The 55186-nt window shown below is 69.4% G+C and carries 54 protein-coding genes, 1 tRNA gene and 4 pseudogenes (1 of these 59 cut by a window edge); 30 read left to right on the forward strand and 29 right to left on the reverse strand.

Going from position 1 to position 55186, the window contains the following annotated elements; translation table 11 throughout:
• The first annotated feature begins 362 nt into the window (after positions 1–362).
• The 11 genes and pseudogenes from G3I71_RS38990 to G3I71_RS39040 all read left to right on the forward strand — a co-directional run bounded on the left by G3I71_RS38990 (position 363) and on the right by G3I71_RS39040 (position 14021).
• Complete coding sequence (locus G3I71_RS38990) at positions 363–914, forward strand: YcxB family protein (RefSeq protein WP_164322588.1); 552 nt, start codon at positions 363–365, stop codon at positions 912–914.
• Between the two features lie 145 nt (positions 915–1059).
• Positions 1060–1737, forward strand: coding sequence for a bifunctional 2-polyprenyl-6-hydroxyphenol methylase/3-demethylubiquinol 3-O-methyltransferase UbiG (locus G3I71_RS38995; protein ID WP_164322590.1), 678 nt, complete (start codon positions 1060–1062; stop codon positions 1735–1737).
• A gap of 85 nt (positions 1738–1822) precedes the next feature.
• Positions 1823–2347 carry an NUDIX hydrolase gene (locus G3I71_RS39000; protein WP_164322592.1) on the forward strand — a complete coding sequence of 175 codons (525 nt, stop codon included), beginning with the start codon at positions 1823–1825 and terminating at the stop codon, positions 2345–2347.
• A gap of 492 nt (positions 2348–2839) precedes the next feature.
• A pseudogene (locus G3I71_RS39005) lies at positions 2840–3750 on the forward strand (DUF2797 domain-containing protein).
• 51 nt (positions 3751–3801) lie between these two features.
• Positions 3802–4773: an amidohydrolase family protein gene (locus tag G3I71_RS39010; RefSeq protein WP_239149600.1), complete on the forward strand. Its 972-nt coding sequence runs from the start codon at positions 3802–3804 to the stop codon at positions 4771–4773.
• Positions 4774–5104: 331 nt separating this feature from the next.
• Positions 5105–5842 carry a response regulator transcription factor gene (locus tag G3I71_RS39015; protein WP_239149601.1) on the forward strand — a complete coding sequence of 246 codons (738 nt, stop codon included), beginning with the start codon at positions 5105–5107 and terminating at the stop codon, positions 5840–5842.
• Positions 5843–5904: 62 nt separating this feature from the next.
• A complete protein-coding gene (locus G3I71_RS39020; RefSeq protein WP_164322596.1) occupies positions 5905–7617 on the forward strand; it encodes a HAMP domain-containing sensor histidine kinase in 1713 nt (570 codons plus the stop codon).
• A 14-nt stretch (positions 7618–7631) separates the two neighbouring features.
• Positions 7632–9173 carry a bifunctional glycosyltransferase family 2/GtrA family protein gene (locus G3I71_RS39025; protein ID WP_164322597.1) on the forward strand — a complete coding sequence of 514 codons (1542 nt, stop codon included), beginning with the start codon at positions 7632–7634 and terminating at the stop codon, positions 9171–9173.
• Positions 9170–11419, forward strand: coding sequence for a glycosyltransferase family 39 protein (locus G3I71_RS39030; protein ID WP_164322599.1), 2250 nt, complete (start codon positions 9170–9172; stop codon positions 11417–11419). Before G3I71_RS39025 ends, G3I71_RS39030 begins: the two co-directional genes overlap by 4 nt.
• A gap of 112 nt (positions 11420–11531) precedes the next feature.
• On the forward strand, positions 11532–13034 hold the full coding sequence (locus tag G3I71_RS39035; protein WP_164322601.1) for an MFS transporter: 1503 nt from the start codon (positions 11532–11534) through the stop codon (positions 13032–13034).
• Between the two features lie 117 nt (positions 13035–13151).
• Positions 13152–14021: a TetR/AcrR family transcriptional regulator gene (locus G3I71_RS39040; protein WP_239149602.1), complete on the forward strand. Its 870-nt coding sequence runs from the start codon at positions 13152–13154 to the stop codon at positions 14019–14021.
• On the opposite strand, the gene G3I71_RS39045 is transcribed toward G3I71_RS39040, so the two are convergent.
• Positions 13981–14451: a PPOX class F420-dependent oxidoreductase gene (locus G3I71_RS39045; RefSeq protein ID WP_164322603.1), complete on the reverse strand. Its 471-nt coding sequence runs from the start codon at positions 14449–14451 to the stop codon at positions 13981–13983. The genes G3I71_RS39040 and G3I71_RS39045 overlap by 41 nt on opposite strands.
• Before the next feature lie 397 nt (positions 14452–14848).
• Positions 14849–15559 carry an SDR family oxidoreductase gene (locus G3I71_RS39055; protein ID WP_164322605.1) on the reverse strand — a complete coding sequence of 237 codons (711 nt, stop codon included), beginning with the start codon at positions 15557–15559 and terminating at the stop codon, positions 14849–14851.
• Positions 15560–15683: 124 nt separating this feature from the next.
• On the opposite strand from G3I71_RS39055, the gene G3I71_RS39060 reads away from it, so the two are divergent.
• Positions 15684–16052, forward strand: coding sequence for a MerR family transcriptional regulator (locus G3I71_RS39060; RefSeq protein WP_164322607.1), 369 nt, complete (start codon positions 15684–15686; stop codon positions 16050–16052).
• A gap of 74 nt (positions 16053–16126) precedes the next feature.
• On the opposite strand, the pseudogene G3I71_RS39065 reads toward G3I71_RS39060, so the two are convergent.
• From G3I71_RS39065 to G3I71_RS39075, 3 genes and pseudogenes are all read right to left on the reverse strand, one after another.
• Positions 16127–16240 (reverse strand): annotated as a pseudogene (locus G3I71_RS39065) (IS5/IS1182 family transposase); the annotation flags it as partial.
• A gap of 41 nt (positions 16241–16281) precedes the next feature.
• On the reverse strand, positions 16282–16470 hold the full coding sequence (locus G3I71_RS39070; protein ID WP_164322609.1) for a DUF397 domain-containing protein: 189 nt from the start codon (positions 16468–16470) through the stop codon (positions 16282–16284).
• Between the two features lie 10 nt (positions 16471–16480).
• Complete coding sequence (locus G3I71_RS39075) at positions 16481–17332, reverse strand: helix-turn-helix transcriptional regulator (RefSeq protein ID WP_164322611.1); 852 nt, start codon at positions 17330–17332, stop codon at positions 16481–16483.
• A 234-nt stretch (positions 17333–17566) separates the two neighbouring features.
• On the opposite strand from G3I71_RS39075, the gene G3I71_RS39080 reads away from it, so the two are divergent.
• Both G3I71_RS39080 and G3I71_RS39085 read left to right on the forward strand, forming a co-directional pair.
• The gene (locus tag G3I71_RS39080) at positions 17567–18010 is read left to right on the forward strand and encodes an ATP-binding protein (RefSeq protein WP_164322614.1); all 444 of its coding nucleotides are present in this window, start codon (positions 17567–17569) and stop codon (positions 18008–18010) included.
• 143 nt (positions 18011–18153) lie between these two features.
• Positions 18154–18555 (forward strand): hypothetical protein, encoded by a 402-nt coding sequence (locus G3I71_RS39085; RefSeq protein WP_164322616.1) that lies wholly within the window; start codon positions 18154–18156, stop codon positions 18553–18555.
• A gap of 27 nt (positions 18556–18582) precedes the next feature.
• On the opposite strand, the gene G3I71_RS39090 is transcribed toward G3I71_RS39085, so the two are convergent.
• The 3 genes from G3I71_RS39090 to G3I71_RS39100 form a co-directional block, all read right to left on the reverse strand.
• Positions 18583–19440, reverse strand: a complete 858-nt coding sequence (locus G3I71_RS39090) for a YceI family protein (RefSeq protein WP_164322618.1) — start codon at positions 19438–19440, stop codon at positions 18583–18585.
• A gap of 16 nt (positions 19441–19456) precedes the next feature.
• On the reverse strand, positions 19457–21937 hold the full coding sequence (locus tag G3I71_RS39095) for an MFS transporter (protein ID WP_203732540.1): 2481 nt from the start codon (positions 21935–21937) through the stop codon (positions 19457–19459).
• 143 nt (positions 21938–22080) lie between these two features.
• Positions 22081–22530: a MarR family winged helix-turn-helix transcriptional regulator gene (locus G3I71_RS39100; protein WP_164322620.1), complete on the reverse strand. Its 450-nt coding sequence runs from the start codon at positions 22528–22530 to the stop codon at positions 22081–22083.
• Positions 22531–22752: 222 nt separating this feature from the next.
• Between G3I71_RS39100 and G3I71_RS39105 the strand changes: the two genes are divergently transcribed.
• The gene (locus G3I71_RS39105; protein WP_164322622.1) at positions 22753–22950 is read left to right on the forward strand and encodes a hypothetical protein; all 198 of its coding nucleotides are present in this window, start codon (positions 22753–22755) and stop codon (positions 22948–22950) included.
• Positions 22951–23063: 113 nt separating this feature from the next.
• Positions 23064–23609: a GntR family transcriptional regulator gene (locus tag G3I71_RS39110; protein WP_164322624.1), complete on the forward strand. Its 546-nt coding sequence runs from the start codon at positions 23064–23066 to the stop codon at positions 23607–23609.
• Between the two features lie 37 nt (positions 23610–23646).
• Here the strand turns inward: G3I71_RS39110 and G3I71_RS39115 are convergent, their stop codons facing one another.
• From G3I71_RS39115 to G3I71_RS39150, 9 genes are all read right to left on the reverse strand, one after another.
• The gene (locus tag G3I71_RS39115; protein ID WP_164322626.1) at positions 23647–24393 is read right to left on the reverse strand and encodes a hypothetical protein; all 747 of its coding nucleotides are present in this window, start codon (positions 24391–24393) and stop codon (positions 23647–23649) included.
• A 106-nt stretch (positions 24394–24499) separates the two neighbouring features.
• Positions 24500–25417, reverse strand: coding sequence for an RNA polymerase sigma factor SigF (locus G3I71_RS39120; RefSeq protein ID WP_164322628.1), 918 nt, complete (start codon positions 25415–25417; stop codon positions 24500–24502).
• Between the two features lie 326 nt (positions 25418–25743).
• Complete coding sequence (locus G3I71_RS39125) at positions 25744–26610, reverse strand: RNA polymerase sigma factor SigF (RefSeq protein WP_343243199.1); 867 nt, start codon at positions 26608–26610, stop codon at positions 25744–25746.
• A gap of 178 nt (positions 26611–26788) precedes the next feature.
• Positions 26789–27082: a Dabb family protein gene (locus tag G3I71_RS39130; RefSeq protein ID WP_164322633.1), complete on the reverse strand. Its 294-nt coding sequence runs from the start codon at positions 27080–27082 to the stop codon at positions 26789–26791.
• A gap of 10 nt (positions 27083–27092) precedes the next feature.
• A complete protein-coding gene (locus tag G3I71_RS50490; protein WP_343243196.1) occupies positions 27093–27269 on the reverse strand; it encodes a hypothetical protein in 177 nt (58 codons plus the stop codon).
• A gap of 95 nt (positions 27270–27364) precedes the next feature.
• Positions 27365–27449: transfer RNA gene (locus tag G3I71_RS39135), tRNA-Ser, on the reverse strand.
• Positions 27450–27546: 97 nt separating this feature from the next.
• A complete protein-coding gene (gene tadA / locus G3I71_RS39140) occupies positions 27547–27981 on the reverse strand; it encodes a tRNA adenosine(34) deaminase TadA (RefSeq protein WP_239149603.1) in 435 nt (144 codons plus the stop codon).
• A 62-nt stretch (positions 27982–28043) separates the two neighbouring features.
• Entirely contained in the window at positions 28044–28610 is a 567-nt protein-coding gene (locus G3I71_RS39145) for a hypothetical protein (protein ID WP_164322635.1), read from the reverse strand.
• 263 nt (positions 28611–28873) lie between these two features.
• On the reverse strand, positions 28874–29083 hold the full coding sequence (locus G3I71_RS39150; protein ID WP_164322637.1) for a hypothetical protein: 210 nt from the start codon (positions 29081–29083) through the stop codon (positions 28874–28876).
• 155 nt (positions 29084–29238) lie between these two features.
• On the opposite strand from G3I71_RS39150, the gene upp reads away from it, so the two are divergent.
• Positions 29239–29874 (forward strand): uracil phosphoribosyltransferase, encoded by a 636-nt coding sequence (upp, locus tag G3I71_RS39155; RefSeq protein ID WP_164322639.1) that lies wholly within the window; start codon positions 29239–29241, stop codon positions 29872–29874.
• A gap of 37 nt (positions 29875–29911) precedes the next feature.
• Here upp and G3I71_RS39160 read toward each other — a convergent pair whose 3' ends face one another.
• Both G3I71_RS39160 and G3I71_RS39165 read right to left on the reverse strand, forming a co-directional pair.
• A complete protein-coding gene (locus tag G3I71_RS39160; protein ID WP_164322640.1) occupies positions 29912–30562 on the reverse strand; it encodes a LytR C-terminal domain-containing protein in 651 nt (216 codons plus the stop codon).
• 137 nt (positions 30563–30699) lie between these two features.
• Entirely contained in the window at positions 30700–30996 is a 297-nt protein-coding gene (locus G3I71_RS39165; protein WP_006377352.1) for a type II toxin-antitoxin system VapB family antitoxin, read from the reverse strand.
• Positions 30997–31129: 133 nt separating this feature from the next.
• Here G3I71_RS39165 and G3I71_RS39170 point away from each other — a divergent pair, with 133 nt between their 5' ends.
• On the forward strand, positions 31130–32611 hold the full coding sequence (locus G3I71_RS39170; RefSeq protein ID WP_164322642.1) for a recombinase family protein: 1482 nt from the start codon (positions 31130–31132) through the stop codon (positions 32609–32611).
• A gap of 64 nt (positions 32612–32675) precedes the next feature.
• Here G3I71_RS39170 and G3I71_RS39175 read toward each other — a convergent pair whose 3' ends face one another.
• Together G3I71_RS39175 and G3I71_RS39180 are read right to left on the reverse strand one after the other, a co-directional pair.
• A complete protein-coding gene (locus tag G3I71_RS39175) occupies positions 32676–33269 on the reverse strand; it encodes an HhH-GPD-type base excision DNA repair protein (protein WP_164322644.1) in 594 nt (197 codons plus the stop codon).
• A 79-nt stretch (positions 33270–33348) separates the two neighbouring features.
• A complete protein-coding gene (locus tag G3I71_RS39180) occupies positions 33349–34836 on the reverse strand; it encodes an FG-GAP-like repeat-containing protein (RefSeq protein WP_164322646.1) in 1488 nt (495 codons plus the stop codon).
• A gap of 164 nt (positions 34837–35000) precedes the next feature.
• Between G3I71_RS39180 and G3I71_RS51690 the strand changes: the two are divergent.
• The 4 genes and pseudogenes from G3I71_RS51690 to G3I71_RS39200 form a co-directional block, all read left to right on the forward strand.
• A pseudogene (locus tag G3I71_RS51690) lies at positions 35001–35081 on the forward strand (siderophore biosynthesis protein); the annotation flags it as partial.
• On the forward strand, positions 35078–35590 hold the full coding sequence (locus G3I71_RS39190; protein ID WP_164322648.1) for a cupin domain-containing protein: 513 nt from the start codon (positions 35078–35080) through the stop codon (positions 35588–35590). The pseudogene G3I71_RS51690 and the gene G3I71_RS39190, both read left to right, overlap by 4 nt.
• Complete coding sequence (locus G3I71_RS39195) at positions 35587–36444, forward strand: SDR family NAD(P)-dependent oxidoreductase (RefSeq protein ID WP_164322650.1); 858 nt, start codon at positions 35587–35589, stop codon at positions 36442–36444. The genes G3I71_RS39190 and G3I71_RS39195 overlap by 4 nt, the downstream gene beginning before the upstream one ends.
• Before the next feature lie 258 nt (positions 36445–36702).
• The gene (locus G3I71_RS39200; RefSeq protein WP_164322700.1) at positions 36703–38544 is read left to right on the forward strand and encodes a copper resistance CopC/CopD family protein; all 1842 of its coding nucleotides are present in this window, start codon (positions 36703–36705) and stop codon (positions 38542–38544) included.
• A gap of 123 nt (positions 38545–38667) precedes the next feature.
• Here the strand turns inward: G3I71_RS39200 and G3I71_RS51695 are convergent.
• Positions 38668–39372 (reverse strand): annotated as a pseudogene (locus tag G3I71_RS51695) (glycosyltransferase 87 family protein); the annotation flags it as partial.
• A 61-nt stretch (positions 39373–39433) separates the two neighbouring features.
• On the opposite strand from G3I71_RS51695, the gene G3I71_RS51700 reads away from it, so the two are divergent.
• From G3I71_RS51700 to G3I71_RS39225, 5 genes are all read left to right on the forward strand, one after another.
• On the forward strand, positions 39434–39610 hold the full coding sequence (locus G3I71_RS51700) for a hypothetical protein (RefSeq protein WP_239149604.1): 177 nt from the start codon (positions 39434–39436) through the stop codon (positions 39608–39610).
• A 560-nt stretch (positions 39611–40170) separates the two neighbouring features.
• Entirely contained in the window at positions 40171–41481 is a 1311-nt protein-coding gene (locus G3I71_RS39210) for an ABC transporter substrate-binding protein (RefSeq protein ID WP_164322652.1), read from the forward strand.
• A complete protein-coding gene (locus G3I71_RS39215) occupies positions 41478–42476 on the forward strand; it encodes a carbohydrate ABC transporter permease (RefSeq protein WP_164322654.1) in 999 nt (332 codons plus the stop codon). Before G3I71_RS39210 ends, G3I71_RS39215 begins: the two co-directional genes overlap by 4 nt.
• Positions 42473–43357 carry a carbohydrate ABC transporter permease gene (locus G3I71_RS39220; RefSeq protein WP_164322657.1) on the forward strand — a complete coding sequence of 295 codons (885 nt, stop codon included), beginning with the start codon at positions 42473–42475 and terminating at the stop codon, positions 43355–43357. The genes G3I71_RS39215 and G3I71_RS39220 overlap by 4 nt, the downstream gene beginning before the upstream one ends.
• A 43-nt stretch (positions 43358–43400) precedes the next feature.
• Entirely contained in the window at positions 43401–45434 is a 2034-nt protein-coding gene (locus G3I71_RS39225; protein ID WP_164322659.1) for a beta-galactosidase, read from the forward strand.
• A 385-nt stretch (positions 45435–45819) separates the two neighbouring features.
• Here the strand turns inward: G3I71_RS39225 and G3I71_RS39230 are convergent, their stop codons facing one another.
• The 4 genes from G3I71_RS39230 to G3I71_RS39245 all read right to left on the reverse strand — a co-directional run bounded on the left by G3I71_RS39230 (position 45820) and on the right by G3I71_RS39245 (position 50165).
• Complete coding sequence (locus G3I71_RS39230; protein WP_203732544.1) at positions 45820–46752, reverse strand: hypothetical protein; 933 nt, start codon at positions 46750–46752, stop codon at positions 45820–45822.
• Positions 46753–46880: 128 nt separating this feature from the next.
• On the reverse strand, positions 46881–47891 hold the full coding sequence (locus G3I71_RS39235) for a helix-turn-helix domain-containing protein (RefSeq protein ID WP_164322661.1): 1011 nt from the start codon (positions 47889–47891) through the stop codon (positions 46881–46883).
• 384 nt (positions 47892–48275) lie between these two features.
• On the reverse strand, positions 48276–48845 hold the full coding sequence (locus G3I71_RS39240; protein ID WP_164322663.1) for a GNAT family N-acetyltransferase: 570 nt from the start codon (positions 48843–48845) through the stop codon (positions 48276–48278).
• A 9-nt stretch (positions 48846–48854) separates the two neighbouring features.
• Positions 48855–50165: a hypothetical protein gene (locus tag G3I71_RS39245; RefSeq protein WP_164322665.1), complete on the reverse strand. Its 1311-nt coding sequence runs from the start codon at positions 50163–50165 to the stop codon at positions 48855–48857.
• A 575-nt stretch (positions 50166–50740) separates the two neighbouring features.
• On the opposite strand from G3I71_RS39245, the gene G3I71_RS39250 reads away from it, so the two are divergent.
• Genes G3I71_RS39250 through G3I71_RS39260 form a run of 3 tightly spaced genes read left to right on the forward strand, consistent with a single transcriptional unit; the run spans position 50741 to position 52741 of the window.
• Positions 50741–51133 (forward strand): hypothetical protein, encoded by a 393-nt coding sequence (locus tag G3I71_RS39250; protein WP_239149606.1) that lies wholly within the window; start codon positions 50741–50743, stop codon positions 51131–51133.
• A complete protein-coding gene (locus tag G3I71_RS39255) occupies positions 51130–51372 on the forward strand; it encodes a hypothetical protein (protein WP_164322667.1) in 243 nt (80 codons plus the stop codon). The genes G3I71_RS39250 and G3I71_RS39255 overlap by 4 nt, the downstream gene beginning before the upstream one ends.
• A gap of 4 nt (positions 51373–51376) precedes the next feature.
• Positions 51377–52741 (forward strand): hypothetical protein, encoded by a 1365-nt coding sequence (locus G3I71_RS39260; RefSeq protein WP_164322669.1) that lies wholly within the window; start codon positions 51377–51379, stop codon positions 52739–52741.
• Position 52742: 1 nt separating this feature from the next.
• Here G3I71_RS39260 and G3I71_RS39265 read toward each other — a convergent pair whose 3' ends face one another.
• The 3 genes in view from G3I71_RS39265 to rutA are tightly spaced (at most 16 nt apart) and all read right to left on the reverse strand, a layout consistent with a single transcriptional unit that may run on beyond the window.
• Positions 52743–53600, reverse strand: a complete 858-nt coding sequence (locus tag G3I71_RS39265; protein WP_164322671.1) for an ATP-grasp domain-containing protein — start codon at positions 53598–53600, stop codon at positions 52743–52745.
• A 16-nt stretch (positions 53601–53616) separates the two neighbouring features.
• Entirely contained in the window at positions 53617–54279 is a 663-nt protein-coding gene (locus tag G3I71_RS39270; RefSeq protein ID WP_164322673.1) for an isochorismatase family protein, read from the reverse strand.
• Positions 54276–55186, reverse strand: the 3' portion of a protein-coding gene (rutA, locus tag G3I71_RS39275) for a pyrimidine utilization protein A (protein ID WP_164322676.1). 172 nt of this gene lie beyond the right edge of the window; 911 of the gene's 1083 nt are visible here — the last part of the coding sequence; its start codon lies beyond the right edge, outside the window — the gene reads right to left on this strand; the stop codon is at positions 54276–54278. The genes G3I71_RS39270 and rutA overlap by 4 nt, the downstream gene beginning before the upstream one ends.

Genomic DNA, 55186 nt, shown 5'->3' on the forward strand with positions numbered 1-55186 from the left:
CGGCCGACTCCACGGTGAGATAGGGCACATCCCGCCCGTCGAGTACGAAGCGATTCACTACCTCAACACCACGAAACCCCAGGTCACACCCAACATCTGAGATCTCTATCGAACCCGGAACGGTTCACGGTGTGCCGAGTGTTCCGGAGCGGGATCGCACGGATGCCGGCGCGACGGACCCGCAGGGCGAACATGTGCGTGAGGTTGCCCGGTTCGATCGGCGTGCCGTAGGGGCCTCTGGTGTTTTGCCTTGACGGCAGTGTTTGACGGAAACGGTTTCAAGAGCGGATGCGGGAGTGTCCCGGGGCCCTGGCACGGTGGCCCTGATGTGCCGGGACGGCCCCTCGCTAGGATCCCCGATCATGGACATCGGTGGCGGGGAATCCTCACAGCAGGACACAGGGCGCGGTACGGCTGTCGAGTTCGTCTACCAGCTGGTGGTCGCGGACTTCGAGGAGGCGTTCCGTGGGCGAGCGCGTCGGACAGCGGCGGGTCGGGTCCAGGTGCTCATGGGGCCGCTGGTGGTGGTAGTCGTTCTGGCCGTCTTCTCGGTCGTCCGTGATTCCGAGCCGCACGTGTTGATCATCTCTCTGGTGCTCGGCCTGGCAGTCACAGTCCGGGGCGCGGTGCGAGGCCTGCGCACCGCGGCCCGCCGGATGTTCAGTGTCATGGAGCCGTACGGGCAGTGCCGCATGGTGGCCGACGACCGTGGCATGGCCACTACCGGTGAGCGGGCGTCCTTCACCGTGGAATGGACCGTGTTCCGTGACTACTTCGAGACGCCCGGGCTCTTCGTGCTGCTGGGCGGCGACCGTGCGTCGGGAATCGCGGTGCTGCCCAAGCGGGGCGCACAGAACCCAGCGGACTTGGATCGGCTCCGGGCGATCCTGGACAGGAACCTGAAGCGGCTTTAGGCCAGCCCTGGCCGCGCGAGGGGCGCTCACCCGGGTCGGACAGCCGATGGAGGTGAGGCAGCGCACCTTTCCTGTGCACGATCAGCCGCCCACGCGGTGGCCCTGCGCCATTGTCCGGCTGGCTCGCCTGCGCCAGGATTCCCGCATGACGATCTTGCCGCCGTCTCTCCTGCGTGCACTTGAGCGGTTCCATGCCGCTCACCCGTGGGACCACAACGCCCACTACCACCCGTGGATCCTGCGGCAGTTGCCGAGGCGGTACGGCCGTGCGCTGGACGTCGGGTGCGGCAGCGGTGACCTGGTGCGCTTGCTGGCCGGGCGGAGTACGGCGTCGGTGCTCGGTGTCGACTCCGACCCTGCGATCGTCGATCGGGCGCGGGGACTTACCTCCCCCGCCGCCCCGATCGCGTTCACCGCTGCGGACGTGATGACCGGCCTTCCCGGCGGCCCGGACGGTTCGTACGACGTCATCACCTGCGTCGCCGTCGTCCACCATCTTCCGTACGCCGACGCGCTCGCCCTCCTTCGGCAGCGGCTCGCGCCCGGTGGGACGTTGGTCGTGGTGGGGCTGGCTCGGGCTGAGAGTCCTGTTGATCACTTGCTGGGGGGATTCGCCATTCCCGCGAACGTCGTCGTGGCCTGGGTGAAGAACCGGGGGCGGCCGGCGGTGCGGCCGGTTGCCATGAGTGCGCGGACGCGGGCGGCGGAGATGGGGTTCGGCGAGGTGGTGAGGGAGGCACGGCGGGTGTTGCCCGGGTGTCGGGTGCGGCGGCGGCTCTTCTGGCGGTACACCCTGGTGTGGCGCCGGCCGACGCGGAGTTGACCTCATTCTCGTTCTCCTCGTTCTCCTCTTTCTCGTCCTCCTCCGGGTCCTCTCCCGCTGCCTCCTTCTGTGTCACCGTTGGTCCATGACCGATCCGCCTGGGCGCGTGGAGCTGGTGGAACGGGTGGACGAGCTGGATCGGGTCGTCGGGGTGGTGGAGCGCGGGGAGGCCGTTCGGCGTGGATGGCTGCACCGGGTCGCCACCACTGTGTGCCGGGATGCCGGCGGGCGGGTGCTGGTGCATCGGCGGGCTGATGGGCTCGCCCGGTTTCCGGGGCAGTACAACTGGCTGGTGGGCGGCGCTGTCGACGTAGGGGAGACCTGGGAGGAGGCAGCCGGCCGTGAACTCGCCGAGGAGTTGGGGGTGCGGGTGGATGTGCGGTTCGCCTTCAAGTTCCTTTGCCGGGGGGCCATCAGCCCGTACTGGCTCGGCGTCCACGAAGCCGTTGTCGCGGAGGAACTCTCGCCCGCCCCGGCGGAGATCGCCTGGCACGGGTGGGTCAGCGAGGGAGAGTTGGGGGAGATGACCCGGCAACTGGCCTTCGTACCCGATGGTGTTGAGGCTCTGCGTCGCTATCGGTCCGAGACTGTCGCCGACGAACCTGCGTAGTCATCGGTCGACTCTTCCAGCGGCTGCTGCGGCTCGGCCCTCCCCTGGCCCGGTATCTCGTCGTACAGCACCGTCGGGTCGTGCGTCCTCGGGCTGGGCATCTGTACGAACTCGACTCTCACGGTGACGGGCGGAACCGTGGTGCTGGCCGTCTCGGTCCTGGTCACCTGGGTACTGCATCTCAGCGGGTGGGGGAAGCCGCCGGGTGTGCGGCCGGTGGGCGAGTGGCCGATGCGGGAACGGGACCGTTCTGCGCGGGCCGGGCATCCGGGGTGCGGGGGGTGCCGACTGGGGGGGGGGGGGCGGCGGGTCGGCGGCAGTACGGGTGTCGCGGGCGGTGTGACGAGAGGTACGGCCATTGCCGTTGAGGGCGTCAGGGCCGCGGACGTCGTCAGGGCTGCGGAGGTCGCTCCGGAACGCGTCTGACCATCTGACCTGCACATCTGTCGTCCGAGGAGGCGTTGTCAGTGGTACGCCGTAGTCTCGCAAGGGATGGCACAGTCGTGGAGATGTTCGGGGCTGCGGTGGACGGCGGACGGTCCCGTGCTGCGGTGGGAAGGTGGGCGCGGTAGTGCGCTGACCTGGGGAAAAAGGTGGCCTTCGGGGTCGCGGAAGGGGGCGTACGGACATGTGTGGGAGCGCGGGGAAACACCTGTCCGATACGGGCGGAGGTGTCGGGGCGGAGTACGGGGGCGCGGTGCGAGGAGTGCGCGCGGCTGGACCGGGCACACTCGGTCGCCGCCGACACGATCGCGGACGATCCACGGCCCTACCACGTATATCTGGCGTGGTTCGGGCCCGGGATGACCAAGGTCGGCATCACGGCGCTGGAGCGGGGCTCGGCGCGGCTGCTTGAGCAGGGTGCCGTCGTTTTCAGCTGGCTGGGTGTCGGCCCGCTGATGGCCGCCCGGCGTACGGAGGAGTTGCTGCGCGCCGCGCTCGGGGTCCCGGACAGGATTCCGTACGCCGACAAGCGGGCGGTGCGGGCCGCGCTGCCGGGGTCGGCGGCGGAGCGGGCCGCCGAGGTCGAGGACCTGCACGCCCGGGCGGTGGGGCTGGCCGGCTGGCCCGAGTCCCTGGAGCGGGCGTCCTGCCAAGTCGTCGACCATGTCGGGGTGTTCGGGCTGACAGGGCCGGCGCCGGCCGTGGGTAGCGTGAGTGAGCTGGTCGCGGGAGGTGTCGTCGGGGGCGAGCTGGTGGCGGCGGCCGGGCCCGATCTGCATCTCGCGACCGACGACGGGCGGGGGAACGAACGGGAGGGCGGGCGGAGAGTGGTGGTGCTGGACACCAGGCTGATGACCGGGTGGGAGCTGGTACCTGTCGGGAGCGGTGGACTCACTGTTCCTGTGCGGGAGTTCAAGGCGGCGAAGGAGTCGGCGGGGGTACAGGACGGGTTGTTCTGAGCCCGACTCCATACGACGCCGTTCGGCCAGTCAGATCAGAGGGGAGCGGGGATGACGGTGGACGGCACGAGGGAAACCTCGGTGGACGGAAACGCCGACGCCGGCCTCGACGGGGACGGGGAGGTCGCCGAGGTCCGGCGGTTCTGGACGCGGCTCGGGCTGCCGGGCCTCGTCGACGTGCACACGCACTTCATGCCCGAGCGCGTACTGCGCAAGGTGTGGGCGTACTTCGACGCCGTCGGCTCGGTGGGCGACGGTGTCGAGTGGCCGATCACCTATCGGCTGGAGGAGGACGAACGGCTCGCGCTGATAAGGGAGTTCGGGGTTCTGGCCTTCACCGCCATGCTCTACCCGCACAAGGCGGGTATGGCCCGGTGGCTCAACCAGTGGGCCGCCGACTTCGCCGGCCGTACCCCCGACTGTCTGCACACCTCGACCCTGTTTCCCGAGCCGGGCGTCGAGGCGTATGTCCGGGAGGCCATCGAGTCCGGCGCGCGCGTGTTCAAGGCACATGTGCAGGTGGGGGCGTACGACCCGGCCGACGAGCTCCTCGACCCGGCCTGGGGCCTGCTCGCCGAGGCCGGGACACCCGTGGTGATCCACTGCGGCTCCGGTCCGGCGCCCGGCAAGCACACCGGGCCCGAGCCGATCGGGCGCGTGCTGGCCCGGCACCCCCTGCTGCGGCTGGTCGTCGCGCACCTGGGCCTGCCCGAGTACGAGGACTTCCTCGGCCTCGCCGAGCGGTACGACGAGGTGCGGCTGGACACGACGATGGCGTTCACCGACTTCACGGAGCGGATGGCCCCGTTCCCCCGGCCCGAACTCCCCCGGCTGGCGGACCTCGGCGACCGCGTTCTGCTCGGCTCGGACTTCCCGAACATCCCGTATCCGTACGTCCACCAGCTGCATGCCCTGGAGCGGCTGGGCCTCGGCGACGACTGGCTGCGGGCCGTCTGCCACGGCAACGGGGCGCGGCTGTTCGGGCTGCCGGAAACGGATGAGGAGGGTCTGACATCGGCGTGAGTTCGAGGTGAGAAGAGGCGGTCGGCAGGGATAAATCGGGCGTACGGAAGTGGGGTGCGTAACTTTCAATCAGGTTCGCCCAGGAGACGCACAGGATGCCCGAGGGCTGCCTCAGGGGCTTCGCGGGGGAGGGTCCGACGGTTTGCGTAGTCGTGAAACGTGCAGGTCGGAGAGGATTTCGGCGCTTCAGGGTGCATGGTTCCACCCCCACTTTTCCAGCCTCCCGGGGCCGGAATTCCCAGGGGTTCCCTGAGAGGCGCCTGTGAGTTTCTCAGGAAAATCACAGGTTCCAGAAAGCTTGCTCTCAGAGGACACCGACAAAGTCTCGGCTATGACCACGACCCAGCCCCAGGGGCGCACCGAACTGCTGAGGCCGGACGGGAGCCCCGTCCGGGTGCTTGTGGTGGACGACGAGCTGTCGATCACCGAGCTGCTGTCCATGGCCCTTCGCTACGAAGGCTGGCAGATCCGCAGCGCGGGTGACGGAACGGGTGCGGTGCAGACCGCACGCGAGTTCCGGCCCGACGCCGTCGTTCTCGACATGATGCTGCCCGACATGGACGGCCTCACCGTCCTCGGTCGGCTGCGGCGCGAGCTGCCCGAGGTTCCCGTTCTGTTCCTGACGGCGAAGGACGCCGTCGAGGACCGGATCGCGGGCCTCACCGCGGGCGGCGACGACTACGTCACCAAGCCCTTCAGTCTCGAAGAGGTGGTGGCGCGGCTGCGCGGCCTGATCCGGCGCTCCGGTGCCGCCGACCGGCGCTCCGACTCCGTGCTGGTCGTCGGTGACCTCACCCTCGACGAGGACAGTCACGAGGTGTCGCGGGCCGGCGACGGCATCCATCTCACCGCGACCGAGTTTGAGCTTCTGCGCTTCCTGATGCGTAATCCCAGGCGTGTGCTCAGCAAAGCGCAGATACTCGACCGTGTGTGGTCGTACGACTTCGGCGGCCAGGCGAACGTGGTCGAGCTGTACATCTCCTACCTGCGGCGGAAGATCGACGCAGGGCGCGAGCCGATGATCCACACCCGGCGCGGTGCCGGGTATCTGATCAAGCCCGCCGGCTGACCCTTTGCCATTGGTGGTGCCGCTCCGGAAGACGTAGTAGAGCCCGGTAGGAGGGCAGCACGGTGAGCAGTAAGAGGAAAGCGGGCGGCCAGCGAAGGCTGGGCAGGCTGGAGCAGAAAGCCCAACGGCAGAGCCGGCCGAAGACCCTGCGTACCCGGCTTGTCGTCTCGGCGGTGTCGCTGATCGCCGTGGTGTGCGCCGTGATGGGCACGGTGACGACCATCGCGCTCGAACAGCACCTCTACAAGCAGCTCGACTCCCAGGTCAGCGAGGCCGCCAACCGTGTCGGCGGTCCTCCGAAGGGGGGTGTGGGGGGCCCAGGCGGCGACAAGAGCGATCCGGGGGCTCCCGAGCAGCCGAACACCGGCTCTTCGGAGACCACTTCCGGCACTTCGGACACCAACAAGACCACCTCCATACAGAACCAGTCGCCCGAGGTTCGGATCCAAACGTTCGTCACCAGCGGTCCGACGCAGGTGAAGACCATCGCCGCCAGTGTGGACACGAACGGTGGCGTCACCAAGGCGGTCATCGCGACGGAGTCCTCCGACGCCAACAACAACTACAGGATGAAAGCCACCACGCTGAATCAGGCGCAGATGGCCGAGCTTGCCGCTGTCTCCCGCGACGGCGGCCTGCACACCGTCACCCTCGACAACATCGGTGAGTACCGAGTCAAGTACGTCAGCAGCAGCAACAACGGCAACTACTACGTCGCCCTGCCCACCGAGTCCGTCACCTCGACCATCAACACGCTGATCATCGTCGAGGTCAGCGTCACCGCCGCCGGTCTCGTCGCCGCCGGGATCGCCGGCACGGTCCTCGTCGGAGTGGCCCTCCGTCCGCTCCGCAGGGTCGCCTCGACCGCCACCCGGGTCTCCGAACTCCCGCTGCACACCGGCGAGGTGACCCTCAACGAGCGTGTCGCCGAGTCCGAGACCGACCCGCACACCGAGGTCGGCCAGGTCGGCGCCGCCCTCAACCGGATGCTCGACCATGTGCACGGCGCCCTGCACTCACGCCAGCAGAGCGAGATGCGCGTACGTCAGTTCGTCGCGGACGCCAGTCATGAGCTGCGTACGCCGCTGGCGTCGATCCGCGGATACGCCGAGCTGACGAGACGTGGACGCGAGGAGACCGGGCCGGACACGCGGCACGCGCTCGGGCGGATCGAGTCCGAGGCGGGGCGTATGACGCTGCTCGTCGAGGATCTCCTCCTGCTCGCCCGCCTCGACGCGGGCCGGCCGCTCCAGTTCGACCAGACCGACCTCGTACCGCTCGTCGTGGACACCGTCAGCGACGCGCGCGCCGCCGGACGGGAGCACAACTGGCGGCTCGACCTGCCCGACGAGCCCGCGCTGGTGTCCGCGGACGCGGCCCGGCTGCAGCAGGTCCTGGTGAACCTGCTGGCCAACGCCCGTACGCACACCCCGCCCGGGACTACCGTCACCGCGCGCGTGCAACGGCGCGGGCCGTGGCTGTGTGTGGACGTGCAGGACGACGGACAGGGCATCCCCGCCGACCTGTTGCCGCATGTGTTCGAACGGTTCGCGCGCGGCGACACCGCACGCTCCCGCACCACCGGGTCCACCGGGCTCGGGCTCGCCATCGTGCAGGCCGTCGCGACCGCGCACGGCGGCGCGGTGACCGTCGACAGCGTGCCCGGACAGACCGTCTTTACGGTGCATTTGCCGGCCCTTGCCCCCGAAACAAACTGGCAATCGGACTCACAGGTACAGCACAGTGCCACCACATGGGTGCAACAGGGGGCCTGACGAAAGTCGGTCCTATGCGAACCGACTCTTCTTCCGGCACCCTGCCGGCGCGGGAGCACCTCCCGGCCGCGGCAGCCGGTACGCCTGTCCTGGACGTAGTGATCCCCGTCTACAACGAGGAGAAGGACCTCCAGCCATGCGTGCTCAGACTGCACGAGCACCTCAAGCGCACGTTCCCGTACGCGTTCCGCATCACGGTTGCGGACAACGCGTCCACGGACACCACTCCCCTGGTGGCGGCGCGGCTGGCGGCGGAGCTGCCGGAGGTCAGGTCCTTCCGGCTGGAGCAGAAGGGGCGCGGCCGAGCACTGCGGACAGTGTGGTCCGCGTCCGACGCGCCGATCCTCGCCTACATGGACGTCGACCTCTCGACCGACCTGAACGCCCTCCTGCCGCTGGTGGCACCGCTGATCTCCGGTCACTCGGACCTCGCGATCGGCTCCCGGCTCGCCCGCTCCTCGCGCGTCGTGCGCGGTGCCAAGCGGGAATTCATCAGCCGGACCTACAACCTGATCCTGCGTGGCTCGCTCCAGGCCCGCTTCACGGACGCGCAGTGCGGATTCAAGGCCATCCGACGTGATGTCGCCCAGATCCTGCTGCCGCTCATCGAGGACACCGGCTGGTTCTTCGACACCGAGATGCTGGTGCTCGCCGAGCGCGCGGGCCTGCGCATCCACGAGGTACCGGTCGACTGGGTCGACGACCCGGACTCGACCGTCCACATCGTCAAGACCGCGACCGACGACCTGAAGGGAGTGTTGCGCGTGGGCAAGGCACTCGCCACCGGCTCGCTGCCGCTGGACCGGCTCGCCCGGCCCTTCGGCGACGATCCGCGCGACCGCGACATCAAGGACGTACCGAAGGGGCTGGCCCGCCAGCTCGTCGGATTCTGTGTGGTCGGCGGTATGTCGACCCTCTTCTACCTGGTGCTCTACAGCGCCTTCCGGGGCTTCGCCGGCTCGCAGATCGCCAACGCGCTCGCGCTGCTGGTCTCCGCCGTCGCGAACACCGCGGCCAACCGGCGCCTGACCTTCGGAGTGCGCGGCCGGGGCGGTGCGGTGCGCCACCAGGCGCAGGGCCTGGTCGTCTTCGGCATCGGGCTCGCCCTCACCAGCGGCTCGCTCGCCGCCCTCAACGCGGCGACCAGCGACCCCGGGCACTCCACGGAACTGGCGGTGCTCATCGCCGCCAACCTCGCGGCGACGGTGCTGCGGTTCCTGCTCTTCAGGGCCTGGGTGTTCCCGGACGAGACCGACGAGCCGGCCTCGCCGTCGACGGTGGTCGCCTCACACCTGCCGAACTCGCCCGTCTACCAGGCCTACACCACAGGCCCGTACGCCAACGCTTCGCACAGCAACGCTTCGCACAGCAACGCTTCACACAACAACGCTTCACACAACAACGTCAACAACGCCAACGCTTCGTACGGCAACTCGCCTTACCCCACTGACCAGTTCCGCGCCGGTGATGTCGCGGACCGCACCTGGGGGGACCCGACCACGCGGCTCCAGCCGGTGCGCCCGCACGACAGCCAGGATCCGAGGAACCCGCGATGACCACTCACTTCGACCAGACGACCCATTCGGGCCCGGGGGGTGCGAGCCCCTCGTATCCGCCGCCGGACTCAACTGCCGTACAGCAGAAGGCGGTTCCTGATTCGGCCGGGACGGCACCCTCGTCCGGTGAGCCCAAGCAGCCCTTCGTGGGCAGACTGTGGCGAGGCCGGCCCGAGGACCACCGGTGGGTACGGCCCGCGTTCCTCGCCACGCTGCTGGTGATCGGCGCGCTCTACACCTGGAACCTGACAGCCTCCGGATACGCCAACTCCTTCTACTCGGCGGCGGTTCAGGCCGGCAGCCAGTCCTGGAAGGCCTTCTTCTTCGGCTCCCTCGACTCGGCCAACGCCATCACCGTCGACAAGCCTCCGGCCTCGCTGTGGCCGATGGCGCTGTCGGTCCGGCTCTTCGGCCTCAACTCCTTCGCGATCCTGTTCCCGCAGGTCCTGATGGCCGTCGCCACGGCGGGTGTGCTGTACGCGTCCGTGCGGCGCCGGTTCAGCGCCACGGCCGGGTTCCTCACGATGGCGGCCTTCGCGGTGACGCCCGTCGCCGTGCTGATGTTCCGCTTCAACAACCCGGACGCGCTCCTCGCGCTCCTGATGGCCGCCGCGGTCTACGCGACCCAGCGTGCCATGGAGAAGGCCGAGACGAAGTGGCTGCTCTGGGCGGGTACGGCGATCGGTTTCGCCTTCCTGGTCAAGACGCTCCAGGCCTTCCTGATCCTGCCGGTGCTGGTACTGGTGTACATGATCTTCGCGCCGACCAGCGTCCGCAGGCGCATCGGACAGGTACTGGCCGCCGGGCTCGCGATGATCGTCGCGGGCGGCTGGTGGGTCGCGATCGTCGAGCTGTGGCCGGCGTCCTCGCGCCCCTACATCGGCGGCTCGCAGAACAACTCCTTCCTTGAACTGACCTTCGGCTACAACGGACTTGGCCGTATCAACGGCGACGAGACCGGCAGTGTCGGTGGCGGTGGCGGCGGTGGCGGCACCGGAATGTGGGGCGAGACCGGCTGGAGCCGGATGTTCAGCTCCGGCAGCGGCGGCCAGATCTCCTGGCTGATCCCGGCCGCGCTGATCCTGCTCGTCGCGGCGATCTGGGCCGGCCGCAAGGCCAAGCGCACGGACGCCGCCCGCGCCGGGCTCCTCCTCTGGGGCGGCTCGCTGCTGATCACCATGGTGATCTTCAGCTACATGCAGGGCATCTTCCACGACTACTACACCGTCGCCCTCGCCCCCTACATCGCGCCGCTGGTCGGCATGGGCGCGGCCCAGCTCTGGCAGGAGCGGGACAAGCTGTGGGCGTCGCTGACGCTCGCGGCTGCCACGACGGCCACCGCGGTCTGGGGTTACGTCCTTCTCAACCGCTCCTCCGACTACCTGCCCTGGCTGAAGTGGCTCGTGCTGGTGGGCGGTCTGGTGGCCGCGCTGGGGCTTGTCTTCATTAACCGGCTCGGGCATCAACTGGCCCTGGCTGTCGTCGGGTTGAGCTTCGTCACGGCGCTGGCCGGTCCGACCGCGTACTCCCTCACCACCCTCAACGAGGGTCACACCGGCTCGATCATCACGGCGGGTCCGTCCGTGTCGGGCGGTCGCGGTGGGTTCGGCGGCGGCGGTGGCGGCGGCGGTATGGGCGGCGGTCCTGGCGGCGGCACCACCCAGGGTGGCCAGCAGGGCACCCAGCAGGGTGGCGGCATGGGCCAGCCCCCGACAGGCGGCAACGGCGGCGGCTTCCCCGGCGGCGGCAACAACACCCAGGGCAACCAGCAGCAGGGCAACGGGAACACCCAGCAGGGTGGCCCCGGCGGCCGGACCGGTACGACCGGCGAGGGCGGCGGCATGGGCGGCGGCGGTGGCGTGGGCGGTCTGCTCAACGGCGCCAGCGTCACCAGCGAGGCCAAGGCCCTGCTGGAGAAGAACGCCGACGACTACACCTGGGCCGCGGCGGCCATCGGCGCCCAGAACGCGGCGAGTTACCAGCTCTCCACCGGCGACCCGGTGATGGCGATCGGCGGCTTCAACGGTACCGACCCGTCCCCGACGCTGGCCGAGTTCAAGAAGTACGTGGAGGACGGCAAGATCCACTACTTCATCTCCAGCGGCTCCGGCGGCGGTATGGGCGGCAGCAGCACCACGACGAGCACGTCGTCCCAGATCAGCTCGTGGGTCGAGAGCAACTTCAAGAAGGTGACGGTGGGTTCGGCCACCTTCTACGACCTGACCCAGCCGACGAGCAGCAGCTGATCGGCAGCGACTGAGGGTTCTTTCCCTGGTGGTGGCCCGGAGCGATCTCGCTCCGGGCCACCATTCTGCTATCTGTTGTACGCCGTACAGGAACTGTTCTACGGTGTACAACATGTCTACGTCCCCCCAAAGCGACGCTCGGAGCCAGGGCCACCCCCAGCGCTGGCTGATCCTCGGTGTCATCTGTCTCGCGCAGCTCACCGTGCTGCTCGACAACACCGTCCTGAACGTCGCGATCCCCTCCCTCACCCGGGAGTTGGGCGCCGGTACCTCCGACATCCAGTGGATGATCAACGCGTACTCGCTGGTCCAGTCGGGCCTGCTGCTCACCGCAGGCAGCGCGGCCGACCGCTACGGCCGCAAGAAGATGCTGATCGCGGGCCTCGTCCTGTTCGGCGTGGGTTCACTGGCCGCCGGACTGGCCGACAGCACCGGCCAGTTGATCGCCGCCCGCGCCGGGATGGGCGTAGGCGGCGCGCTGTTGATGACGACCACTCTCGCCGTGGCGATGCAGATCTTCACGCCCGAGGAGCAGCCGAAGGCCATCGGTATCTGGGCCGCGGTGAACTCGCTGGGTTTCGCGACCGGCCCGCTCCTCGGCGGCTTCGTGCTGAACCACTTCTGGTGGGGGGCGATCTTCCTCATCAACATCCCGGTCGCGGCACTGGGGCTGGTGGCGGTCGTGGCCCTGGTCCCCGAGTCCAGGAACCCGACCGGCGACCGCCCGGACCTCCTCGGCGCCCTGCTCTCCACGATCGGCATGTCCTCGCTCGTGTTCGCGATCATCTCCGGGCCCGAGCACGGCTGGACGTCCGGCCGGGTACTGGTTCCGGCGGCCGTCGCTGTCGTGGTGCTGGGTGCCTTCGCGTACTGGGAGAACCGGATCCCGTACCCCATGCTCGACATGCGCTTCTTCAGGAACCGCCGGTTCACGGGGGCGGTCTCGGGTGCGGTGCTGATCACCTTCGGGATGGGCGGGTCGCTCTTCCTGCTCACCCAGCACATGCAGTTCGTGCTCGGATACGGCCCCCTGGAGGCCGGGCTGCGTACGGCACCGCTCGCGCTCGCCATCGTGGCACTCAACTTCACCGGTGTGTCCGCGAAATGGGCGACCAGGCTCGGGACCCCCCTCGCCATCGGGCTGGGCATGACACTCATGGCGTGCGGCCTGGTCTCCATCGCGACGGTCGCCTCCGGCGGTTACGCCGGTACGTTGCTGGGCCTGCTGCTCATCGGAACGGGGGCCGCGGTGGCCAGCCCTGCGATGGCCCACGCGATCATGAGCTCGATTCCGCCGGAGAGGGCCGGCGTCGGGGCGGGGATCAACGGCACGGTGGCGGAGTTCGGGCAGGGGCTGGGCGTCGCGGTGCTCGGCGCGGTGCTGAACTCGCGGTTCGCGGCGCTTGTTTCGGTGGCGGCGGGTTCCCTGCCGGGGGCGTTGGCGGAGGCGGGGTCGGTTGCTGAGAGGACGCGGATCACTGAGGCGTTCGCCTCCGGGCTGGAGAGCAGTCAGTTGGTGGGGGCGGGAGCGGTGTTGCTCGGTGGGGTGGTCGCTGCGGTGTTGTTGCGCAGGGCTGAGCGGGCAGAGTCTGGGGTGGGTGTGGGCGCCTCGTAGTTCGGGGGTTCTGTTCGATTGCGGGTGCGGCGGCGTCGTGGTTTTCGCGCAGTTCCCCGCGCCCCTGAAGAGGCGCCTAGCATGACCTTCGTTTGAAAGCTGACGAAAGGTACGGCCATGGTGAGGGCAGCCGAGGGGCCGACGCGGACCAGTGTGTGGCTGGACGGCAAAGCCGTGCGCCGAGGTGGCGGCGGTCGCGCCGGGCAGCCCTCCGGGCTGGACCGGGACCGGATCACCGAGGTGACCGTCCGGTTGCTGGACGCGGAGGGACTGGCCAGGTTCTCGATGCGGCGGCTGGCCGCCGAGCTGAACGTCACGGCGATGTCCGTCTACTGGTACGTCGACACCAAGGACGACCTGCTCGAACTCGCCCTCGACGCCGCCTGCGCCGAACTGCGCCTGTCCGATCCGGAACGGGGCCCGGACGCCGACGCCGAGGACTGGCGGGACCAACTGCGCGTGCTGGCCGGCGAGTACCGCGCCCTGCTGGTCCGCCACCCCTGGGTGTCGCCGCTCGCCGGGACCTACCTCAACATCGGCCCGCACTCGCAGGCCTTCTCGCGTGCCGTCCAGCGCGTGCTGCGCCGTACCGGCCTGCCCGCGCGGGGCCTCACGGGCGCCATCGCCGCCGTCTTCCAGTTCGTGTACGGATTCGGCACGATCGAGGGCCACTTCATCGCCCGCTGCACGGACGCGGGGATGACCCAGGACGCCTACTTCCAGCACGCCATGAGCGCGGTGGAGGCCGCCCCTGAGGCCGCCGAGTTCATCCAGGAGTCGGCGGACATGATGGCGGCGCGGGGCGGCGGCACGGTGGAGGAGATGCGCGAGCGGGACTTCGACTTCGCCCTGGAGCTGCTGGTGGCGGGGATCGAGGCGATGGTGACCCGGGTGGGCGGAATCAGCCCCTCCGGGGGTCCGACCCCGGACCCCTCAGGGACGGCCCCTACTCCGGCGGAGCCAGCCGCGCCGGGAACCCGCCCGTAGCCACCGGACCCCACTTCTCCGGCGTCACCCGGATGATCGACTTGCCCTGCTTGACCATCGCCTCGCGGTACTCGTCCCAGTCCGGGTGCTCACCGGAGATGTTCCGGAAGTACTCCACGAGCGGCTCGACCGAGTCCGGGGAGTCGATGACCTCCGCCGTGCCGTCGATCTGGACCCACGGCCCGTTCCACTCGTCGCTCAGCACGAGCAGGCTGACGCGCTCGTCCCGCTTGGCGTTGCGCGTCTTGGCGCGCTCGGGGTACGTCGACATGACGACCCTCCCCGAGTCGTCGACCCCGCAGGTCAGCGGCGAGGCCTGGGGGGACCCGTCCGCGCGCCGGGTGAGGAGGATCGCCCGGTGGCGCGGCCGTACGAAGTCGAGCAGCTCGGCCAGGGACACGGCGGTGTTCGTAGCGATGTTCGGTGCCATGGCGCCAGCCTAGGCGCAGGGGGCCTCAGGACCTCCCGGATACGCCGGGCACGGCCGTCATCTCCACCCGGCCGGACCGGCCTGTCCGGGCTTCGAGCGGTTCGGAGAACAGGTCACCACCGCCAAGGAAAGGTACGTGGGCTGTTCGAGTCGACGGTGGGAAATTCCGCCGACACTTTCCGGTGGCGTTCGATCAGTTCCGGCTTGCTCCCGGCCGGGGGCGGTTCGAGATGCGGGGGCCGCCGCAGAGCGTGGTGGGTAGGTGCCCCGGCGGTGGTGCGGGGTCGCGCGGCGGTAGCGCCTGCGGAGCGTGACGAGTACGCATGGCCGCGCCCGGCTGGTCCGTGGATCCTCGAACGTCGGCCGAAGCCTGGCCGGGCGGGCGGCTGCCGAAGGGTCAGGCGGCGGGAACCGCCTGCGGATAGAGCACGCTCGGGTCGGCGGACAGGGCCGCCTTGAGCTGGACGCTGTTGTTGTCGGCGAGGATCTCCATCCTTCCGGCCTCGATACCGTCGAGGGCGGCGCGCACGACATCGGCGGGGTCGTTCTTCTCCACGTCCCACCCGGCCATCATGTCGGTGTCGGTGCTGGCCAGGTGCAGGCCCGTCACCGCGGTTTTCTGGCCCGCGAGTTCGAGGCGGATGCCGTTGGTGAGGCTCCACGCCGCCGCCTTCGACGCGCTGTAGGCGTTGGCCCCGTCGTAGGCGAGCCAGGACATCGCCGACAGGACGTTGAGGATGGCCCCGCCGCCGTTGGCGGCCAGGACGGGGGTGAACGCCCGGACCACGTTGAGGGTGCCGAAGTAGTTGGTGTCCATCTCCAGCCGTATCTTCTCGGGATCCCCGGTGACGAGGTTCTGCTGGGTGAAGACGCCGGCATTGTTGATCAGGAGGGTGACGTCCGAGGCCGCGCCCGCCGCGGCGGCGACCGAAGCCGGATCGGTGATGTCGAGCCGCAGTACCTCTACACCGGGGAGGTCGACGAGGTGGGGGGTGCGCGCGGTCGCGTAGACCTTGGTGGCGCCCCGGTGCAGGAGCTGTTGGGCGAAGTGCCTGCCGATGCCGCGGTTGGCGCCGGTGACGAGGGCGACGGAACCGGTGATCTTCATGGGGACTCTCCTGGCAGTGGTGAGGTGATTCCTGTCCGGGCTGTCCGGCCTGTTCGCGGGTTACGCTAGAACCTGACGTTGACGTCAGAGGCAAGGAATGTGATCCAGGTCATAGGGGGCGTTGATGCGCATCGGTGAGCTGGCCTCAAGGGTGGGCGTGAGTGTGCGGGCACTGCGCTACTACGAGGAGCAGGACCTGCTGGCCTCGGTGCGCAGCCCCAGCGGCCAGCGGCAGTACCCGGACAGCGCGGTCGACCGCGTCCAGCTGATTCAGCAGCTGTACTCCGCAGGGCTGCCGAGCAGGGCGATCCTGGAACTGCTGCCGTGTGTCGAGACCGGTGACGTGACCCCCGCGCTGCTCGACCGGCTGTCGGCCGAGCGGGACCGCATCGATGCGCAGGTCAGCACCCTGGTGAAAACCCGGGACCGGCTCGACGCCATCATCACCACGGCTGCCACAGCCAGGAGCGCGGGCCGGCCCTGCCCTCGTTGAGCAGCGCGCCTCCCCCAGGCGTGCGGCAGTGCTTGTCCGCCCGATGCAGACGGACGCCCGTCAGCAGGCGTGACTTGATGTCTCCTGGTGGTGGGCCGTCCGTCCCAGCGGTAGAGCGGGGTCGCGCGGCGGATGAGCATGCGGAGCGTGACGATTGCGGCGGACAGACAGAGACGGAAGTCCACAACAGTCGGACACGGGATCCGACACGATGCGCGCGTACCTCAACTCACCTCCGGGAAGAGCGCTGTGCCACGTCGGAGAGGAAGTCCGCCCAGGCTGTGGGCCGGAGGGTGAGGCGGGGGCCGGAGGGTGTTTTGGAGTCGCGTATGTGGATGATGGTGAGGGTGGGGGCTATCTCGACGCAGGCGGAGCCTTGTTCGCTGTAGGTCGATTTCTGCCAAGTCGGTTCAGTCATGGTTCGTCTCTCAGGCGTCTTGGGCGATGCGGTGGATGAGGTCAAGCGAGGGCGCGGGCTTCAGAGCGACGGCCTCCATGCGGTCCAGGACGAGCCGGTACATCTCCAATCGTCCTGCCCCATCGACGAGTTCGCTGCCGTGTGCGGTGTCCACCTCAACGGTGTCGAGGGCGGAAACCGGGCCGTGGAAGTAGTCGACGGCGTGGCCGGTGGTGGGAAACGAGGTGCCGTCGAAGGGGATGACGCGGACGGTGACGGCGGGCTGCTCGCTGATATCGGTGAGGTGACGCAACTGGGCCCTGGCCACTTCGCGCCCGCCGAACTGCATGCGTAGGGCGGCTTCGTGGACGATCGCCGTGTACGGCGGTGGCTGCTCGCGATAGAGGATGGCCTGACGCTTGATGCGGTGGGAGATGCGGTACTCGATCTCGTGGGGGCGCAGGGCTGGAACCGCTTCGCGGAACAGTGCGCGGGCGTGTTCCGGTGTCTGGAGCAGGCCGGGGATGTTGATGACTTGAGCCACGCGGAGTGCCGTGGAGTAGTGCTCCAGCTCGGCCAGGTCGAGGAGGCGGGGTGGCAGGGTGTCGCGGTACTCCTCCCACCAGCCACGCGTACGGTCGGCGGCCATGGCGGCGAGAGCGTCTACCCGGGGCTGGTCCGTGCAGCCGTAGATATGGGCGAGTGTGTGTACGCGATCCGCACTGATGCCGAAGCGGTTGGCCTCGATGTTGCTGATCTGGGCTGGGGTCGTCCCCAGAGACCTGGCGGCCTCGACAGCGGTCATGCCGGCGCGTTCCCGTAGGCGGCGCAGTTCGATGCCGACTCGGAGGCGGCGTGCCGTGGGGGTAGGCCTCGGTGTCATGCCCTCACTCCATTTCATACACCTGGCGTGGTGGTCACCCACACGAATGATGTTGCTGAATGATTTGCTCGATCAAGCAAAACATTCAGCTCTCAAAGTCCATGGTGAAACCCGAGCCGCTCAGCACCCGACCGACAAGCCGGAAGCGCACCGCGCCCCCCGCTCACGCGCGGCACTGCCACCGCCCGGCCGGGAGATCGAGTGAGCCAAGTCCCTCCACCGTAGGAGTCGTTCATGAGCACCGTAACCCCGCCCCACACCTGGACGTACGCCCTCCGCCTGCCCCATGACCCGCGCGCCGCACGGGTCGCACGTATGACCGTACGGTCGGTGCTGGACAGCCACGGCAGGCCCGAAGTCCTTGACACTGTCGAACTGTTGACCTCTGAGATGGTCACGAACACCTACCGGCACACCAACGGCCCCGCCTCCCTCCGCCTCACCGCCCTCGCCGACGGACGTCTGCGCGTCGGCGTCTGGGACAGTCACCCGCGTATCCCTTCCCCCTTCGGCCTGCCGCCCCGCGACCGTGTCCCGCTCGCAGCGGCCGACGGCGAGGGCGGGCGCGGGTTGCGTCTCGTGCAGGAGTACGCCGACTGCTGGGGCGGCTGGCCCCTGGGGGACGGCCTGTTGGACCGTGGCGCGGGGAAGCTGCTGTGGTTCGAGGTGGGCGGGTGACAACCACCGCCTCTTCTGCGTACTCGACTTCACCGACCCGCGTGAGTTGAGAGGCTGTGAGTGAGACCGGCCGGTTCTGGAGAAGGATCCGAGCGGACGGACAACGGACAACGGACAACAGCCAACTGAGGGCGGGGAGCGGTATGGGCAATGGTTCGAGCCACGGTGAGAACGACGGCAATGCGGAACAGTGGCCCCTTCTCCCCGACTGGATGTGGGACTGCACCGACTGCGTCCGGCTCTACGAGGAGATGCGCCACGTACAGGCCGAAGTGGCCGGGTTGACGGCTGAAGACGCCTCCGTCGACTGGGACTTCACCGACAGCGTCCTGGGAACGCAGATCAGGCTAGGCCGTCATCTCGCCGACACGCACGCCGAGTTGCTGTCCCCGTGGGATCCGGGCTGCGCGACCTGCGCCGAACGACAGGAGTCCCTGGTGAAGGCGGAGGGACGGCCCGACTGGATGCCCGCGGCCGTGATGAACGCCGAGGAACACCGAGCCCGGCACCTCTTCGTCCCGCCCCGGCTGCTCCGACTCCTGTAGCCCGTCTCAATCAGTCACGCCAAACAGTCACGCTGTCGGCAGCGCAGGCCCCTGCACCGCCTGAACCTCGATCTCCACCCTCAACGTCGTACCGATCGCCGCGATCCCCGTCCGCACCACCTGGTTGTAGTTCATGGCGAAGTCCTCGCGCCGCAGATCCGTCGTCGCCCGGAACGCGGCCCGCGTGCCGCCCCAGGGGTCGGTGCCGGTGCCGAGGTAGGCGAGGTCGAGGTCGACGGGCCGTACGACACCGCGCATGCTCAGCTCGCCGTGGACGGTCCAGCGGTCGGGACCGGCGGCCGGGGTGAGACCCGTCGAGCGGAACGCGATGTCCGGATGCCGCTCGGCGTCCAGAAAGTCGGCGGACCGCAGATGCTCGTCCCGCGTCGCGTTCCCCGTATCGATCGAGGCGGCCGAAATCACCGCATCCACCCGGGACTTGGCGACGTCGTCCGGTGCGATCCCGATCGTCGCCGTGAACTCGGTGAACCGTCCGTGCACGCTGGAGATGCCCAGGTGCTGGGCGACCGCCCCGACGGACGAGTGGGCCGGGTCGACGGTCCACGGCCCCGGCGGCGGCAGTTCGGCACCGCCGCCCAGCCGGGCGAGGGTGACGGTACCGACCTCGGTCCGCCGGCTCGCGGTGACGAGGGCGGTGGACGCGGTGGGCGCGTATCCGACGGCCGTCACGATCACGGTGTACGCGCCGGGTGCGAGCGGGGTCGCGTCACGCACGACCCCGTCCGCGTCGGCCCCGGCCCGCACCACCTGCCGCCCGGTCGCGTCGGTCACGGTGACGACGGCGTGCGACACGGCCCACCCGTCCCGCGTACGAACCCGCGCGCTCAGCCCTGTGACGCCTGTGATGCCTGTGACGCCTGTCATGTCCCGCAACTCCCCGTCACTCCCCGCCCGGGTGGGCGAGTTCGATGTCGTGGTCGTCGGCGCCGCGGCCGGTGACGGTGAGGGCGGTGGCCACCGGCGGGTAGCCGGTCGCGATGACCGTGTACTCGCCGCTGTCCAGATCGGCGAAGGCGTACGCCCCGTCCGTGCCGGTCGTCGCCGAGCCGACCACGTTGCCCGCCGCGTCGACGAGCGTGACCCGCGCGTCCCCGAGCAGCCCGTGCGGCGCCCGTACGACACCCCGCACGTGCGCCCCGGACGCCAGTTCCACCTCGACCCGGGTGACCCCCGTGCCGCCGACCTCGACGGGCAGCGCCCGCGGCCGGTACCCGTCGGCGTTCACGGCGACGGTCACGGCACCCGGCACCAGCTCGGCGAACGCGAACTCGCCCTGCTCACCGGTCGTCCCGGTGGCCAGTACATCCCCGCGCACATCGGTGACGATGACCATCGCGTCCTCGACGGGCACCCCGGTCTCGGCGCCGCGCACCAGCCCGCCGAGCCCGCTGGTGCCGCTGAGCAGGATGTCGTACGCGACCGGCTCGCCGTTCACGACGACGGTCGAGGCCTGCGGCTGGAACCCGTCCGCCGAGGCGATCAGGACGTACGAGCCCGTGCCCGGCGCGTCCAGCGCGTAGGCGCCGTCCCCCTGCGTGACCGCGAGGCCCAGCTGACGTCCGGTGAGGGAGATCAGCGTGACGGCGGCCTGCGGAACGGGCACGCTCTCGGCACCGTGCACGTGACCGCGTACCGGAATCCCGCCACCGGCAGGCGTGTCGACGGGCTCGACGGGCGCGGCGGCATCGACAGCCACCGTGGCGACGGTCTCCGTCGCAGAGATCGGGGCGACCGGGACGGAGGAGACACCGTTCTTCTCCTCCGCGGCCTGCGCCAGCGCGCCCTTGGTCCGCAGCGGGACCTCCTTGATGAAGAGGGAGAAGACGAGCGCGAGCAGGGCGGCCGGGGCGGCGTAGAGGAAGACGTCGCCGATGCCGTGGCCGTATGCGCCCTCGATGACCGTGCGCAGCGGCGCGGGCAGCGCGTCGAGGTCGGGGATGGTGTTGGAGGTGGAACCGGTCAGCGCCGACGCGTACTTCGGGTCGATGGTGGCCAGACCGTCCTTGAGGTGGTCGGTGATCCGGTGGGCGAGGACCGCGCCCAGCGCGGAGACGCCGATCGCGCCGCCGAGGGAACGGAAGAAGGTGACCACCGAGCTGGCGACCCCCAGGTCGGAGGGGGAGACCTGGTTCTGGGTGCAGAGCACGAGGTTCTGCATCATCATGCCGACGCCGAGGCCGAGCAGCGCCATGTAGACGGCGACGTGCCAGTACGGGGTGTCGTAGCGCAGGGTGCCCAGCAGACCGAGTCCGGCCGTCACCAGCACACCGCCGGCGAGCAGCCACGCCTTCCAGCGTCCCGTACGGGTGATGACCTGGCCGGAGACGGTGGATGCGACGAACAGGCCGCCGATCATCGGGATCGTCATGACGCCGGACATGGTCGGCGACTTGTCGCGGGCCAGCTGGAAGTACTGGCTGAAGAAGATGGTGCCCGCGAACATCGCGATGCCGACGAAGAGCGACGCGAGCGAGGCGAGGGTGATCGTGCGGTTGCGGAAGAGCCGCAGCGGGATGATCGGCTCACTGGCCCTCGACTCGACGAGGACGAAGATCCCGAGCAGCGCGACCGTGCCGCCGATCATCGCGTACGTCTGCCACGACACCCAGTCGTACTTGTCGCCGGCGAAGGTCACCCAGACCAGCAGCAGACAGACGGCCGCGGTGATGAAGAAGGCACCGGTCCAGTCGACCTTGGCCCTGCGCTTCACGACGGGCAGGTGCAGGGTCCGCTGGAGCACGACGAGGGCGACGATTGCGAAGGGCACGCCGACGTAGAAGCACCAGCGCCAGCCCAGCCAGCTGGTGTCGGTGATGACACCGCCGATCAGCGGGCCGCCGACCATCGCGGTCGCGAAGGTGGCGCCGAGGTAGCCGTTGTACCGGCCGCGCTCACGCGGGGAGATCATCGCCGCGAGAATGATCTGGGCGAGAGCCGAGAGCCCGCCCATGCCGACGCCCTGCACGGCACGGAAGGTGATCAGCATGCCCGCGTTCTGCGAGAGCCCGGCGGCAGCCGAGCCCAGCACGAAGATGACGAGCGCGAACTGGATCAGCAGCTTCTTGGAGAAGAGGTCGGCGAGCTTGCCCCACAGCGGGGTGGACGCGGTCATCGCGAGCAGCGACGCGGTCACGACCCAGGTGTAGGCGCTCTGGCCGCCGCCGAGGTCCTTGATGATGTCGGGCAGGGCGTTGGAGACGATCGTCGACGACAGGATCGCGACGAACATGCCGAGCAGCAGCCCGGTGAGCGCTTCCAGAATCTGCCGGTGCGACATCGGCGCGCCGTCGGCGGAGCCGTGGGAGCCTCCCCCGTGCTTGGCGTGTGCCGCCCGCACACCGGCCGGTGTGGTCGTTGCCATTGAACTTCCTTGTCTGTGCTGCGTCTTGTGCGTCTTTACGTCGTTTGCCACGTCGTTTGCCACGTCGCTTGTCACGTCGGCTGGCACGTCGGCTGTTACGTCGTTTGCCACGTCGCTTGTCACGTCGGCTGGCACGTCGGCTGTTACGTCGTTTGCTGCGTCGCTTGTTGCGCGCCGAAGCTCTCCCGGAGCCGCCCCATGAGCCGGGTGAGCTGCCCGACGTCGTCGTCGCTCCAGTCGGCGAGCCGGTGGGCCAGCAGTTCGGTGGACCGCCGTGACAGCTCGCCGATCTGCGTGCGCCCGGAGGGCGTCAGCCGCAGAATGCGGGAGCGTTTGTCGGCGGGGTCGGGGAGCCGCTCGATCCAGCCGCGCACGGCGACGTGCGCGACATGACGGCTGGTCACGGACATGTCGACGGCGAGCAGCTCGGCGAGCCGGCTCATCCGCATGTCCCCGTACCGGTCGAGCAGCATCAGCACGACGCCGGAACCGCTGGGACACTCGGGCGGCATGACCCGCCCCATCTCCCGTTTCACGGCACCGAAGGCACTGAACTGACGCGCCAACTCCTCGTACTGCGTCTGCTCGGCCACCACACCCCCTGAGTCCTGCCCGCCGCTGTATGCGCTGTATGCGTATTCGTTGCTTGGGGCAACCATAGAAAAGATTGGTTGCTGCAGGCAAATGAAATGAGGAAGGGGTGGGCTAAAAACTTGGCAAAGGCACGTATTGGCGAACGTAAACGCGCAGGTGGGGGCGGCGGGAGCGGGGCCCAACTTGGGCGGGCGCCGTCGGGTTCGCTAGGGTCTCGCATCATGGCCAACACCGAGGGCCCCGAGGGCAACTACGACCCCGCGGGCAGCACCCAGATGTTCCGAGCGTTCGTCGACGAGACCCCCCAGGGCGGCAGCCGCCAGGCACCCGCCCCTGCGGGCCCCCGCGTCGGCCTGATCGTCGGCGTTGTCGTCGCCGTACTGGTGGTCGCGGCGGTGGCCTGGCTGGCGCTGAAGTAGAACCGACGGAATCCGCGCCGGCGACACGGCCGGCGCGTTCCGGAGGCCCACTGAGACCCACGAGCGATCCATGGGCGCGGCCTGCGCCGCTTCCGAGCGAAGGACGTGCCGCCATGGACCGCGCAGACGGCTGGGTCAGCACCTCCATGCCCTATCTGGCGCCGCGGGTGAGCGGGCAGGGCGACACCTGGAGCGAGGAAGCCGCCGCGAAGGGGCGTCGGGGCACACAGCGCATCGTCCACGCCGGGGAGGTGCCGGCGTCCGAGGAGGTCTCCGGGCTGCTCGGTGTCGCCGAGGGCGAGGCCGTGGTCGTACGGCGTCGGGTGATCGAACTCGACGGTGAGCCCTGTGAGTTGACGAACACCTACTACCCCGTCCACATCGCCGGAGGCACCGCACTCGCCGGCCTCGCCAAGATCCCCGGCGGGGCAGTCACCCTGCTCGCGCGCCTCGGGCACGTGGGCGTACGGGTACGCGAGGACGTGACGGCCGGGCTGCCCGGCGCGGCGGAGCAACAGGCGCTGCGCGTCGGCCCGGACGCCCCCGTCCTACGGCTGACCCGGCTCACCCTGGACGCCGAGGACCGCCCCCTCCAGGCCGACCTGATGACCATGCCCGCCCATCGGCAACGCCTGCGGTACGAACTGCGGATCGGATAACGGGCGGCGGGGACCGGCGCTTCCTCCGCGCACTCCCCTACGCCCACTCCACCCCGGCCACGCGCGTCTCCACCCGCATCCCCCACGGCACGCGCCACTCCTCCACGCACACCGTCCAGCTCTGCTCCCGCCTCGCACCCGGCCCGATCGGCGTCGGGAGCGCCACGGTCGACCCGATCGTCGCCCAGTCGATGCCGAGCAGGTCGATGATGTGCGTACCGAAGGTCACCGTGCCCGAACGCACCGGTGAGCCGCCGGTGTTGTGGAAGGCGAGAGTCACCTTCTCGCACCAGCGCTTGTCCGTGGGCTCGCGTACCGGCGCACCCGTGGTCAGGTACGCGGGACCGATGGGCGGTGACGGCTCCGGTGTCGTCGGTGCCGGCGGCGGTGTCGAGACGGAGGTCTGCGTCGACGTCGGCGCGGGAGTCGCCGGATTCGTGCTTGTACGGGCCGAGTTGGAGCCTGCTGCCGGAACGGGCGGCGATCCGGGCGCCGTTGAGGGCGTGAGCGGCCGACTCGTCTGCCGGGACGGCGAGTTGGGCACCACTGTTTCCGACTCGGGTCCCTCCAGCGGTACGAACGTCACCTCCCCGGTGGGAGCAACCGCCGTACCGCCGATCGCCGGTCGCTCGACCGGGACGTACGCCTCGTCGGGTCCGCCACTGACCCCGCACGCCGCCAACACCCCTGTCAGGGCACAGGCCACGACGGCCGCCGAGGTGGTCAGGGCGATGGCGCCCCGGCGGTCATGCGTCGTATGCGTCGCGCGGGTCTGTCGAAGCATCGCGTCATCGTCGCTGATGCTCCGTCAGAAGTGAACCCACAGGACTTGCAGGACCCGCAGGACCCGCAGGACTTGCAGGACCCCTCAGCGAGCCCTCGGCCGGACCTCAGTCGGAGATCAGGCCCTCGCGGAGCTGGGACAGGGTCCGGGTCAGGAGGCGTGACACGTGCATCTGGGAGATGCCGACCTCCTCGCCGATCTGCGACTGGGTCATGTTGGCGAAGAAGCGCAACATGATGATCCGGCGCTCACGGGGCGGCAGTTTGGCCAGCAGCGGCTTCAGGGACTCGCGGTACTCCACGCCCTCCAGTGCCGTGTCCTCGTAGCCGAGGCGGTCGGCCAGGGAGCCCTCGCCGCCGTCGTCCTCCAGGGCCGGGGAGTCCAGGGACGAGGCCGTGTACGCGTTGCCGACAGCGAGGCCGTCGACCACGTCCTCCTCGGACACGCCCAGCACTACGGCGAGTTCGGGCACCGTGGGGGAGCGGTCCAGCTTCTGGGCGAGCTCGTCGCTGGCCTTGGTGAGGGCCAGGCGTAGCTCCTGCAGGCGGCGCGGTACCCGCACCGACCACGACGTGTCGCGGAAGAAGCGCTTGATCTCGCCCACGACGGTCGGCATCGCGAACGTCGGGAACTCGACGCCGCGTTCGCAGTCGAAGCGGTCGATCGCCTTGATCAGGCCGATGGTGCCGACCTGGACGATGTCCTCCATCGGCTCGTTCCGGGAGCGGAAGCGTGCCGCCGCGTACCGGACGAGGGGGAGGTTCAGCTCGATGAGGGTGTCCCGGACGTACGTACGCTCGGGGCTGTTCTCGTCGAGGGCGGCGAGCCGCAGGAACAGGGAACGGGACAGCGTGCGGGTGTCGATGGCACCCGTGGTCGGTGGAGCGGGCGGGAGGGCCTGGGTGGCCGGGGCTGCCTCTGCCTCGACCTCCACTACGAGGGCCGGGACGTCGTGAAGCTCGGCGGGCGCCGACTCGCTCTTCGTGAGCGTGAGCACCTTGGAGCTGCCCTGGTCTGCGGACATGCCACCCCCTTTGGGTCGCGGACGGTCGCGGCGGACGTTCCGATCTGAGGAACGCAGCCTTCACCTGAATACCGGAGCCGGAGCCACGGCAAACGCTCTTCACGGAGAATGTCACATGTCGGCAACACGCTGTAGTTACATGTCGACATGTGGGACGCGAATCCGCCCTGGAAAAAGGGGGTCTGGCAGTTTTTAACCCCAGAAATGTCGGGAAATGCGTCACTGAGCGATTCGCTCTCCCAGGTGACGACTCGCTCCTGTATCCGGTTACGTGTCCGGTGACGTCTCCGGGGGCGCGACCGGAGACGTCACGGTGCCGTCCCCGACTACGCCTCGACGCGGTTCGCGGAGCGCAGTCGCGCGAAGCTACGGGCCAGTAGCCGGGACACGTGCATCTGCGAGACACCCAGTTCCGCGCTGATCTGCGACTGGGTGAGGTTGCTGTAGTAACGCAGCAGCAGGATGCGCTGTTCGCGTTCTGGGAGCTGGACCAGGAGATGCCGGACCAGGTCGCGGTGCTCCACGCCGTCCAGCGCGGGATCCTCGAAGCCGAGCCGGTCGACCAGGCCCGGCAGCCCGTCGCCCTCCTGAGCGGCCTCCAGCGAGGTCGCGTGGTACGAGCGGCCGGCCTCGATGCAGGACAGCACGTCGTCCTCGCTGATCCGCAGATGCTCGGCGATCTCGCCGGTCGTCGGGGTGCGGCCGAACGCCGTCGTCAGGTCCTCCGTCGCCCCGGTGACCTGCACCCACAACTCGTGCAGCCGGCGCGGTACATGGACCGTGCGGACGTTGTCCCGGAAGTACCGCTTGATCTCGCCGATGACGGTCGGCATCGCGAACGTCGGGAACTGGACACCCCGGTCCGGGTCGAACCGGTCGATGGCGTTGATCAGGCCGATGGTGCCGACCTGGACGACGTCCTCCATCGGCTCGTTGCGGGAGCGGAAGCGGGCGGCGGCGTAGCGCACGAGCGGGATGTTCGCCTCGATGAGCGCCCCCCGCACGCGGTTGTGCTCCGGCGTACCCGGATCCATCATCTTGAGCTGGCCGAAGAGCACCTGGGTGAGGGCCCGGGTGTCAGCCCCTCGGCTCCGCTGGGGGGTGGGCTCCTGAGGTGCGGCTTCTTGGACAGCGGCTTCTCGGGCAGTGGCTTCCTGGGGTGGCGCAGTACTGGCCGACACGGTCAAGGCCACCTCTTCATCGGTCAACTCATCGGTCAACTCATCCGTCAAAAGCGGTCATAGCATCACAAGACATGTGCACTGTGTGCAAGCACCCCATAACACCGTGTTGAGTGAGAGTTGGACCATAAGACGTAAAAAGACCCCGCACCGTTCCGGTGCGGGGTCGTCGCCTGTGCGGCCGTACGGCTCAGAACTCGTAGTCGGCGATCACCCAGGTGGCGAACTCGCGCCACGGTCCGGCAGCCGTCTGATGGGCCGGGTGCTCCAGGTACCGCACCAGCGCGTCCTTGTCCTCCACCGCCGAGTTGATCGCGAAGTCGTAGGCGATGGGGCGGTCGGTGATGTTCCAGGCGCACTCCCAGAAGCGGAGTTCACCGATCTGGCCGGGCAGGGCGCGGAAGGCCTCGACACCCGCCACGACCCGCGGTTCGTCGCGCTGGACGCCCTCGTTGAGCTTGAAGAGGACCAGATGGCGGATCACATGCACTCCCCTACTTGGCGCCGTCGGCGATCCAGGTCATGAAGTCGCCTATGGCGCTGGCCGCGTTCGAGATTCCTTCGAACGCTATCTGGACGTAGTCGGCGGCCTTCCTCGGGTCCGTGATGATCACATACAGGATGAAGACCACAACCGCGTAGACGGCGATCTTCTTCGCATTCACCGCCACGGCGGCCTCCCCCTCAGACCCGACCAGACCGGACCGCACGACACCCGACTGATGTCGCACGAAAGGCCCCGCCGTCCGGCGAGGCCCTTCTACAGCGGTAGCGGAGGGATTTGAACCCTCGGTGACTTGCGCCACACTCGCTTTCGAGGCGAGCTCCTTCGGCCGCTCGGACACGCTACCGAGGGGAACCTTACAGCACGGTGTGGCATGGTCCGAAATCCGTTTATCGTCGTCCCCCGCCGGTGAATCAGCGGTCGGCCAGGTGATCAGTCACCGGTCAGCGGTCGTGGCGGAAGAAGGTGGTGAGGAGGCCGGCGCAGTCGTCCGCGAGGACGTCGCCGATCACCTCGGGGCGGTGGTTGAGGCGGCGGTCGCGTACGACGTCCCAGAGGGAGCCGGCCGCGCCCGCCTTCTCGTCCCGGGCGCCGTAGACGACCCGGTCGACCCGTGACTGCACGAGGGCGCCCGCGCACATCGTGCAGGGCTCCAGCGTCACGACGAGCGTGCAACCGGACAGCCGCCACTCCCCGAGCCGTTCCGCGGCCCGCCGGAGCGCGAGGACCTCCGCGTGCGCGGTCGGATCGCCCGTCGCCTCGCGCTCGTTGTGCCCGGTCGCGAGCACCGTCGTGCCGTCGGCGGCCAGGACGACGGCGCCGACGGGGACGTCACCGCCCAGGGCGGCCCGCCCGGCCGCGGCCAGGGCGAGCCGCATCGCGGCCCGCCACGGATCACGTACGGGGTCGGGCGCCCCTTCGTCGATCAGGCCCTCTCGGCTCAGCGCACCGTCTCCAGGACCTCCGACGCTCCCAGGGCCTCGGCGATCGCGCTCAGCGCGTCGTCGGCGTCCAGGGCGCGCAGTTCCTTCTCGCCGACGCCGAGGTCGTCGAGGATCACGGGGTCCCCCACGGGGCCGTGCGGCACCGCGTCGGCGGGGACGCCGGTCTCCTCGTCGTCGTCGGCGGAGTCCGAGTCGGTGTCCGGATCGGCGTCCGACTCACCGTCCTCGGTGCCGTCGAGGTCGAGGACGAGGGCGTCGAGATCAGGTTCGTCGGCGTCCGGATCGCGGCCGAGCAGCTCGGCCGTGAGCAGGATCTCACCGTACGAACTACGGGAAGCGGCGGCGGCGTCCGAGACGTAGATCCGGGGGTCGTCCTCGCCGTCGATGCGGACGACGCCGAACCAGGCGTCCTCCTGCTCGATGAGCACCAGCACCGTGTCGTCCTCGGGGGAGGCTTCACGGGCCAGTTCGGCCAGGTCCGACAGGGTTTCCACATCGTCGAGCTCTGTGTCGCTCGCTTCCCACCCGTCTTCGGTGCGCGCGAGCACTGCGGCGAAGTACACCGTGACTCTCCCACTGTTCCTAGGCGTGCCCGTTGGGGGTCCCCCCGGCGGAGGTTACGGGCGGGGAAGGCTGTTCGCCGAGCCCCACCCACTCGGCATCGTGGCAGAAACGGAGCGTTCAGGGGACGTCTTCGGCACCCTGTGTCCGGCTCTTTTGATCGGTTGTCAGCCGAGCCCTTCAGCAGCGCTCTCGTTGCCGCCACCAGCGGATCGTAACCGGCTTCCGTCAGCGCCCCTGCACGGCTACCCCCTCAACGCGCCTGCTACCAGCGGAACGTACGCATACGCATGGCGTGGCGAAGGCGCGCGGTCTTGGCGCGGCGGGGCTGTACACGGTCGCGCAACTCGCGGGCCTCGGTCAGCTCGCGCAGGAAGACGGCCCGGCGCCGACGCCTCTCGGCCTCGGTCTCCGACGCCTTCCGGTCCTGGTCGGGTGTGTGGTCGGGTGCATGGACGGGTTCGTGGTCAGACATGGGCAGCACCCCCAATCCGTCCCTCCACCTTCCCTCCGTCGGGCGGTTTGATGCCAGCGGAAGAGTGAGGGAGGAGTGGAGTCGCTGTACGGGGAAGCGGAACCGCTGTATGGGGGAGCAGGCCGCTGTGCTGGACCCCGGCTACTGTTAGGGACATGCGTCTCCACGTCGTCGACCACCCTCTGGTCGCCCACAAGCTCACCACCCTGCGCGACCAGCGCACCGACTCCGCGACCTTCCGCCGTCTCGCCGACGAGCTGGTCACCCTGCTCGCCTACGAGGCCACGCGCGACGTGCGTACCGAACAGGTCGACATCACGACTCCGGTCGCCTCGACCACGGGCGTCAAGCTGTCCTACCCGCGCCCCCTGGTGGTGCCGATCCTGCGGGCCGGTCTCGGCATGCTGGACGGCATGGTCCGGCTGCTGCCGACCGCCGAGGTGGGCTTCATGGGCATGGTGCGCGACGAGGAGACGCTCCAGGCGTCCACGTACGCCACCCGCATGCCGGAGGACCTCTCCGGGCGCCAGGTGTACGTCCTCGACCCGATGCTCGCCACCGGCGGCACCCTGGTGGCGGCGATCCAGGAACTCATCAAGCGCGGCGCCGACGATGTGACGGCCGTGGTCCTCCTGGCCGCCCCGGAGGGCGTCGAGGTGATGGAACGCGAGCTGGCGGGCGCCCCGGTCACCGTCGTGACGGCCTCGATCGACGAGCGCCTGAACGAGCACGGCTACATCGTCCCGGGCCTCGGAGACGCGGGCGACCGGCTGTACGGCGCGGCCGAGTAGTACCGGTAGTACCAACAGGCAGTACGGAGTACGAGGCTCAGCAGCCCTTCTGGGTGCTGGAGGGCGTCGGCGCGGGACCGGCCAGCGCGGCCAGTGCCTGGTCGGCGTCCTTCTTGCTGGTCAGGGCCGTGAATTTGGTGCCGATGAGCAGGTCGACCTCGGTGGCCGAGGTGCGCGCGTCGGTCTTCACCTGGGCGCCGGCGAGCTGGGTGCCGAGCACGGGCAGGGCGGCCTGGGCGGCCGACTTCGCGCCGAGCACTATCCCGGCTCCGGCGATCTTCTTGTCGTAGGCCTTGGGCGCGTTGCCGACGTCGCCGATGCGGAAGCCGCGCTTTTTCAGCTCGTCCGCGGCCTGCTTGGCCAGGCCGCTGCGGGGCGTGGCGTTCAGGACGTTGACGGTGATCCGGCCGGGCTCGGGCAGAACTCTGGGAGCCGTCGGCGGTGTCGCCGTCGGGGTTGCCCTGGTGGCGCAGTCCGACTTCGGTCCCGCTGCCGTTGCCTTGCTGCCGCCGCCGGTGAAGACGTCGATGAGCTGCAAGGTGCCCCAGCCGATCAGGCCGAGGGCGGCGACGGAGGCCACGAGTCCGAGCACGAACCTGCGGCGCCCCCGGGGTCGGCGCATCCGCGGGTACTTGTCCCCCGTGATGCGGTACTGGCCGCCCATTCCGGGGGGAGTCAGCATGCTCATGGGCGCAGCGTAGTGGGCCCGGGCACCGATGCCTACTAAATGATCATTGACCCGACCGCAGTACTACCCGAAAGGGCCAATAAGCGTCGTGAGGACGGCCGTCAGGCGATCCGTCGGGCCATCCGTCAGGTAATCCGTCAGTCCATTTCGAGGACGCGGGCGTGCAGCACCTGGCGTTGCTGGAGGGCCGCCCGGACAGCGCGGTGCAGACCGTCCTCCAGATACAGGTCGCCCTGCCACTTCACGACATGCGCGAAGAGGTCGCCGTAGAACGTCGAGTCCTCGGCGAGCAGGGTTTCCAGGTCGAGCTGGCCCTTGGTCGTCACGAGCTGATCGAGGCGGACCGGGCGCGGCGCGACGTCCGCCCACTGCCGGGTGCTTTCCCGGCCGTGGTCGGGGTACGGCCGGCCGTTTCCGATGCGCTTGAAGATCACACGGAAAGCCTACCGGTCCAGACGTTCCGGGCGCAGCCTCCCGGCTAGGGCCGTGCAAGGCAACTGCGTGCAGATCGTGACCAATATCGGTCAAAAGGGGTGGGTGTGATCTGGTTGTTGGCACATTTCCCCTATGGATGATCGAAAGACAGCTGTCGGGTATGCGCGGCAGAGTCTCGGCCGACCGGACAAGTCGGCCGGGTCCGTGCGGGCGCAGCTCACTGCGTGCCGCGCAGAGGCGATCGCGCGTGGCTACCGCTACGAGGGCGCGTACGTGGACGAGGCGGTCTCGGCGTACCGCACGGATTCGGTCCGCCCGGAGTTCGGGCGAATGCTGGCCGATGTGCGGAACGGCCGTGTGGACGTGGTGGTCGTCAACTATCTGAGCCGTCTGACCCGGCAGGACGCGGAAGCAGCCCGGTCTCTTGTCGCCGGACTCCACGGGCTCGGTGTAACGGTGGTCTCGGTGGCCGAAGGCACGTACGGCCCCGGCACCACAGAGGAGTTGGTCCGACACCTGGAGGCGGCACATCAGGAGAGCCTGAACCGGGCACGTCACGTGAGCGACACGAAGCGGGTCCTGCGGGAAGCGGGGTCATGGGTCGGTGGTGTGCCGCCTTTCGGATACGCGGTGACCGAGGCCCGCAGGGACGGGCTGACGATTCGGCAGCTGATCGTGGTGCCGGAGGAAGCCGAGGTCGTTCGCGATGTCGTACGCCGGATTCTTACCCACAAGGATGAAGAGGTGTCGGGCGGGGAACGTCACCCTGGCTCGCTGTCGGGCATCTGCGCGGAGTTGAACGCGGCGGGAGTGCGGACGAAGACCGCCCGACTCTCCGACAAGTGGCGTGCCGGAGGTCCCACCGCGGTGGGAGGCAGACGTGGGCCTTCACTCTGGGAGGTGTCCACGCTGAAACGGATCCTGAGGGATCCACGGCTGATCGGGCATGTGGTGGAGCCGGTCTACGGTCCGCAGTCGTCGGACGGCACAAGAGCCCGGCGCTCTGTCGTCGGGTACCGCAGCCTCGTGGACCCGCAGACGCAGATGCCGGTGATGAGTCATGAGCCTGTCCTCGACATCGATGACTGGGAGCGGCTCCAGTCGTGGCTGGACACGAGAGGGCCGGGGAAGGGCGGTCCGCGGTCTGGTTCTCTCCTGGGCGGACTGGGTGTCCTGTACTGCGTGTGCGGGGCGACCATGGTCAGCAACGGCACCGTGGGCGCCACAGCCTCGTACCGCTGCTCCCGGCCCAAAGGGGCGACGGGGGGACACCACGGAGGTAACAGCATCAAGCGCGAGCATCTTGAGGAGTACGTGTCCCAGCGAGTCCTGTCCGAGGTTGCGTGTGCCGACGAGGGGCAACCGGGAGCGGTGGAGCTTCTCGTCGAAGCGGGTGCTCGATTCGGTTCGGCGGCAGACCTGCTGAGCAAGTCGAGAGCGTATGGGGCAGGCGGGTGGCCATCGGCACCGCTCACTGAGAAGCGTGACTTTCTGCGTTGTTTTGTCGACCGCGTCGAGGTGGCCAAGGCGCTGACGCGAGGCAATAAGTGGGAGCCGTACGACGCCGGTCGTCGAACGGCTCTCACCTGGGCCGGGTCGCTGTCCCGTGGGTGACGGGGTATGCGGCGCGGCGACGGCGGTAGCCACCGGGCACCGGGCCCCGTCGCCCGCTCGGCGCCTACTTGCCGGAGGCCCTCGCGGCCTTCGCCGCCGCCTTCATCTCCTGCTTGTGGGCCCGGACCTTCGTCAGGGACTCGGGGCCGGTGATGTCGGCGACGGAGCGGAAGGACTCCGGTTCGCCGTACGCGCCGGCGGCCTCGCGCCAGCCCTCGGGCCGGACGCCGAGCTGCTTGCCGAGGAGGGCCAGGAAGATCTGGGCCTTCTGCTTGCCGAAGCCCGGCAGGTCGCTGAGGCGCTTCAGCAGCTCCTCGCCGGTCGCCGCGTCCCGCCAGACTCCCTCGGCGTCACCGCCGTAGTGCTCGACGAGGTACTGGCAGAGCTGCTGGACGCGCTTGGCCATCGAGCCCGGGTACCGGTGCACGGCCGGCTTGTCGGAGAGGAGCGCGGCGAAGGCCTCGGGGTCGTACGCCGCGATCTCGTGCGCGTCGAGATCGTCGGCGCCGAGGCGCTGGGCGATGGTCGCCGGCCCCTTGAACGCCCACTCCATCGGAACCTGCTGGTCCAGCAGCATTCCGGTCAGCGCGGCGAGCGGACTGCGGCCGAGGAGCGCGTCGGCCTCGGGGTCCTGGGCGAGGTGGAGAGTGACGTCCATGGGCCGATCATGCCCCGACGGTCGCCCGGCCGCGTGTGGGACATGGCTCCATGGAGGGGCCGGGCGACTCGTACGGCGGTCAGAGGTATACGTACGGGCTGGTCAGGGATGTCCCGAAGAGGGCGTCCGACAAGTGGACCGTGATGCCGGTGTTCCTGCCGCACAGGGTGTGGGAGCCGTTGACGACCGGGCCGGAGGCCGAGCCGCGGGCGAGCCAGAGGCAGCCGTCCATGTTCTCGCCCGGGATGCCGACGACCGTTTCCGCCCGGCCGTCGCGGTTCAGGTCGGCCAGGTGGACCGAGGTGCCGAAGCCGTCGTACGCCTCGGCGGTGTCCGGCACGCCGGCCGTGTTCTCGGTGTAGCCCGTCGCCCCGGCCGTTGTCAGGCCCCTGGCGGAGCCGCGCAGGAGTACGGCCGTACCGGCGCCCTCCTTGTTGGCCACGCCCTCGTTCGGAGAGCCGATCAGGACGTCGGCGTAGCCGTCCTTGTTCACGTCGCCGATGCTGAGGGACTGGCCGAACATGTCGGCGTTCTCGGCGCTGCCCGGGACGCCCGGGGTGTCCTGGTGGAAGACCTTCGGGCGCTGGGCAGCGGTGATGCCCTGGGCGCTGCCGTAGAGGACCTGGATCTCGCCGCCTCGGTGGGCGGCATCCCTCGTGCCGGCGAGGGACTCGTCGTCGGCGATGCCGGTGACCAGGTCGCCGTAACCGTCGCCGTTGATGTCGCCGATGCGGCCGGTGTGGCCGGCGGCGTAGGGGAGTTCGAGCGCTTTGTTCTCCCAGGGGGCCGACTCGTCCGGCGGTCCTTGTTCGAGGAACACCGGGCCGCGGCTGTCGCCGTCCGTCGGCCCGGGCAGCCAGAACCGCTCCGCCCGGCCGTCGCCGTCGACATCGCCCATCACGACGCCCCGGGCGTCGCCCAGGCGGCGATCCAGGTAGTTGGCCGCAGCCTTCCCGGTGCGTTTGAAGGGGCCCGTGTAGGAGGTGCCCTCGCAGCGGGAGCCGATGGTGAGTTCGGGGGCGCCGTCGCCGTTCATGTCGCCGGTGGTGATGTTCGTGCCGAAGCCGCAGAACGTCCGGTCCTTGCCGTAGCCGGCGGGCGGAGTGATCTCCACACCGCTCCTGAGGCCGCCCGAGCCGCCCCACACGACGGTCACGGAGCCCCGCACGTCGTTGTTGCCGACGGCCTCGGACGGCGAACCGATCAGCAGGTCCGCGTAGCCGTCGCGGTCGAGGTCGGCACTGGCCACCGTCTCGCCGAAGCGGTCCCCCTGCTCGGGGTTGCCGGGGATACCGGTGGTCGCCTGTGTGATGACGGTCCGGCGCGTCACGCTCACCGTGGACTTCCCGCCCCACAGGACGACGACCGCCCCGGCCGCCTCCACGCTGCCGTTCGCCGCGCCCGGGGCGCCGACGGCCAGGTCGCGGTAACCGTCGCCGTTGAAGTCGTCCTGGACGGCGGCGGTGTTGGCGCCCTTGTAAGGGGCGGCGGCCGATGAGGCCGTGGGGGTGAGCGTGGCGGCGACGGCTGTGGTCAGCACGGCTGTCGCCATGACGGCTCTGCGCAACAGAACTCCTTGGTGTGGACGGGCTCGAACACCAGTCGCCTCTTTGGACACAGCGGTCTCACAGAAGGTTGCATGCTGTTCCGGGAGTTCCCGAGTCGTTATGTCAGCAGTCCCCGGGCTCACCGACCTCAGCGCGCGCGGGGCCGCCGCCCGGTACGTCCGGGATCGACCTGCCGGACGTGTACCTGCCGGAGAAGCGCGCTCAACTGGCGTTTCTTACCCGGGAGGTAGCTTTTCCCGGGTGACCCCGACTTCAGGACACCCGACAGGACATCCGACGCCCGCCGATCTGATCGCCCACTACGGCCTGGAGCCGATCCCGCGTGAGGGCGGGCTGTTCCGGCGTACGTGGGCGGGGCCCGAGCGGGCCGACGGGCGGCCGGAGGGCTCTGCGATCGTCGCGCTGCTGACCGCCGAGCCCGGCGACTTCTCCGCGCTGCACCGGCTGCCGTCGGACGAGGTCTGGCACTTCTACCTCGGCGATCCGCTGGAACTGCTGCTCCTCGCACCGGACGGCACCTCCCGGACGGCGGTGCTCGGGCCCGGTCTCCTGCACGGGCAGGAGCCGCAGCTCACCGTTCCCGCCGGGACCTGGATGGGCGCGCGGGTCGTCGAGGGCGGCGCGTGGACGTTCTTCGGGTGCACGATGGCGCCCGGGTTCACGTACGAGGGGTACGAGCACGGGGACGCCGTCGAACTGGCCGCGCGTTATCCGGCCGAGGCGGCTCGCATCGAGGCACTGTGTCGCCCATGAGCCCATCCACCAGCCCATCCACCAGTCCATCCGTGAGCTCTGCGGGTCTTCTCGCCGGTCAGGTCGCCCTTGTCACCGGAGGCGGTGGCGGGATCGGGCGCGGGATCGCGCTGCGGTTCGCGGCGGAGGGGGCCGCCGTCGCCGTGCACTGCCGGAGATCGGACGAGGGTGCGCGGGAGGTGGCCGCGCGGATCGAGGCGTCGGGCGGACGAGCCGTCGTGCTGCGGGGCGATCTCACCGTCGAGGACGAGTGCCGACGGGTGGTGCGGGAGGCCGCCGAGTGGGGTGGCGGGCGGCTTGACGCGCTGGTCAACAACGCGGGTGTGCAGCCGGTCCAGGAGCTGGCCGCGATGACGGTCGCGGACTGGCGTGCCGTCGTCGACACCAACCTTCTCAGTGTCTTCGCCTGTACGCAGGCTGCGGCAGAGGTCATGCGGGAGCAGGACAGCCAGGGCCAGAGCGAGGGCGAGGGCCAGGGTGGGGGCGGGAGCGGGAGTGGCAGCAGTGTCACCCACATCGCCTCCATCGAGGCCGCGCATCCGGCGCCCGGTCACGCGCACTACTCCGCCTCGAAGGCGGCGGTTGTGGCGCACGCCCGGTCGGCGGCGTTGGAGTACGGGCCGTATGGGATCCGCGTCAACACCGTCTCGCCCGGGCTCATCGACCGGGAAGGGCTGGCGGACGACTGGCCGGAGGGGATGCGGCGCTGGCAACAGGCAGCGCCCGTAAGGAGGTTGGGGCGGCCCGAGGACATCGGTGACGCGTGCGTGTTCCTCGCCTCCCGGCTGGCGTCCTGGGTCAGCGGCCACGACCTGGTCGTGGACGGAGGGGTGTCCGCCCGTCCCACGTGGTGAAGACCACGGCGAATACGGTTCCGGCGGGGTGAGCGGGGCGTCAGGATCGTTCGTACGTATACGAGAGCCGAAAAGTCCCGAAGACGGAGAAGGTACGTGGGCCGACTACGGAACGAAGGGCGCGATGACCGACGAGCCGCAGGAGGCGAGCGCACGGGGATCGGCGGGCGGACGGGCACAAGGAACGTCCGAGTAGTGAGGAACACCCGGGGGGTGAGGAACGCGCGGGGAGTTCAGCGGCTGGCGCTGCTGGGCACCATGCTGGTCCTGTTCCTCCTCGTCGGCGGGGCGGGGACCGCGTCCGCGCATGCCGCTCTCCGCGACACCGACCCCAAGGACGGAAGCGTCCTCAAGTCCGCGCCCCGACAGGTCACCCTGACCTTCACCGAGTCCGTCGCCCTGCTCGACGACTCCTTCCGTCTCTTCGACCCCGACAGCCGGCGCGTGAGCACCGGCGAGGCCAAGCATGTGGACGGGCGTTCCGACGCGGTGCGCGTCAGCCTGCCGGGGGGCCTCGGCGAGGGCACGTTCACCGTGGCCTGGCGGGTCGTCTCGGCGGACAGTCACCCCATCTCGGGCGCCTTCACCTTCTCCATCGGCGAGCCCTCCGCGACCCCGGCCACCATCGACACCGGCCCCACCGAGAACGCGGCCACCAGCGCCCTCTACGACATCGTCCGCTATCTGGCGTACGCGGCTCTGGCGCTGCTCGTCGGTACCGTCGTCTTCGTCCTCCTCTGCCGTCCGTCGAGCACGGACCCCCTGCGCAGGCTGGTCCTGACGGGCTGGTGGACCCTCCTCGTGGCCACCCTCGCGCTGCTCCTGCTGCGCGGCCCGTACGAGGCCGGCACCGCACCCGCCGGCGCCTTCGACCTGTCGACACTGGAACGCACCGCGACCAGCAGGCCCGGCCTGGCACTCCTCGTCCGGCTCGCTCTGCTCGCGGCAACAGCCGTACTGCTGACCGTGGTTGTACGGCGACGTCAGCGAGCCGATGGCGAGACGGGCGACCGGGCGAAACCGGTCCTGCTCGCCGCCGGAGGTGTGCTCGCCCTCGGTCTCACACTGACGTGGGCCGCCGCCGAACACGCGTCGGCCGGTATCCAGGTGCCGGTGGCGATGACGTCCTCGGTGCTGCATCTGCTCGCCATGTCCGCCTGGCTGGGCGGCCTCGCGGCCCTGCTCACCCTGCTCCAGGCGGAGGAGCCGCTCCCGGCGTCCACCGTCACCCGCTTCTCGCGGCTGGCCTTCGCCTCCGTGGCCGTCCTGACCGTCACCGGCGTCTACCAGGCCTGGCGCGGCCTCGGCTCCTGGGACGCGATCACCGGTACGTCGTACGGCCGCATCCTGATCGCCAAGATGTGCGCGGTGGCGCTGCTGCTGGTGGCCGCCGGGTTCTCGCGCCGGTGGACGGGCCGGCTGCTGGTACCGGAGGCGGCGGAGGCGGAGGCGAAGGTCGCGGAGCGGGTGCCGGAGACGGTCGGCGGTCCGGTGACTCGGTCCGGCGAGAGCGACGCCGGCATTGCCGAGGGCGGCACTTCCGACGCTGGCACTTCCGACGACGACACCTCGGACGACGACACTTCCGCCCCCGTAAGCGCCTCCCACCGGCGTCGGCTCCGCCGCTCCGTGCTGGCCGAAGTGGCCGTCGGCATCGCGGTGTTGGTGATCACGACCGTCCTGACGACCACTCTGCCGGGCCGGGCCGCCGCCGAGGCGGCGGAGGCCGCCAAGGACGCGCCCGTACCCGGTGTGATCAGCGCGACCACGACGACGATCCCCTTCGACGTCGGTACGCCGGGCGGGCACGGCAAGGTGCAGATCACCCTCGAACCCGGCCGGGTCGGCGAGAACAGCGTGCAGGCGGTGGTGTTCGGCCCCGACGACGGCTTCGCGATCGTCCCCGAACTCCGCATCTCCTTCTCCCTCCCCAGCAAGGACATCGGCCCGCTCAACGCCGAAGTCACCGACCTGGGCGGCTACTGGGGCACCAACACCCTCAACCTGCCGATCGCCGGCACCTGGACCATGAAGGTGACGATCCGGACGTCGGACGTCGATCAGGTGAGCGTGTCGCGGAAGGTGAGGATCGGTGGCTGACCGGACCTGACCCGACCCGACGGCAGGTGTCCCCGCCGCCGTCGCGCCGACGCGGAACCACGCCGCCAGGACGATCGGGTACGCCAGATAGCCGAACCGGGTGGCCGGTGTCAGGCACATCGCCAGGCCCAGGCCGACGGCGAGGCGGTCGGCCGCCGCGCGGACCGTGTGCGGGGGCCGGAGCACGAGTGACGCCGTCACCGCGACGGCGCTCGCGACCAGCAGGGCGACCGCGAGGACGAAGCCGCCCGGGACGTACTCCGCGAGCAGATGTCCGGGCAGCGGGCTCGTCGCCGGGGAGTGGATGCCGCCCTTGCCCAGCGGGAACAGGACCACGTGCTCGACGAAGGCGCGAGGGTCGGCCAGGGCGACCGGTACGACGGCTGCGGAGGACGTCAGGAGAGCGGTCGCGGTAGCTCGAACGGCCGTACGGCGGCCCGCTGTGACGGCGATCAGGGCGAGACCGACCGGGAGGAGGGGCCAGGCGGTCCACTTCAGGGCCGCTGCGGCGCCCATCGCCAGCCCGGCCGCGACCCCCGCTCCGGGTCCGGAACCGACCCCGCCCGCCAGCGCGAGCCCCAGGCACATCAGCCCGATCACCGGCAGGTCCACCCCGCCGACGGCGAGGGGCAGGGCCACGGCGGGGAAGGAGAGCAGCAGGGCCGTAGTACGGGTCGAGTCGACCCTTTGGGGCCTACTGGACGTACGCAACCTGGTCGTGGCGTACACGCACGCGGCGAAGGCCGCGCAGAACCACAGGCGGGCGTCCGTGAGCGGGGCCAGTGGCGTGCCGGCCAGGAGGGCGTGGGGGAGGCCGAAGAGGGCCATACCGGGCAGGTACGGGTTGTAGCCGTCCACGGTGGCGGGGTGGGGCGCGTACGGGCTGCCCGTGTGCAGCAGCAGAGTGCCCGAGTGTTCGACGACCCCGACCTCGGACTGGGCGCCGCCGAGCGCGATCAGCAGGGCCAGGGGGAGCAGCACCGCGCCGACGGTGGCCGCGCGCAGTGCTGCCCGGCTCTTCCAGGGGTGCGGGGAGCGGGCGGCCAGGATCGCCGCCGTGCCGTAGCCGAGCGCCGCGCAGACGCCCCATACCCGGTGCGGGGGCAGGGTCGTGGCCAGCGCCGGACCGAGTGCGAAGACAGCACAGGCCAGCAGGTGGACGACGTCCCGGCGGACCGGCGTGCGGGGCGAGGACCCGGGGATGCGCCTCCCGGTCGCCGGGGGCGCCATGGCGGTGCTCGTGCTCGGGCTGGGCATGGGCGGGCTCCTGCCGGCTCCGGCTGACGGTGGGGGTGATCACCATCAATGTCGCTTCCGGGCCGGTCCGCCCGCCTCGGCTGAAAGGTCACCGTTTGTGGTGGGCGGGGCCGCGCGCCTCGGCCGAACGGCCGAGGGAAGGGTTTGCGTCGACTGTTTGCCATCTGGTTGTCAGCAAATATTCACGCCTTTATGTCCATCACGTTTCAGGAACGGCGGGCGCCAGCTCTTGACGACGGGCCGAACAAGGGCTGTTATTGCCGCCACGATGTTCGGTCAAGTTGATTTCTGGTCGATTTAGATCAGCATGGACCCAGCGTAGTCGTGACCTTGCTCCCCGTTTCGGGGGGTCTGTCCTCAGGAGCCGTCATGCACCACACCCCCTCCGGTCTGTCCGTCCCGGGTCCGAGCCGCCGCACCCTGCTGCGCGGCGTCGGCGGCGCGGCGGCACTCGGCGCCGCCGTTCCGCTGCTGAGCGCCTGCGGCGGCAGCGACTCGAGTTCCGACACGAAGACCGTCACCCTCGGCTCGAACTCGTCGGACGCCGTCCCGAAGAAGGCCTTCGCCGAGATCTACGCGGCGTTCACGAAGAAGACCGGCGTCAAGGTCGACGTGAACACCAAGGACCACAACACGTTCCAGGAGCAGATCAACTCCTACCTCCAGGGCACCCCGGACGACGTGTTCACCTGGTTCGCCGGCTACCGCATGCAGTTCTTCGCGGGCAAGGGCCTGGCCAGCCCGATCGACGACGTGTGGCAGAAGATCGGGAGCAACTTCCCCGACGCGATGAAGCAGCTCAGCAAGGGCGCGGACGGCAAGTACTACTTCGTGCCGCTGTACACGTACCCCTGGGCGATGTTCTACCGGAAGAGCGTCTTCAAGGAGCACGGCTACGAGGTGCCCACCACCTGGGCGCAGTTCATCGCACTGTGCAAGCAGATGCAGAAGGACGGCCTGGTCCCGATCGCCTTCGGCGACAAGGACGCCTGGCCCGCGCTCGGCACCTTCGACCAGATCAACTTCCGTACCAACGGCTACGACTTCCACGTCGAGCTGATGGCCGGAAAGGCGTCCTGGACCGACGCGAAGGTTCGCGCCACGTTCGACAACTGGGCCGAAATCCTTCCCTACAGCCAGGAGGGATCGACCGGTCGCACCTGGCAGGACGCGGCCCAGACCCTCGTCTCGAAGAAGGCCGGCATGTATCTGCTGGGCACCTTCGTGGGCCAGCAGTTCACGAACGCGACCGATCTTGAGGACCTCGACTTCTTCGCCTTCCCGGAGATCGACCCGTCCTTCGGGCAGGACACGGTCGAGGCGCCGACCGACGGCTTCATGCTGAGCAAGTCGCCGAAGAACAAGGCCGGTTCGGTCCAGCTGCTCGAGTTCCTGGGCACTCCGGAGGCCGAGCAGATCTACCTCAAGGCCGACCCGAACGTCGTCGCCGCCTCCACCACCGCCGACACCTCCTCGTACAGCGCCCTGCAGAAGAAGGCGTACGCGATGATCAGCGGCGCGAAGAACCTCACCCAGTTCATGGACCGCGACAGCCGCCCGGACTTCACCTCCACGGTGATGCAGCCCGCGCTGCAGAAGTTCATCCGTGACCCCAAGGGCATCGACAGCCTGCTCTCGTCCATCGAGCGCCAGAAGAAGACGATCTTCGCCTCCTCATGAGCACCTTCGATTCGATCCCCGTGGTCCCGGGGGCGGCCGACACGCCGCCCCCGGGCGGTACCGGTACGCCCTCGTCCCCGCAGAGCCGCAAGCCGGCCTCGGGCCACCGCAGGCTGCTGACCCGCCGTGACCGGGTGGCCCTGGGCTTCATGGCGGGCCTGCCGACGTTCCTGCACATCGCCCTTGTGTGGGTGACGGCCTTCGCCTCGATCGGGCTGGCCTTCACCACCTGGGACGGCATCGGCTTCGACTCCATCAAGTGGGTCGGGCTGCAGAACTTCCGTGACCTCTTCGCCGACAACCCGCAGTTCTGGCCGGCCGTCCAGCACAACGTCATCTGGTTCGCCGTACTCATCGCGATCCCGACCCCGCTCGGCCTGTTCCTGGCCGTGCAGCTGGACAAGAACATCCGGTTCAGCCGGGTATACCAGACGGCCTTCTTCCTCCCCGTCGTCGTGTCGATGGCCGTCATCGGCTTCGTCTGGCAGCTGGTCTACAACCCCGACACGGGCCTGATCAACAGCCTGATCGGCGCCAACAAGCCCGGCCACTACATCGACTGGATCGGCGACCCGGACCTCAACCTCTGGGCGATCCTCGTCGCCGCCTCCTGGCGGCACACCGGCTACATGATGATCCTCTACCTGGCCGGTCTGAAGGGCGTCGACCCGTCACTGCGCGAGGCCTCCTCGCTCGACGGCGCCAACGAGTGGCAGACGTTCAAGAACGTCATCTTCCCGACCCTGCGGCCCACCAACACCATCGTCCTGGTCGTCACGATCATCGAGTCGCTGCGCGCCTTCGACCTCGTGTACGTCTTCAACAAGGGCGCCCAGGGCACCGAACTGCTGTCGATCCTGGTCACGAACAACATCATCGGCGAGTCCAGCCGCATCGGTTACGGCTCCGCGATCGCCGTCGTCCTGCTGGTGATCTCGCTCGTCGTGATCATCCCGTATCTGATCAGCACCTTCCGGAAGGAGCGGCGGGCATGAGCGCCTCCATGTCGTTGAAACAGCGCGCCCCGGTCCGCCCCGCCCGCGTACTGCTGCACGTGTTCCTCGTCGTCATGTCACTGGCCTGGCTCGCACCACTGCTCTGGGCGGTCTACGCGGCGCTGCGCCCGTACGCCGAGACCAGCACCAAGGGCTATGTCTCCTGGCCCGACAAGCTGAGCTTCTCGAACTTCACGAACGCGTATCAGCAGTCGGACATGTCGCACTACTTCGTCAACACGCTGATCATCGCCGTCCCGGCGGTGCTGCTGACGCTGTTCCTGTCGTCGATGGTCGCCTTCTACGTCAGCCGTTTCGACTTCCGCGTCAACCTGTTCCTGCTGCTCATCTTCACGGCGGGCAACCTGCTCCCGCAGCAGGTCATCATCACGCCGCTGTACCGCATGTACCTGCTCATCGACCTGCCGGGGATCACCGAGTCCGGGAAGCTGTACGACTCCGCGCTCGGCCTGGTCCTCATCCACATCGCGTTCCAGTCGGGTTTCTGCGCGTTCGTGCTCGCCAACTACATGCGGATGCTCCCGCACGAGCTGACCGAGGCCGCGCTCGTCGACGGCGCGTCTGTGTGGCGGATGTACTGGCAGATCGTGCTGCCGCTGTGCCGCCCCGCGATGGCGGCCCTCGCCACCCTGCTCTCCATCTGGATCTACAACGACTTCTTCTGGGCCCTCGTCCTGATCTCCACCGGCGAGAACATGCCGATCACCTCGGCGCTCAACAACCTCTCCGGCCAGTACTTCACCGACCCCAACCTGGTTGCCGCGGGTGCGCTGTTGACCGCTATCCCGACCCTGATCGTGTACTTCGCGCTGCAGCGGCAGTTCGTCAGCGGTCTGACCCTGGGTGCCAACAAGGGCTGAGGCCCCCCTTGGACACCCCTTGCAAGAACAGGAATGCCGACCGATGAAGCGCGAACTCGCTGTCCCCGGTATCGCGTACGGGGGCGACTACAACCCCGAGCAGTGGCCCGAGGAGGTCTGGGCCGAGGACATGCGGCTGATGCGCGAGGCCGGGGTCACCATGGTGAGCGTCGGCATCTTCTCCTGGGCGCTGCTCGAACCGGCCGAGGGGGTATACGACTTCGCCCGCATGGACCGTCTCCTCGACCTCCTCCACGAGAACGGCATCGCCGCCGACCTCGCGACCCCGACGGCGGCACCGCCCGCCTGGTTCTTCCGCGCCCACCCCGAGGCGCTCCCAGTGGACAAGGACGGGTGTCGGCTGTCGTACGGCAGCCGCCAGACGTTCTGCCCGAGCAGCCCGGCCTACCGGGAGGCGGCGCTGCGGATCGCGGGCGCGCTGGCGGAGCGGTACGCAGCGCACCCGGCGGTCGCGATGTGGCACGTCCACAACGAGTACGGCTGCCACAACCCCGCCTGCTACTGCGACGAGAGCGCGGAGTCCTTCCGCCGCTGGCTGCGCGCACGGTACGGGGACGACCTGGCCGCGCTGAACAACGCCTGGGGCACCACCTTCTGGAGCCAGTGGTACTACGACTGGGCCGAGATCATCCCGCCCCGCGCGACCGGCGCGGTCCCGAACCCGACCCACCAACTGGACTGGCGCCGCTTCTGCAGCGACGAACTGCTGTCGCTGTACAAGGCGGAGAGGGACGTGCTGAGGTCGGCGGCCCCTTCCCTGCCGGCCACCACCAACTTCATGGTGATGTACAACTTCGACGCGCTCGACTACTGGCGCTGGGCCCCTGAGCTGGACGTCGTCGCGAACGACCACTATCTCCGCTCCACCGATCCCGAGTCGGAGATCGACATCGCGCTGAGCGGTGATCTGATGCGGTCGCTCGCGGGCGGCCCCTGGTTCCTGATGGAGCACTCCACGGGTGCGGTGAACTGGCAGCCGGTCAACAGGGCGAAGACGGCAGGGGAGTTGCGCCGCAACGCCCTCGCCCATGTCGCCCACGGCGCGGACGGCATCGCGTACTTCCAGTGGCGTGCCGCGAAGGCGGGCGCGGAACAGTGGCACTCGGCGATGCTTCCGCATGCCGGCACGGACAGCCAGATCTGGCGGGATGTCGTCCAACTGGGCGCGGATCTGCGGGCGTTGGCCGAGGTGCGCGGCAGCACGGGCACGGCTTCGGTGGCCATCGTCTGGGACTGGGACGCCCGTTGGGCCCTGGAGCTCCCCTCCCAGCCGAACGGCGAACTCCGCTTCCAGGACCTCGTACGGGACTGGTACGAGCCGCTGTGGCGGTCGGGCGTCGCGGTGGACTTCGTACGGCCGGACGCTGAACTGGACGGATACCGGCTGGTGCTGGTCCCGAGCCTGTACCTGGTCGACGACGAGGGCGCGACCAACCTCACGGGCTTCGCGGAGCGCGGGGGCACGCTGGCCGTCGGGTTCCACAGCGGTGCCGTGGACGCCAACTGCCATGTACGGCTGGGGGGTTACCCGGGCGCGTTCCGAGAAGCCCTCGGGGTGCGGGCGGACGAGCTGTTCCCCTTGCTGCCGGGGGAGTCGGTCGGGCTCGGCGAAGCCGGCGGTGCCGTCGACGGCACGGGAACCCTCTGGTCGGAGCGGTTGCGGCTGGAGGGTGCGGGGGCGGAGGCGGTGCTGTCGTACACGGACGGTCCGTTGGCCGGGGTTCCGGCGGTGACGCGCAACTCGGTCGGTGCGGGCGCGGGTTGGTATCTGGCGACCCGGCCGGACGCGTCGACGCTGGGTGCGCTGCTCGCCCGTATGTGCGCGGAGGCGGGTGTCGAGGGTGTGCGGGCGACTCCGGTGGGCGTGGAGGCGGTGGTGCGGCGGGGTGCCGACGCGGACTTCCTGTTCCTCATCGACCATGCCGGGGAGGGCGCCGAGGTCGCGGTGGCGGCGGGGGCGACCGAACTCCTCACCGGGGAGGCGCTGTCGGGCGGCTCGGTGCGGGTCGCGCCGGGCGGGGTGTCGGTCGTACGGGAGCCGCGTCTCCAGCCCTGACGCTCCGACGGGGGTGCGCTGACGCCCTCTGCCAGTCGCCCGCGTCACGGTCGACGCAGACCCGGAGCGGGTGTACCTCGCCTTCCCCGCCCGGCGGGAGACCGACACGGGCAGTCATCCGCTGCGGTTACCTGGCTCGGATGACTTCATAGGCGGCTCTGGCGGTGGCGGCGCTGATGAGCCAGGTGCGCAGAAGGTGGGGATCCGAGCAGCACTTGATCTCCTGGCTGACAAAGAAGGGCACATCAATTCCGCGCCCCTCCAAGACGGTCATGATGGATTCGCGGCGGCCAGAGGTAAGGCCTTGGGCCCGCCCTCGGGAGAAGGCTTCGTCCCAGAGCCGCTCCACGGCGTCCTTCTCGGGGGAGAAGGGTCCACGTCTGCGCTACTCGGCTTCAAAGATCTCTGCGGCGGACGCGGCGGTGACGGCGCGCCGAAGCCAGTGACTCAGGGTATCGGGGTCGCCGCAGCCGGTGATGCGTTCACGGGTGTCCTCGGGGACATCGATGCCGCGCTCCGCGAGAACGGTGAGGACGTCCTCGGCGGCGCGTTGCGTCTCGCCCTCGGCCAGGCCCTCGGCCAGGCCCTCGGCCAGACCCTCGGCCAGACCCTTGGTCCGGGCTTCGTCGCGGACTTCTTCGAAGAGGGGCGACTTGTAGAAAGAAAGGTCCACGGCCACCAGTGTCCTCCATTGCGCTGCGGCGGGCAGCTTGCCCAGGCCCTGTGAGATGAATTCGATGACGGGATTCTTGACGTCGTCCGTCTCGTCCTGCAGAACGGTCGCCATTGCTTTCAGTATGGCCCCGATGTCCGGGTTCTTGCCGTGGGTGATCGCGGACAGCGTGGCGAGTTGGAGGTTCTTGCGGACCTCGGCGGGTTTGGTCATTACCGGCATGTTGTGCGGGCCCACGACCAGCGGGCGCAGGGTGAGAAGGGGCCACTGGCGAGGGCCGAAGGAGACCGGGCGGGCTGCCCATTCGGCGGTCGCGCGGTCCTGGCAGACGATCAGCAGTATCGGCTGCAGCCGGTACTTCGCGAGCACGTACGAGGCGTAGTACGCCCAGCTCGCGGGCTTGCGGGGGTCCTTTTCGCCCTGGGACTCGATGGCGAGGAGAAGCGGTTCGTCGTCCTCTGTCTCCAGCCGTAACAGGGTGTCGACGCGACGTTCGACCGGCTGGGTCTCGGTGAGGTCGGTAGGCAGGACGGTGACCGAGGTGGGTTGGGCAAAGTTGATGCCCAGCACCTCGGAGACCCGGGAGAAGAGCTCCGGGTACTCCTGGAAGATGCGGTGCATCGCCTCGTGAGGCGCGCTGACCATAAGGGTCCCTGGGAGTGTGAGTTGGTACGAGTCATGCGGGAAGAAATTGCCTGTGGCATGTGCCGGAATGAATCTCGCTGCGAGCGTAGGAGTTCAACAGGGTCTGGCAGTAGCCAAGTTGGTGACGTTCACCCTGAGGGGTGAAGGACTCCGAGAGTTGATCCGCTGTGGAGTTGACGGCATTCGCCGCATCTGCCGGGCTCCGGACCGCGGAAGGCCCGCTCGCAGCCGTCGCAGTTCTGGAGTGGGTGCCGGACGGGTGATGGCCCGGCCGGTGCGCGGTACGGCGCCGGGGGCGGCAGCTGGGTGGTGAGGCGGTGGGCGAGGAAGGCGGCCGGGCGGCGCATGCCTTCGGGTGGGAGGTTGCTGGTCAGTGCGTGTCGTACGGCGGTGGGGCTGGTGTCGCGTTCCAGCCAGGCGGCGACGCCGGGTGCGAGGTGGGCTGTGTCGCAGGTGGACAGGAGCAGGTCGGGGTCGAGGCGGCGCAGGCCGGCGAGGAGGTCGGTGGCTGCCTGGAGGAGGCCCGGCCCCTTGTACGCGGGCTGCGGTACGGCGGGGAGGGGCTTGCGTGGGGTGCGCTTCTTCGGCGGGCCGGGGGCAGCGGGGTGCGCGGGGCGGGTGGGCTCGGTGGCACTGGGTTCGGGGGCGGGCGCGTGGTGGGGAGCGGGCCCTGGACGTGACTCCGGTCGGGGCTTGGAGTCCGAGTCCGACTTCGGCTTGGTACGGCGATCAGCGTGGCCCTCGGCATGACGTCCCGGCCGGTTGCAGGAGACGGTGCGGGTGACGATGTTGCCGGTGGGGGTGCGTTCGCGGGTTCGGCTCAGGTAGCCGTGGGTTTCGAGGTCGCGCAGGGCGGCGGCGATGCGGTCGGGGCCCTCGGGGAATCTCTTGGCGAGGGTCTTGATGTCGACGGGGGAGCCCGGGGGCAGCGACTGGATGTGGGTGCCCAGGCCGATGGCGAGCAGTGAGAGCTCGGGGTGCTGGGCGAGGTGGTTGCCGATCACCGTGAAGCGGGTGGTGTGGCGGACGTTGTCGTGGATGACGCCGGAGATGCCGGATTTGGGGCGCCGGTGGGGGTGATTTTTGCCCGCGGGGCGGGACGGGGCGCATGGGGGCGCGCTAGGGTTTTTCGTGTCCATCGGGAAGGGGTCTACTTCCTTGGTGGTCAGGCCCTCGCATTGGGATTGCAGTCCCGGCGAGGGCCGTCGTATGTCCGCTGTCTGCGGTTGCTGTGGTGGTGGTGCTGGGCTGAGCGTAAGGCAGGCAACCGGGCACAAATCCAGCTGAGTTGCTGATGTTCACTCGGGCGAGTGAGTTCGCGTGGAAGCGGCCGTGGTCGCCCCCCTCCGGCGAACGGGAGGGAAGGTGGGGCTTGGTGGGTTTCTTTATCTCCCGTGTTTCTTTGTCTTTGGCTCCTGTGTTTCTTTGTCTTTGGAAGGCGCCGGGCCTTCCTGGGCACACGTCACCGGAACCTACGTTTCCGGGTTCCGGTGCGCCGGTTTTCACGGTTCGACGTTCGTTGTTCACTTGAGGGCGACGCGCAGGAGAAGCAGATCGAACTCGGGCCCGTCGGCACTACCCCGATAAGGACCGGCGTACCGGTACCCGAGCCGGGCGTACAGATCCTGGCCACGCCGGTTTGAGGGCAGGGCGAGGAGCGAGGACCATTGCGGGGCGATGGCCGTGAGTAACTCGGCATGCAGCCGTGTACCGATTCCCTGTGCCTGCCACGGCGGTCGTACGGCCAACTCGCACAGCCCCATCAGCCGTTCGGTACGGGCGCCTTCGGGAACCTGGTCCACGAGCCCGGGGCCGAACCAGTAGTACGCGCTGCACGGAAAGGCGTACCCGAACCCGACGGCGGTTCCGCCGGTGTACGCGACGACGAGAGCGAACCCGGCGTGTTTGAGGTGGCCTTGGACCTGGCGGCGGAGCGCGGGTACGGACAGTCCGGAGGCCTCCGCGCCGGGATTGTCGACCAACTCGGGGTGGGCATCGGCCCAGAGGTCGGCGATGACGTCGAGCAGGGGTGGGACCTGGCCGGGGCCGTAAGTGCGGATCACCAGGTCCGTGCTGGTGCTCGGGGTGCTCACTGTCTACTCCTAGCTGGCGCCGGTGGTGGTGCGGTACTCCTCCAACCAGTCGGCGACCGCGGGGACCGCAGCGTGCCGCTGGAGTGCGCTCTCGACGTTCTGTAACTGCTGAAGCAGCCGGTCGGAGCGGACCTCGGGGAGGTACACAAGGACGCGTCCGGCGGCCTCGGCAGCTGCCTCGGGCTCAGGGCGTTCCCTCACCGCATGCTGGATGGCGACATCGGCGGTGTACCGGGCCCTGTTGCGGGCGAACTGGTTGCCGTGGAGCAGAACGGCCTGCTCGGCTCCGGCGGCGGCTCGCTCGTGCTGGTCGAGGTCGGCGCGGGCGAGGGCCTCCAGCCCGGCTAGTTCGGCGGGTGTGTAGAACTCCAGCCACTCCGGATCGGATTCGGTGGGACCCTTCGCGTAGAGGCGATGGGCGCGCACGATGGCCTGGTCAGCGGCTCCGCGATCACCAAGAAGGGCCCATCCGCCGGCCTCGCGCATGGCGAACAGGCTGAGCAACCGTGAGGAGCCGTAAGCGCGGACGACGCTCTGAGCGCCCTGGGCAGCGCTGATCGCCTCGCGCGGCCTACCACTGGCTTTGGCCAGCAGACTCAGGCAGCCGAACGCGTGTCCTTCCAGGCCGGAGTCATCGGCGATCCTGGCAGCGGCCAGTGCTTCGCCGTACAGGGAGCGGGCGTCGGCGGCGCGGCCGGAGTCGTACGACAGCCATCCGGCGGCGATCGACAGGTGCCCGGTTGCCGTGCGAAGCCGCTTGCCGGTCTTCTCCGTGTACGCGCCGTCGTGCAGCCACTCGTACGCGATGTGCAGCATGTTCGAGGCGTCCCGGCGCAGAGCGGCGGAGCCGTGGTCGTGGTCGTGGCTGTAGATGGTGGTCACAGCCTCGTCGACAGCGCGGACGTCCGTGATGCCGATACGGCCGGGACGCCTTTGAACGAGGGCACCGAGAGAGAAGGAAAGGGCTGCGCCCGCGCCGTCGAACAGGAAGCCGCGCCGATTCACCGGGGCCACCCGATCAGGCTCGTGCGGCGGGAGGACCGGGCGTCGCCCGGTTGCTGACGATGCCGGGCGAAAACCCAGCTCGGTCATGGTCCGTCCACCGGTGAGCCTGCTGAGAATTCTGCGGTATACGGCTCTGGGACAGTCGACGTCCCCGTCCTCCCAGGCGGCCACCAGGCGTGACGTACAGCCGACTGGTCCACCCATCTCCTCGCCGGTGGCGACGATCAGCTTCGCGAACTCCTGACGGCTCATCTGGAATTCCAGCTCGCGCACAGCGCGCAGCCGGACGTTGGGGCTGTGTCGGTGGTCGGCCATACCGAACTCCGGGGCTGCATCTGTGTGTCGACAGGGGTGCGGGGATCGTACGGCTCCTCCCCCTGTCATGCCCCGCCCTTGCGGCGGGATCACCCTCGCTGGACGGACTTACATCGTTCTTGCATCGGGCCGGCATCGCTCCGACTCGGCCCCGGCTGCTTGCCTGGACAGTGACATGACGACCGACCAGGGAGGCAACTGTGGCGAAGTCCTCCAGGAAAGGAGCACGCACCGACATGTTTGACTTTCTCCGCCGGACCGTCGCGTGGACGAGGCTTCTGTCGTCTCCGGGTACGGGGCGACGCCGAGTGGGAGCCCGACTTGCCTCACCTCCCGTGGCCGAGTGGCAGGGCCCTGTCCACTCCTCTGAAATGTGGCTCCCTGTCCAGAGGTCGCCGTACGGCCTGGACGATCTCCTCGACGGTGGCGCGAACGCCTTGGTGCGCCCGTACCTCGTTGGGTACGAGCGAGAGTGCGTCAGGCGGCAGGGACCTCGGCTTGCTCTGGTGCTCGCTGCGGATTTCCGGATCGACCTCGACTGGCACTCGGTACGTGCACCGGAGGTGGCCGTCTAGATGGAACCACCCATCCCACCCCGCCTCCTACCCTGGCCCTCCCCCGAAGGCAAGCCGTGCTTTCTCGTGCACGGCAGCGAAGGCGGCTACGTCACACGCCTGGCCGACGAGATGGAGGCGATGCAGCTGACCATGGGCACGGACGTGCTCGGCTTCGCCCGTGCGGTACTGAACGACCAGTCATCCCCGGCCGCCGAAGTGCGGTACGCCGGTGTCCGGCTCGCCGAGTGCCTGGGGGATGTACTGCGGGTCGCCGAGTCGCGGGGGATGCGGCTGCCCGTACCGGACGGTGCCGATGCCGAGGATGCCGATGACCTTGGAGATACCGACACCGACACCGACACCGACACCGACACCGACACCGACACCGTCCGGCCGGGAGTCCGTCCATGAGTCCCGGCCCGCACACGGTGTACCGGTACGTCCCTCACACCATCCGGCAGATCCCGGAAGCCGGCGTGAGCTACGAGGTGTGCAGCTCCGAGCCTGGCTGTGCAGAGGGGTCCGGGCCGCAGGACGCCCAGGAGAACGCCCAGGACTGGGCCCTGCGGCACACCGGGCGTACCGGTCACGCCCTCTTCCACCGGGTCGTGACGGATCACGCCCGGGTGACCCGCGAGGAGGGAGAATAGGCGCGTGACTGATGTGCGAGACGCCTTGGACGGACTGGCCGGGGATCAGCAGCTGTCGCAGGACTGGCTCGGTGGGCTGACGGCGAATTCCGCGCTGCCCGTATCCGTGCTGGCGCGACTGCTCACCGTCGAGGAACTGCCCGACCACACCTCCTCCTGGCTCACCCGGTACCCACTCGACCGGGAGAAGACGGCCTTGCTGGTGGCCTCTCCGAAGACCGCCCACCGGCTTGAGGCGGCGGCGAACCCGTCCGCCGATGTCGACGAACTGACGCTGCTCGCCCGTGATCCCGAGCTCCGGGTCCGGTGGGTCTACGCGGTGCTCGTAGGTGACTTCGGCCGGCGCATACCGGATGGAGCGCTGGAGACCCTGGCCGGCGACAGCGAGGTGAAGATCCGGCGGATGGCGGCGCAGCCGTCCCTGCCACTGCCGGTGCGGGCGCGGCTTGCCGAGGACGAGGACGCCTCGGTGCGGGCCGTCGCCCTCACCGCGGAGCTGTGGCCGCAGCTTCCGGCCGCCGTACGCGAGGCCCTGCTTGCCGACCCCGAGCCCCAAGTCCGGGACGCCATAGCCAAGTTGCTCCTCAGTGAGCCCGAACCCCTGCCCCTGCCCGAGCCCGCCCTACGTGTCCAGGACCCCGACCCCTACGTACGGAGCAGAGCAGCCCAGGATCCCGACGTACCGACCACCCTGGCCCTGCGACTCGCCGAGGACTTCGACGACTACGTCCGGCTCTGCCTCTCGATGCGCGAGGACCTCACGGAGGAACAGCGCTCCGCCATCGCGTACGTCGTGCCGCATGGCTACCACATGCCCCCGCGCTGGATCGAGGAACGCGGTCACGAACCGGACGTGGCCCGGCGGGCCGCCGCCTCCGGGCATGTCCTGCTGCGGCGGAGCATCGCCGGGCAGCGGCATCTGCCCGCCGATGTGGTGGACCGCCTGGCCGAGGACGAGGACTTCTTCGTCAGGCTCACGCTGTGCGAGTCGTGCGAGGAAGCCCCGCACGAGCTCGTGCTGGAGATGTACACGTACTGGCACGGCCTGAGGTGGAGCTTCTTGCGCCGCCACCCGAACTTCGCCAGCCCCGGTCTCGCCCGCTTCGCCGACCACCCCAATCCGAGGCTGCGTCGCGCCGCCCTCGACGATCCCGAGGCCGGACCCGAACTCGTCCTGCGTCTGATCGACGATCCGGAGATCGGCCCCTGGGCGAGAACGGACCCCAGACTGCCCAGCGAGGAACTGCACCGGCACCTCGCTGTCCCGGGTTACGCACTGGGCGCCGCCGCGAATCCCGCACTGCCGCCCGCGACGATGCACCGGCTCCTCGATCTCGCCGGGGTGGCGAACCTTTCGGGAACCCACTGACTCACTGAACCCGTGCCGTCCCTCTCACAAACCTCTCGTCACCCTGGCGGACCCACCCCCGGGGCCCAGCCGCCCGCAGTACGACATCAAGCACCCCTTCGACCCGCGCCGCGTAACTGTGCGAGAACCACGGCATGTTGGCCTCCACCACCGCCCAACGTTCGCGACCGCCCCGGTCGGGATCCTGGATGAGGCCGACATCGACGGCGACCGCGCTGGGCAGGGAATCCCCTTCGGCGGTGAGGAGTTGATCGGCGAACCGGAGGACCTCCGACTCCCGCCCGTCCCCGTCGAGCGGCGCCGGATCGAGACGCCCGAACACCGTGTACCGGCTGCCGGTCACCACCCGCCCGTCGAGTACGAACAGGCGGTACTCGACGGCGAAAGTGACGATGTCCGACACCAGCACGGGCGTGTCCGGGCCCACGGCCTCCCCCGTATCGCCCGTATCGCCCGTACGGGGAAGCCGCGAACCGTCGGCGTACACCGCCGCCGGGAACGACTTGGCGCTCGGCGGTTTGACGAACACCGGGCGCCGAACCCGCCACGCCTCCGCGAGGGTCGTCAGTTCCACGTGCCGTCCCGTGAACTCCTCCGGCAGCGCGGCGAGCCAGTCGTCGGGCGGTTCCAGCAGCCCGAGGCCGAGCGCACCGGCGATCCGGTGGTCGTACGCCAGCGGACCCCCGTACCAGTGCACCGCCCGGTCCCCCGAACCGGACAGCCCCGTCAAGGCCGACGCAGCGGCGAGCGACCGCACCTCCATCCCCCGTCCGGCCGCCGCCTCCGCGAGCAGCACCGTCGTACTGGTCTGCTGACCGGAAGTCAGGAACACCGGAACCGGTCCCCCGTCGCCGCCCATGACTCGCCCCCCCTTGTCAGGTCCCGCCCCGGGACAGGTACTCCGTCACCCGTCCCACCCCCCAAACCTCACCGATCTTGTGCCCGATGTCGAACAGGTTCGCCGCGTGCACCCCCGCGTCCCGGTCTCCCACCGCCTCCTCGACCACCACCGGAATGAACCCGTGCTGCATGGCGTCGAGAGCTGTCGCTCGTACGCAGCCGCTGGTTGTCAGGCCGGCGATGAGGAGGGTGTCGATGCCGTGGGAGGTGAGGTACGTGGACAGGGTGGTGCCGAAGAAGGCGCTCGGGTACTGCTTCGTCACCGTCAACTCCGCTTCCCTCGGCGCCAGTCCGTCGATGAAGTCGGCGTACGGGCTGCCCTCCACGAACGCCCGCAGGCTCGGCACCTTGCGGTAGAAGACGCCTCCGTCGCTGCCGTCGGGGCGCAGGAGCACGCGCGTCACGATCACCGGGACTCCGGCCCGGCGGGCGACGGACAGCAGCCCTCGCATCGCCTCGGCGGCGCCCTCCGCGCCCGCCCCCGCGTAGAGGGGGCAGGCCGGATCGACGTACGCCCGGGCCGGGTCCACGAGGAGGAGGGCGGGGGAGGTGCCGGGGGTCAACCGGCCGCCCAGACCGGCGCGTCGGTAGTCGTCCTCCGCGGTGCCCGCCTCACCGGTTCCCGGAACCGGACTCACGTCGAACTCCCCCTCCCCGCACGGGACTTCATCAGCGGCTGGATGCGCGTCCCGAAGTTCTCCAGGCCCTCCAGGAAGTCGTCGAAGACCAGCATGATGCCCTTCGTGCCCGCCACCTCGGCGACCTCGTCGAGCATCCTCGCCACGCTCTCGTACGAGCCGACCAGCGTCCCCATGTTGAAGTTGACCGCGCCCTCGGGCAGCGCGATCGTCCGCGCCGTCGACGTTCCCGTGGACGTCGTGTCGGTGGCCGTCTCGCCCGCCATGTACGCCAGCGCCGCGCGGTCGGCGTTGTCGTGGTAGTCCTGCCACGTGGCCTGGGCTGCTTCGTCCGTCTCGGCCGCGATGATCATGAAGAGGGAGAGGGCTCCGACGTCCCGGCCCGTTCGCTCAGCCTCCTCCATCAGCGTCGCCGTGCTGCCCGCGAGCGCCGTCGGGGTGTTGACGCCGCTGCCCAGGATGAAGTTGTACTCCGCGTGCTCCGCGGCGAACTTCATGCCGGTGCCGCTCTGGCCGGCCGCGACGATGTCGATGTGCCCGTCCGCCGGGCGCGGGGAGAGGACGCAGTCGTCCATCTCGTAGAACTCGCCCTTGAAGTTGCTGACGCCGTCGCGCCACAGGTCCTTCATCACGGTGACGTACTCGACGGCTCGCGCGTAGCGGTTGCCGAAGTGGTCGTCGCCGGGCCACAGGCCCATCTGGGAGTACTCGCCGGGGGCCCAGCCCGTCACGATGTTGATGCCGAAGCGGCCGGGGGCGATCGAGTCGACCGTGACCGCCATGCGCGCGACGATCGCCGGGGGCAGGGCCAGGATCGGTGTCGAGGCGTAGAGCTTGATGCGGTCGGTGACCGCCGCCAGGCCCGCCATCAGCGTGAACGACTCCAGGTTGTGGTCCCAGAACTCCG

It is taken from the genome of Streptomyces sp. SID12501 (assembly GCF_010550245.1).
Classification (GTDB): Bacteria; Actinomycetota; Actinomycetes; order Streptomycetales; family Streptomycetaceae; genus Streptomyces.

Bases quoted from the DNA above. Each gene is read 5' to 3' on its own strand.
- G3I71_RS38990 (WP_164322588.1), top strand. From the start codon at position 363: ATGGACATCGGTGGCGGGGAATCCTCACAGCAGGACACAGGGCGCGGT.
- G3I71_RS38995 (WP_164322590.1), top strand. From the start codon at position 1,060: ATGACGATCTTGCCGCCGTCTCTCCTGCGTGCACTTGAGCGGTTCCAT.
- G3I71_RS39000 (WP_164322592.1), top strand. From the start codon at position 1,823: ATGACCGATCCGCCTGGGCGCGTGGAGCTGGTGGAACGGGTGGACGAG.
- G3I71_RS39010 (WP_239149600.1), top strand. From the start codon at position 3,802: ATGACGGTGGACGGCACGAGGGAAACCTCGGTGGACGGAAACGCCGAC.
- G3I71_RS39015 (WP_239149601.1), top strand. From the start codon at position 5,105: ATGACCACGACCCAGCCCCAGGGGCGCACCGAACTGCTGAGGCCGGAC.
- G3I71_RS39025 (WP_164322597.1), top strand. From the start codon at position 7,632: ATGCGAACCGACTCTTCTTCCGGCACCCTGCCGGCGCGGGAGCACCTC.
- G3I71_RS39030 (WP_164322599.1), top strand. From the start codon at position 9,170: ATGACCACTCACTTCGACCAGACGACCCATTCGGGCCCGGGGGGTGCG.
- G3I71_RS39035 (WP_164322601.1), top strand. From the start codon at position 11,532: ATGTCTACGTCCCCCCAAAGCGACGCTCGGAGCCAGGGCCACCCCCAG.
- G3I71_RS39040 (WP_239149602.1), top strand. From the start codon at position 13,152: ATGGTGAGGGCAGCCGAGGGGCCGACGCGGACCAGTGTGTGGCTGGAC.
- G3I71_RS39045 (WP_164322603.1), bottom strand. From the start codon at position 14,451: ATGGCACCGAACATCGCTACGAACACCGCCGTGTCCCTGGCCGAGCTG.
- G3I71_RS39055 (WP_164322605.1), bottom strand. From the start codon at position 15,559: ATGAAGATCACCGGTTCCGTCGCCCTCGTCACCGGCGCCAACCGCGGC.
- G3I71_RS39060 (WP_164322607.1), top strand. From the start codon at position 15,684: ATGCGCATCGGTGAGCTGGCCTCAAGGGTGGGCGTGAGTGTGCGGGCA.
- G3I71_RS39070 (WP_164322609.1), bottom strand. From the start codon at position 16,470: ATGACTGAACCGACTTGGCAGAAATCGACCTACAGCGAACAAGGCTCC.
- G3I71_RS39075 (WP_164322611.1), bottom strand. From the start codon at position 17,332: ATGACACCGAGGCCTACCCCCACGGCACGCCGCCTCCGAGTCGGCATC.
- G3I71_RS39080 (WP_164322614.1), top strand. From the start codon at position 17,567: ATGAGCACCGTAACCCCGCCCCACACCTGGACGTACGCCCTCCGCCTG.
- G3I71_RS39085 (WP_164322616.1), top strand. From the start codon at position 18,154: ATGGGCAATGGTTCGAGCCACGGTGAGAACGACGGCAATGCGGAACAG.
- G3I71_RS39090 (WP_164322618.1), bottom strand. From the start codon at position 19,440: ATGACAGGCGTCACAGGCATCACAGGCGTCACAGGGCTGAGCGCGCGG.
- G3I71_RS39095 (WP_203732540.1), bottom strand. From the start codon at position 21,937: ATGGCAACGACCACACCGGCCGGTGTGCGGGCGGCACACGCCAAGCAC.
- G3I71_RS39105 (WP_164322622.1), top strand. From the start codon at position 22,753: ATGGCCAACACCGAGGGCCCCGAGGGCAACTACGACCCCGCGGGCAGC.
- G3I71_RS39110 (WP_164322624.1), top strand. From the start codon at position 23,064: ATGGACCGCGCAGACGGCTGGGTCAGCACCTCCATGCCCTATCTGGCG.
- G3I71_RS39115 (WP_164322626.1), bottom strand. From the start codon at position 24,393: ATGCTTCGACAGACCCGCGCGACGCATACGACGCATGACCGCCGGGGC.
- G3I71_RS39120 (WP_164322628.1), bottom strand. From the start codon at position 25,417: ATGTCCGCAGACCAGGGCAGCTCCAAGGTGCTCACGCTCACGAAGAGC.
- tadA (WP_239149603.1), bottom strand. From the start codon at position 27,981: ATGCGGCTCGCCCTGGCCGCGGCCGGGCGGGCCGCCCTGGGCGGTGAC.
- G3I71_RS39150 (WP_164322637.1), bottom strand. From the start codon at position 29,083: ATGTCTGACCACGAACCCGTCCATGCACCCGACCACACACCCGACCAG.
- upp (WP_164322639.1), top strand. From the start codon at position 29,239: ATGCGTCTCCACGTCGTCGACCACCCTCTGGTCGCCCACAAGCTCACC.
- G3I71_RS39160 (WP_164322640.1), bottom strand. From the start codon at position 30,562: ATGAGCATGCTGACTCCCCCCGGAATGGGCGGCCAGTACCGCATCACG.
- G3I71_RS39170 (WP_164322642.1), top strand. From the start codon at position 31,130: ATGGATGATCGAAAGACAGCTGTCGGGTATGCGCGGCAGAGTCTCGGC.
- G3I71_RS39175 (WP_164322644.1), bottom strand. From the start codon at position 33,269: ATGGACGTCACTCTCCACCTCGCCCAGGACCCCGAGGCCGACGCGCTC.
- G3I71_RS39195 (WP_164322650.1), top strand. From the start codon at position 35,587: ATGAGCCCATCCACCAGCCCATCCACCAGTCCATCCGTGAGCTCTGCG.
- G3I71_RS39200 (WP_164322700.1), top strand. From the start codon at position 36,703: ATGCTGGTCCTGTTCCTCCTCGTCGGCGGGGCGGGGACCGCGTCCGCG.
- G3I71_RS39210 (WP_164322652.1), top strand. From the start codon at position 40,171: ATGCACCACACCCCCTCCGGTCTGTCCGTCCCGGGTCCGAGCCGCCGC.
- G3I71_RS39215 (WP_164322654.1), top strand. From the start codon at position 41,478: ATGAGCACCTTCGATTCGATCCCCGTGGTCCCGGGGGCGGCCGACACG.
- G3I71_RS39220 (WP_164322657.1), top strand. From the start codon at position 42,473: ATGAGCGCCTCCATGTCGTTGAAACAGCGCGCCCCGGTCCGCCCCGCC.
- G3I71_RS39225 (WP_164322659.1), top strand. From the start codon at position 43,401: ATGAAGCGCGAACTCGCTGTCCCCGGTATCGCGTACGGGGGCGACTAC.
- G3I71_RS39230 (WP_203732544.1), bottom strand. From the start codon at position 46,752: ATGGTCAGCGCGCCTCACGAGGCGATGCACCGCATCTTCCAGGAGTAC.
- G3I71_RS39235 (WP_164322661.1), bottom strand. From the start codon at position 47,891: ATGGACACGAAAAACCCTAGCGCGCCCCCATGCGCCCCGTCCCGCCCC.
- G3I71_RS39245 (WP_164322665.1), bottom strand. From the start codon at position 50,165: ATGGCCGACCACCGACACAGCCCCAACGTCCGGCTGCGCGCTGTGCGC.
- G3I71_RS39250 (WP_239149606.1), top strand. From the start codon at position 50,741: ATGGAACCACCCATCCCACCCCGCCTCCTACCCTGGCCCTCCCCCGAA.
- G3I71_RS39255 (WP_164322667.1), top strand. From the start codon at position 51,130: ATGAGTCCCGGCCCGCACACGGTGTACCGGTACGTCCCTCACACCATC.
- G3I71_RS39265 (WP_164322671.1), bottom strand. From the start codon at position 53,600: ATGGGCGGCGACGGGGGACCGGTTCCGGTGTTCCTGACTTCCGGTCAG.